We start from the raw sequence: 57671 nt of genomic DNA on the forward strand, positions 1-57671 counted from the left end.
TACTGGATTTATCTATAGTGTGAAAATTAACTCTTAATCAGGGTGTCCAGGGTTCGAACCCCTGGTGGTCCACCAAATAAACCCGCACAGTAGTGCGGGTTTTCTTATTATCTATTTGTAATCTGTTAGTTATACTAGTGTATTGTAATGAAATTAGATAATGTATATATTATAGATGATATCCTTTTGTTGAAAATTATATAGAACTATAGGGAAAATTAAAATATAAAATACAGTAAGGTTCTTTGTTACTGGCATGATTCTCACTACCTAGGAGAAATTTATATGGATACGGAAGTACAAAATGCACTTATACAATTGGAAAAACTTACAGATTTATACTTAGTTATATTTGGTGAAAATTCTTTAGATAGGGTTATTTATATGGATCCTCTTTATGGTTATGAGCTATCTGAAATAAAAAAAGGAATTGATGCTTTAGCAACTGCAATTGATAATAATAAGCCCATTGAACAAATACCAAAAAAAATATATGACGAATTGATATTTTAAGCTTTCTACTATCTCTTCTTCTGATTGAGCTGCAATAGCTATGATGAGGTTATTTGGTATGTAATGTTTTATATATTATAGACAATAAAGATGTAATAGCTTATGATTGCTATATAATAATTTTTCTCATTAGGAGGTACCCAATGGCAGTAGATGTTTCTAGAACACAAGATGTATATAAAGATGCAGGCCAAAGTGTTAACTTTACAACCTTATTATTAAATCGCAAAGATCGTGACGCAGAACTTGAAGTTATCCAAGATATGGCAGACCGTATCCAAGCCATTAAACGTTCTGTTAGTATTCGTGCGAATGGTGAAGGATTGGGTATTGCCTTTGGTTTTAGCCGCAAAGCATGGGATTATTTGTTCCCTAATGCACCGGTACCAAAAGAGTTAGAAGATTTCCAAGGTATTAAAGGGGATAAACAAGACGTACCAGCTGTAGCAGCAGATTTATTTTTACATGTACGTTCTAATGATGAATCCGTTACGTATACTGTAGTAGATCAAATTATGGGATTCTTACGTCCTATTACATCTGTAGTCGATGAAACTCATGGTTTCCACTATGAACAAGGTCGTGCTATCATCGATTTCGTTGATGGTACTGAAAACCCTGTTGGTCAAGAGGCTGTTGAGTGGGGTGTTATTGGCGATGAAGATCCTGAATTCACTAATGGTTCTTATGCATTTGCTCAAAAATATGAACATGATCTTGATGCATGGCGTGCACTTCCTACGGAAATGCAAGAAAAATTCATTGGCCGTCGTAAATTCAGTGATATTGAATTAGATGATGATGAAAAAGATCCAGCAGCTCATAATGTAGTGGCTCAAGATAATCGCGATGATGAAGAACATAAAATCGTTCGTATGAACGTACCGTTTGCTCAACCTGGACAAGGTGTACGTGGCACATACTTTATCGGTTATGCTCGTTACTGGGATGTAACTAAAACAATGCTTACTAATATGTTTACGCAAAACGATAAATTGCTTGATTATTCCAAACCTATTACAGGTATGCTCTTCTTCATTCCATCCCTTGATACATTGGATGCTATTGCAGAAGGCGAGTTATAATCGACATAGCTATTTGATGTACATTTTTATAGTTCGTGATGCTCTATTTGGTTAGCAGTAAACAATTCGAGTAAAAATATCATTAAATTCTATAGAAGCGCTCCTTTTAGGGGTGCTTTTATGCTATAATAAATCTATTAAACCCGTAAAAATCCATTGTAGTTATGAATGAGGTATTCCATGAATTATACTAGCACCCGCGGTACCGTTGCGGTAAATGAAACATATGCATTGTTGCACGGCTTAGCAGAGGATGGTGGTCTATATGTGCCATCTTTATTCCCTACAAACTGCTTAACTTACAATGATGTGAAAGATAAAAACTATCAAGAGGTAGCAGCTGTTGTATTAGCTAAGCTGTTCCCATGTTTCTCAGAAGCTCATTTAAAAGAAATGATCAACTCTGCGTACAGTGATGCTAACTTCAGTACTCGTGATATTGCACCGTTACATTCCTTATTAGAAAAGGTTTCTGTCCTAGAATTATTCCATGGCCGTACACAAGCTTTCAAAGATATGGCATTGTCTTTATTCCCATATCTATTAGTAGCGGCAAAAGAAGCAGAAGGTGAGAAAAAAGAGGTTCTTATCTTAACGGCTACATCTGGTGATACTGGTAAAGCTGCACTGGAAGGCTTTAAAGATGTACCTGGTACACATATCCAAGTATTCTACCCAACAGATGGTGTAAGTCCTATGCAAGCAGAACAAATGCAAAAGCAAGAAGGGAATAACGTTAACGTAACGGCTATTCATGGTAACTTTGATGATGCTCAACAATTCTTGAAACGCTTATTCGTTGATAAGGCTACAGCAGAAGAGGTTGCGGAAAAAGGTGTGATGTTCTCCAGTGCGAACTCCATTAATATCGGCCGCTTGGCACCGCAAGTAGTGTACTATGTAAATGCCTATGCTGAGCTCGTAGCACAAGGTGCTATTCACGAAGATGAAGCTTTCAACGTAGTAGTGCCAACAGGTAACTTTGGTAATATCTTGGCTGCTTACTATGCTAAAAAAATGGGTATTCCTATTGGTAAATTGATTTGTGCATCAAACCAAAACAATGTGCTCACTGAGTTCTTTGAAACTGGCACATACGATATGAATCGTCCATTCTATACAACGATTTCTCCATCCATGGATATTCTTGAATCCTCCAACTTTGAACGTTTCTTGTATTATATTTCTGGTGAAGATAGTGAACGTACCGCTGGTTGGATGAAAGATCTTAAAGCAACAGGTAAATTGACTGTCAATGAAGAAGAGTTCAGTCGTGTTAAAGCTAATTTCGCAGGTGCCTACGTTGATGATGAAGAAACAAAAGCCATCATTGAACAAGTGTACAACTCCTATGGTTATGTAATGGACCCTCATACGGCGGTAGCTATGGGTGCATACATGAAGGAATTAGAAAAACATCCTGAAGACGGTGCACGCCATACAATTATTGCGTCTACTGCACATCCATTTAAATTCCCTACAGCCATTTGCGAGGCTTTAGATATCAAAGTAGGTGATACACCGTATGAAAGCTTAGATAATATTTCTGCTGTAACGGGTGTAGCATTCCCTAAACAATTGGAAGCTTTGAAATCTAAACCATTGCGTTTCACAAAAGCAATCGATAAAGAGGATATGAAACAAGAAATTCTTGATTTTGTAGATACGTTCTCTAAATAATACGATGCCGCCTTTCGTTAGAAGGGCGGCATATATTTTGGCTTTGTGAACTCTGTATCTCCTGTATATCGGAGTGCTTATATAGATAATACAGGACAGTAACTATGTAGTAACATTATAGTAGAAGTGTATAGGGAGGTAGTATGGCTAAAAAAGGCCTTATGTACGCATTGTTATCGGCTCTTTTGTTGAGTACGATGAATTTATTCGTAAAGATGCTAGGCTCTAATATTCCTTCTGGGGAAATTGCCTTTTTCCGTGGCTTATTTGGTACTGTAGCGGTTCTTATCGTTATGTATACCCAAGGCATCCGATTCTCTAAAGAAGATAGAGGACATCTACTAATGCGCGGTTTATACGGCGGCTTTGGCATGGTATGTAACTTTATTGCCCTAGTGCATTTAAAGTTATCCGATGCGACGATTTTATTTCAAACATCAGGTATATTCGTACTGATTTTTAGTGCCTTATTTCTTAAAGAACGAGTGCCTAAAGGGGCAGGAAAATGGCTACTCTTGATCTTTGTAGCTGTTATGGTTATGGTAAATCCATTTAGTTTTACTGGCTTTACTTGGTTTGCCTTGGTGGCTATTTTAGGGGCTGCTCTATCTGCAGCTGCGTATACGACCATTCGCCTTATATCTAAACGAGGGAAACATAGCAATTTCGAAATTATGGCTTATTTCATGATTACAGGGATGATTGCAGGCCTCGTTACAACTGATAAGCTCGTTATGCCGCAGGGAACAGATTGGCTTATCATCTTAGCTATTGGTGGTATTAGTGTGGTGGCACAGTTCTTCTTGACTGGTGCTTTTGTTACCACAAATGCTGTAGTAGCTCAGTTTTTACAATATGTTGGGGTATTCATCAGTTCCTTCTACGGCTTCTTGTTCTTTGGTGAAAGCTTATCTATTGAAACGATAGGCGCTGGTGTGGCGATGTTCGTATCTTCTGTTATGTTGGCTCGCCTCAAAGAACAAAGTGGACCTTTACAAGAAGGAAAGGTTATAGAGGATAAAATTAAATAATTGTCGAATCTATACAATAATAGACGTTGTATGACAGTAGAGGTGCTAATCACATTCGTGATTGGCACCTTTTAACATGGTGCGAAAAGTACGCATAAATACTGATTTATTACAATTTTAGATTGACCTATGAAAAACTATATTAAATAAATTCGAAAAACTACATCGAAAAATATTGACATCTCTTCATCTTTCCTTTATGATTAGTACAGTTATTAACGCATTCTCAATTAAGTGTATCTAGGAGTAGTGAGAAATGAAAGAATTTTTGAACGATTTTAAAGCTTTTGCATTCAAAGGTAACATGATGGACCTAGCTATTGGTATGATTATTGGGGCTGCTTTCACAGCGTTGGTTAACTCCGTTGTAAGCAACTTGTTCATGCCTATTATCAGCTTGTTCACAGGCGGTATTGATTTCAGTAACTTGTACTTGCCATTAAATGCTGCATCTAAAGATGCATTCATGGCTGGTGCTGATATTAATACAGCTCGTGCAGTTGGTTCTGTATTGCCATACGGTACATTCATTACTGATTTGATTCAATTCTTAATCTTGGCGTTCGTTGTATTCTTGATGGTTCGCGCATTAGCTAAAATGATGAAAAACGCGAAAGAAGAAGAAGCTGCTGAAGCACCTACAACTAAAGAATGTCAATTCTGTAAAACAGAAATTCACATTGATGCAGTTAAATGTCCTAACTGTACAGCAGATTTGAAATAATTCAAATTTAAAGCTACATAAAAGGAGTAAGGCCTAGGCCTTACTCCTTTTTGTTGTATTACGCCAGCTTTCTAGTATAAAATATAAGTATATAATAGAAATATATGATATTAACTTTAACGCGAAATTCTTGGGCGTGTATTATAAGACGTTTTTGGAGGACTTATACATATGGAAAAAAAACCTCTAGTTGTTGTAAACGGTTTAGTCCGTAAAGATGCAATTGCTTATTTAAAAGAGCACGTAGATGTGCGCCAATGGACTGAAAAGACTGTAATGCCTCGTGAGACATTAAAGGAATGGCTCGTTGATGCGGATGGTTTGTGGTGTGTTCGCCCTTTAGATGTAGACGGTGATCTTGTAAAAAATGCACCTAATTTAAAGGTTATTGCTCAAGCAGCTGTGGGTTATGATAATGTAAAAATTGATGAATTAACGGCAGCAGGTATTCCTTATGGCAATACGCCAGGTGTTCTTAATGAAACCGTAGCAGAGCTTGCTTTTACATTAATTGCCACTGCTAGTCGTCGTATTCTGGAAAATGCTAATTTCGTAAAAGAAGGACGTTGGGCTCAAAGACCATCTAATATTAAAGGCTTTGATTTGAGTCGCCGTACCCTTGGTATTATTGGGATGGGGGCTATTGGTGTATCTATTTCTCGTCGTGCTCGTGCATTCGGTATGACTGTGGTATACCATAATCGTAATCAGCGTATTGATGACAAGATTCATAAAACTACGTATATGGAATTAGATGACTTATTAGCTACTAGTGATGTAGTTTGTGTGATGGCACCACTAACAGATGAAACATATCACATGTGTGATGAAGCATTCTTCAAGAAGATGAAAAATACTGCTTTGTTTGTAAATGTAGGCCGTGGACCTATCGTTGATACAGAGGCTCTCATTAATGCCTTACAAACAGGTGAAATTGATTATGCGGCACTCGATGTAACTGATCCAGAACCATTACCAGCCGATCACCCACTATTAAGTGTTGAAAATTGTCTTATTGTACCACATATTGGTTCCTATACAGATCGCACGCGTTATGACATGTCTATTTTGACAGCCGATAATATTATTGCTGGTGTTCATAAGAAACCATTAAAAACTTGTGTTAATGAAGAGGTTAACTATAAAAAAACAGAAATGGATGTAGAATCTGCTTTAGAAGAGCTTAAAAAAGCAGGCGTTGATTTAGCTGATTTCGACTAATATCACAAGACCTCAAAAGATATGCGATATTATGCAAAATATGGTAAAATAAAAGAATATTTATCCTATGGAGGTTAGAACGTTGGAACATAAAGATATTGAAAAAACTGTAGCTCCTGAAGAAGTTGTATCCGTTAACTTTATCGAAGCTATCATCAACAAAGATAATGAAACTGGTAAATACGGCGGACGCGTATTAACTCGTTTCCCGCCAGAACCAAATGGTTACTTACACATTGGTCATGCTAAATCTATCTGCCTTAACTTTGGTATTGGCAAGCAATATAATGGCTTAACAAACCTTCGTTTTGATGATACAAACCCAGCAAAAGAAGACGTTGAATACGTAAACTCCATTATGGAAGATGTAAAATGGCTCGGCTTTGATTGGGATGGAGAGCCTCGCTATGCATCTGATTATTTCGGTCAAATGTACGAATATGCTAAGAAATTAATCACTCTTGGCAAGGCTTATGTAGATGATCAAACAGCAGATGAAATTAAACAAACACGTGGCGATTTCTCTACACCTGGTACCAATAGTCCATACCGTGACCGTAGCGTAGAAGAAAACTTGAAACTCTTCGAAGAAATGAAGGATGGTAAATACGCTGATGGTGAGAAGGTATTGCGTGCGAAAATCGATATGGCGCATCCTAATATCGTTATGCGTGACCCTGTTATCTATCGTATTGTAAATTCAGAACATCATAATACCGGTAATGAGTGGAAAATCTATCCTATGTATGATTTTGCTCATCCTATTGAAGATGCTATCGAGCGTATTACACATTCCATCTGTACTTTGGAATTCGAGGTTCACCGTCCGTTGTATGATTGGGTACTTGAAGACTGGGATGACACTGAAATTCCACAACAAATTGAGTTTGCGCGCTTGAACGTAACTAAAATGGTTATGTCTAAACGTAAATTGCGTGCTCTTGTTGAGGCAGGCCTTGTAGCTGGTTGGGATGATCCTCGTATGCCTACTATTTCTGGCTTACGTCGTCGTGGTTACACTCCAGAGGCGATTCGTGATTTCTGTGACCGCATTGGCGTAGCTAAGGCTGATAGCGTTGTTGACATTGCTTTGCTTGAGTTCTGTATCCGTGAAGATTTAAAACTCAAAGCTACACGTCCTATGGTTGTTATTGATCCTGTGAAAGTTGTTATTACAAACTATCCAGAAGGTCAAACTGAACTTTGTACCGTTGAAAATAACCCAGAAAATGAAGAGTTGGGTAACCGTGAAGTTGTATTTGGTCGTGAAATTTACATCGAACGCAATGACTTTATGGAAGAGCCAGTTAAGAAATTCTTCCGCTTGGCACCAGGTAAAGAGGTACGCTTAAAAGGTGCATACTTCATTACATGTACTGATGTTATTAAAGACGAAAATGGCAATATTACAGAAATTCACTGTACATATGATCCAGAAACTAAGAGCGGTAGCGGTTGTACACGTAAGGTAAAAGGTACATTGCATTGGGTTGAAGCATCTACTGCAGTAGATATTGAATCTCGCTTATATGACTACTTACTAAAAGAAGATTCTGACGGTAAAGACTTCTTAGGTGACTTTAATCATGAGTCCTTACAAGTATTCCATAGTAAAGGGGAAGCATGTCTCGGTACAACTGTACCAGGAGACCATTTCCAATTCTTGCGTCAAGGTTATTTTGTAACTGATAAAGATAGCACACCAGATCATATCGTAATGAACCGTATCGTTGGTTTACGTGATAGTTGGGCTAAGGCACAAAAGAAATAATGTATCCTACATTGTTAAGATAATGATAAAGAACCGCTCCGTTAAGGGCGGTTCTTTACTACTGTGTTGTTACTAGACATAATGTTGAGAGTTTGTGACATTAACGTTTTATTCGAGGAGATATATGAAAAAATTAGTATTACTTGCTACTGCAGCAGCTGTATTAGTATCTGTTCCGGCGATGGGCTCTGCAGCAAATATTAAGTCCATTTTGAATAGAAGCCAAACAGTAACATATCAAGGTGTTAAATTACCTGAAGGCGTTACTATGTATCCAAATAATCCTAAAGCGCTTTTCGCAGGAGATGCTAAAAAGGATATAAAATCTGTATTTATCGAAGCCGGTGCTACATCTGCCAATGTATATACGCTAAACATTAAAAACGAAAATGAAATGAATTATGCTGTATATGGTGATGTAGTATTAGGTAAACAATTATCTGGTCAGATTAGTGAAACAAAGCATGTTAACTCAGATCCATCTGCACTAGGTGCACTTGCATCTGCTATTAATAAGGGTGATAGCCCAATTCTTGGTACTTTCACAGTAGTGACGCCATTATCTAAACAAGGTAATGTATATGAAGGAACATTAAAATATAAAAGTATAGCTAATAATAATTCTTATAATGAAGTATTACATATTAGTTTGTCTGACAATAAGTACACTGGCCCTAATGCACGCTTTATCGCTATAGATGAAGCTAATGATGCTGCGATATTCCCTAAAGTTAAGTCTTTGCTAACAGCTAAAAAATAAATAATTATTGAAAATATATATCAATTATTCTTGACAATTTTTCTCATCAAGAGTACTATGTGCATATAGGAATTATTCTCATTAGGGGTGGTTCTAACGATATGCAACAGGCAGGTACTATTATGATGAATTCAATTGACCATATCATTGGATATCATTGTGCACCGGCAATTCGAGGGATTAAGCTTTCGAATTTGGTTTCTATTCCACGGGACATGAATGAACAAATCCAATTTGTATTGACAGAATATAATAAAGAGTTCAATGAAAAAGGTTTGTTCTTCTTTGAATTATGTCGCTGTAAAGCGCGTAGACTGTTATTGGTATTCCGTGAGAAGCAATTAAGAGACTATGTACGGCAACCTGCAGTAATGACATTTTTGAAAGCCTACGGTTATCATGATCGTATGAGCATTATGGAGATGCTAGAACATCTACGATACCGTATGGAGGCAAGCATTGATTTTCCACATGAAATCGGCGTATTTTTAGGCTATCCATTAAATGATGTGAAATACTTTATTTCTCGTCGTGGTAGTGGATATCGTATGTGTGGGGAATGGAAAGTTTACCATGACGTGGTAGATGCTAAGCGCTCTTTCTTATGTTACAAAGCATGTCGTGAATTTTGTCAAACTCAATTGATGTTGGGAAAAACATTTAGTTCATTGGTCGCAAGAACGGCCTAGGAGGTACAAGATGATTGGTGTAATTTATTGGTCCGGTACAGGCAATACAGAACAAATGGCTCAAGCAGTAGCAGAAGGTATCAAAGCTGCAGGTCAAGAAGTTGAAGTAAAATCTGTTTCTGAAGTATCTGTAGATGACGCAGCAGCTTACGAAAAATTAGCTCTTGGCTGTGCTGATATGGGTGCAGAACAATTAGAAGAAGGCGAATTTGAACCATTCTACACAGAACTAGAAGCTAAATTGGGTGGTAAAAAAGTAGCAATCTTCGGCTCCTATGGTTGGGGTGGTACTTGGTTGGAAGACTGGGGCACTCGCATTAAAGATGCTGGCGGTGAATTAGTAGCTGATGGCGTAGCTATCTTGGGTGAACCTGATGATGATGGCAAAGCACAATGTGAAGAATTGGGTAAAACATTAGCAAACGCATAATTTACTCTTAACCATTAACATAAATCCTAACAGTTAACAGTATATAAAGGCTGTAATAACGGTAATTCGTTATTACAGCCTTTTTTGTTTGTATTGGTATTAATTATAAGGGTGTATCTCTATATATAATAGAAAATTTGGGTAGTCATGAGTGATAGGAATATTTATGAAAGGTATAGATACATACTGATATACTGGGTCCGTTTTGTAGATATAAGAATATAGATATACACTTGTCTCTATAGAATGTTACTATATTTATTTATGTAGATATGATGATGAATAGGTCATCAAAATTTTTTATAACAATAAAATAATGTGATAAAAATCATAGTGGTTATATGTGTTTATATCAGTACACGTATATGGTTGAATAATTATTGATAACTTTAATGCATGATAGCATTGCATTTTTGTATACATAGACCTATAATTTAAGTAAGGAACCTAACAAAAAATTAGGTTAATACAAAATTAGTTAGAATTATTATCATAATGCTAATTATGTAAACGGACTGAAGTTATTTAGACCATAAAGACTAACCGATACCGATGAGAGGGAGGTTATCTCAATGAGTACATTGGAACGGCTAAAAGTTATAGCCCATGGATTGGCCATACAATTTGGACCATCTTGTGAAGTACTGATACATGACTTACAAGGTGATCTTGATACATCGCTTGTATATATAGAAAATGGGACGATAACAAATCGACATGTTGGCGATGGTCCATCACATGTAGTTTTAGATGTACTCAACTATGATGATGGTAGTGAAGGTAGATTTGGATATCTAACAAAAACTAAGGATGGACGAATATTAAAATCCTCCACTATGTATATCCGTGATGATGATGGCAATATTGCATATTTGTTAGGCATTAATCAGGATATAACAGAGTTTGTTATGATGCATCGATCACTTGAAAGTCTTATAGGCATAGGCCAAGCTGAGACTGGTACTGTTGAAAAAATTACTACAAGTGTATCGGAACTATTAGATGATTTACTACTAGAAGCAGAACGGTTGGTTGGTAAACCTGGACCACTTATGAATAAAGTAGAGCGACTAAAAGCTATTAGCTACTTAAATGAAAAAGGGGCTTTTCTTATCTCTAAATCTTCAGAAAAGATTGCGGAGTATTTCAATATTTCTAAGTTTACTCTTTATAGTGATTTAAATACTGTAAAGGAAGAATCCTAGGAGGCAAATATGGACCGAATTCAGTGGAAACGTAATACGATGGCACCATCTAGTGACAAGTTTTTGTCCGTTATGGATGTTAGAGAAATTAAGAAAGCAAAAGCGTTTCATGAAAGTTTTCCACAGTATAGTGTAACTCCACTAGTATCGCTAGAAAAATTAGCAGATTATATCGGTGTTGATTCTCTCTTTGTAAAAGATGAGTCTTATCGCTTTGGCCTTAATGCTTTTAAGGTATTAGGTGGATCCTATGCGATGGCAAAATATGTAGCTCAACAAACCGGTAAAAACGTTGAAGATGTACCATACGATGTATTAACATCACCGCAATTAAAAGAAGAATTTGGTCAAGCTACATTCTTTACAGCTACTGATGGTAACCACGGTCGTGGCGTAGCATGGGCTGCTAATAAATTAGGTCAAAAAGCTGTAGTATTCATGCCTAAAGGCTCTACAGAATATCGTAGAAAACAAATTGAAAATGAAGGTGCTACCGTAACAATCGAAGAATTTAACTACGATGAATGTGTACGGTTAGCAACTAAAAAATCTAAAGAAGTTCCTAATGGTGTTGTAGTTCAAGACACCGCTTGGGAAGGTTACGAAGAAATTCCAAACTGGATCATGCAAGGCTATGGCACAATGGCTATGGAAACAGCAGAACAGTTAGAAGCTGCAAACTGCAAGGTACCAACTCATGTAGTGGTACAAGCTGGTGTAGGTTCTTTAGCAGGTTCTGTAGTAGGCTACTTTACTAATTTATATAGCAATGCAGCTAAGAAGCCTAAATTAGTAGTTGTAGAAGCTCAAGCAGCAGCTTGCTTATACAAAGGGGCTGTAGCTGATGATGGTAATCCTCGTATCGTTGAGGGTGATTTAGATACAATCATGGCAGGTTTAGCTTGTGGCGAACCAAATACAGTTTCTTGGGATATTTTAAGAAACCATGCGGATGTATTCGTATCTGCTCCTGATTGGGTAGCAAGACTTGGAATGCGCGTTGGTGGGGCACCAATTAAAGGTGACACACCAATTACGACCGGTGAATCTGGTGCAGTTCCACTAGGTCTTGTAACGGCAATTATGACAATGCCAGAATATGAAGACTTACGCAAGGAATTAGAATTAGATGCGTCTTCAAAGGTGCTCTGCTTCTCCACTGAAGGTGATACAGACCCTGAAAGATATAAAAACATTATGTGGTACGGTGAAGATCGTTAGGAGGCATTAATTATGGATTTACAAGCAATTAAACAAGCAGCAGCAACTTATGGACCAGCGATGACCAAGTTCTTACGTGAAATCGTAGCATTCCCTGGTGAAAGTGCAGAAGAAAAAGAGCACGTTCAACGCATTGAAAAAGAAATGAAAGATCTTGGCTTCGACGAAGTTGAAGTAGACCCAATGGGTAACATTCTTGGTTACATGGGTACTGGTAAAACACTTATTGCCTTCGACGCTCATATCGATACTGTAGGTATTGGTAACCGCGATAACTGGAATTTCGATCCTTATGAAGGTTTCGAAGATGAAACTAAAATCGGTGGTCGTGGTGTATCCGACCAATTAGGTGGTATCGTATCCGCTGTATACGGCGCTAAAATCATGAAAGACTTAGGTCTTTTAAGTGATAAATATCGCGTACTTGTTGTAGGTACAGTTCAAGAAGAAGACTGCGATGGCCTTTGCTGGGAATACATGATTAAAGAACGTAATATTCGTCCTGAATTCGTAGTATCCACTGAACCAACTGACGGTGGTATCTACCGTGGTCAACGTGGCCGTATGGAAATCCGCGTAGACGTACAAGGCGTATCTTGCCATGGTTCCGCTCCTGAACGCGGTGACAACGCAATCTACAAGATGGCTGACATCCTTCAAGATATCCGTGAATTGAATGCTAACTCTGCTGATGAAAGCACAAAAATTAAAGGTCTTGTTAAAATGCTTGACCCTAAATTCAATCCTGACCACTACGAAGAAGCTCGCTTCTTAGGTCGCGGTACTGTAACTACTTCCCAAATCTTCTACACTTCTCCGAGCCGTTGTGCAGTAGCTGACTCTTGCTCCGTTTCCTTGGACCGTCGTATGACAGCTGGTGAAACATGGCAATCCTGCTTGGCTGAAATCGAAGCTTTACCACATGTTAAAGAATATGGTGCGAAAGTATCCATGTACGAATATGCTCGTCCATCCTGGACTGGTTTAACATATCCAATCGAATGCTACTTCCCAACTTGGGTAATTCCTAAAGATCACAAAGTAACAGAAGCTTTGGAAGAAGCATACACTAGCTTGTATGGTAACGAACGTATCGGTGCTGAAGACACAGTTGAAATGCGTAAAGCTCGCCCATTGACTGATAAATGGACATTCTCTACTAACGGTGTATCCATCATGGGTCGTAATGGAATCCCTTGCATCGGCTTTGGTCCTGGCGCAGAAGCACAAGCACATGCTCCTAACGAAATCACATGGAAACAAGACCTTGTAACATGTGCAGCTGTATATGCATTATTACCATCCGTATACTGCAAAGACTAATATCATATACATTGAATTAGATCTCTTTAAAACGGAAATCACTAGAACATAGTTCATAACTACAAATTTAATATGGTACCTCACCATTTGATGAGGTACCGTATAAAGTTAGATCCTAAGTAGCCCTTTAGGGAATTGAAAGAGAGGACTTACAGATGACAGACTTCAATAAAAGTATTGAAACTTTAAAAGACTTAGACGTTAGCAAAATGTACGGCGAAGATTTCTTCCTTACATGGGAAAAATCTGAAGATGAATTAAAAGGTGTTTGGGCAGTAGCTGATGCGTTACGTGCTCTTAGAGAACGCAATATTTCCACTAAAGTATTCGACAGCGGTCTTGGCATTTCCTTATTCCGTGATAACTCCACAAGAACTCGCTTCTCCTTCGCCTCCGCTTGTAACCTTTTAGGTTTAGAAGTTCAAGACTTGGATGAAGGTAAATCCCAAATTGCTCACGGTGAAACAGTTCGTGAAACAGCTAACATGATTTCCTTCATGGCTGATGTAATCGGTATCCGCGATGATATGTACATCGGCAAAGGTAATGCTTACATGCATCAAGTATCCGATGCAGTAAAAGAAGGTCACGAAGATGGCGTATTAGAACAACGTCCTACACTTGTAAACTTACAATGCGATATCGATCATCCAACACAAATCATGGCTGATGCAGCTCATATCATCAAAGAATTTGGTGGTGTAGAAAACCTTAAAGGTAAAAAACTTGCTATGACTTGGGCGTACTCTCCATCTTATGGTAAACCTTTATCCGTACCTCAAGGTGCTATTGGTTTATTCACTCGTCTAGGTATGGAAGTTGTATTAGCACATCCAGAAGGCTACGAAGTAATGCCAGAAGTTGAAGAAATCGCTAAGAAACAAGCTGAAGAAAGTGGCGGTTCCTTCCGTAGAACTAACGATATGAAGGACGCTTTCAAAGATGCAGATATCGTATATCCTAAGAGCTGGGCTCCATTTGGTGCGATGGAAAAACGTACGAAACTATATGGCGAAAACGACCATGAAGGCATTAAAGCATTAGAAAAAGTTCTTCTTGAAGAAAATGGTAAACATAAAGATTGGGCATGTACTGAAGAGATGATGAGTCTCACTAAAGACGGTAAAGCTCTTTACTTACATTGCTTACCAGCAGATATTACAGGTGTAAGTTGTGAAGAAGGCGAAGTAGATGCAACAGTATTCGATCGCTATCGCGTACCTCTTTATAAAGAAGCAAGCTACAAACCATATGTAATTGCAGCTATGATCTTCTTAAGCAAATTTAAGAATCCTGTAGAAACCTTAAAAGAATTAGAACGGAAGGGAACTGACCGAGTTCAACCGTAAAGTAAAGTTTAGGGGCCATCCGTGATGATGGCTCCTTTTTATTCTAAATAGTTTGTTATGAGGCATAACATGAAAAAAAGAGTTGTAGTAGCATTAGGCGGGAATGCATTAGGTAATTCCCTTCCAGAACAAAAAATTGCCGTAAAAAGTACAGCTAAAACAATCATTGATTTAGTAGAAGCCAATTGTGATGTAGTAGTAACGCATGGCAATGGCCCTCAAATCGGTATGATCAACAATGCAATGGCTGCATTGACACGTGAAGTAAAAGGACAACCAAATACACCATTGTCCGTATGTGTGGCTATGAGCCAAGCATATATTGGATATGACTTACAAAATGCGCTTCACGAAGAATTGTTAAATCGTGGTATTGAACATTTGCCAACTATGACAATGGTTACGCAAGTATTAGTTGATCAAAATGACCCTGGTTTTAAAAATCCTACAAAACCAATTGGTCACTTTATGACTAAAGAAGAAGCTGAATATGCAGAAAAAAATTACGATTATGTTGTAAAAGAAGATGCTGGCCGCGGTTATCGCCGTGTAGTAGCATCCCCAGCACCTAAAGAAATTATCGAAATCGAAGCGATTAAAGGCTTAGTAGGTAAACAATTAATCGTTGCTTGTGGCGGTGGCGGTATCCCTGTAACTAGAGAAGGTAATGAACTTCATGGTGCAGCAGCCGTTATTGATAAAGACTGGACTAGTAGCTTGTTAGCACAAGAAATTGATGCTGATGTACTTGTTATCTTAACAGCGGTTGAAAAAGTAGCCATTAATTTTGGTAAAGAAAATGAAAAATGGCTTGATGAAATCACAGTTGCAGAAGCTAAAGAATATGCAGCAGCAGGTGAATTCGCAGAAGGTTCTATGAAACCAAAAGTAGAAGCTGCCATTGCATTTGCAGAATCTAAAAAAGGCCGTGTTTCCATTATCACATTATTAGAAAAATCTAAGGATGGTATAGCAGGAAAAACAGGTACGCGTATCGTATTATAATAATATATAGATTTATAAGTATGCATCCAACGATTCGTTGGGGAGGTGCCCTATGATTATATTAGGAAAAGGTACTGTAATTACTCGCGATACTGATAGACCTATCATTTATGATGGCGCTGTTGTTATTGACGGAACTCAGATTATTGATATTGGCGCATATGATGAATTATGCAAAACATATAAAGAGGCAGAAGTTATTGATGCTCATGGCGGTTTGATTATGCCAGGCTTTATTAATGCACATCATCATATTTATTCCGCTCTTGCACGAGGCTTATCCTTACCAGGTCCAGCACCAACAAACTTTGGTGAAATTTTAGAAGGCCTATGGTTCTATTTAGATAATAAGCTGACAGCTCCAGATGTGAAGGCAAGCGCATTACTTACATATTTAGGTTGTATCGAAAATGGTGTAACTACTATTTTTGACCACCATGCAAGTTATGGCGAAACAGTTAATAGCCTATCTATTATTGCAAATGTAGCAAAACAGTTTGGTGTTCGCTCTTGTTTGTGCTACGAAGTGTCTGACCGTAACGGTGTTGATCAGATGAAAGCCGCTGTTGCAGAAAATGTACGTTTTGGTAAAGAGGCTAAAAAAGATCCATCTAGACTCGCTGCTATGATGGGCTTACATGCATCCTTTACATTAAGTCCTGAAACATTAGATTATGTGAAAGCACAAAATGAAGACAAGTTAGGATATCACGTTCATGTTGCTGAAGGCCCAGAAGATGTGGCAGATAGTAAAGAAAAATATGGCATGACACCTGTAAGACGACTTGTAGAAGCTGGTATTTTAGGACCTAAGAGTATAGCTGGTCACTGCGTACACGTAACTGATCAAGATGTGGAATTATTAAAAGAATCTCAAGCTAAGGTTGTTCATAACCCTGAAAGTAACATGGGTAATGCAGTAGGCACAACAGATATCTTGAAGCTTTTAGGTGCAGGTATCACAGTTGGCCTTGGTACAGATGGCTATACAAATGACATGCTAGAATCCTACAAAGTTGCAAATTGTCTTGTAAAACATGAGCAACATAAACCATATGTAGGCTGGGGTGAAGTTCCTCATATGCTATTTGAAAACAACCGTAAAATGGCGAATGAATTCTTTGATACTACAGTAGGCATCCTTAAAAAAGGTGCTGCAGCTGACGTAATCGTTCTTGATTACGCAGCACCAACACCACTTGATGAAAATAACATCAATGGTCACTTATTATTCGGTGCTAATGGTATGTATGTGGTAACAACTATTAGTGATGGTGTACCACGTATGATTGACCGTAAATTACAAGGCATCGACAAAGCTGAAGTAATGAACGAAGTTTTAGCAACATCTAAAGGTTTATGGAAACGACTAAACCCATAACGCAAACGCTTTAAAGGAGTGTGACATTATGAGTGACATTATGTATCCGGTAAGTTTCGGAAAATTGATGAACCACATTATGACTGAGTACAAGATGTACAATCGTATTTACAATGTAAATAAAATTCATCGTATCAATCATGAACAACGTTTACCAATGTTTGGTAAATCTATTGAAAATCCTGTAGGCCCAGCAGCAGGTCCTAATACACAGTTGGCACAAAACATTGTGGCATCTTATGTAGCAGGTGCTCGTTGCATCGAATTAAAAACTGTACAAATTATGTACGGCGAAGAACTAGGTATTCCTAGACCTTGTATCTACTCTGTAGACGAAACATACAACGTAGAATGGTCTTCTGAATATAGCTGTGATGAAGCTGCTGATGAATATATCAAAGCATGGTTCGCTTTAAAATTAATCTCTAAAGAATTAGGATTAGGCGATCCAGATGGTTTCCTATTCATCATGAGTGTTGGTTACAACTTGGCTGGTATTAAGAGTCCAATGGTTGATAAATTCATCAACACAATGCGCAGTGCATCTCAATCTCCTATGTGGGATACTTGTAAACAATGGTGCCTTGACCATGTAGATGAATTTGAACATATCGATGCCGATTATATCAACTCTATTAGCGATGAACTTTGCCAAGCAATTACATTGTCCACAATGCACGGTTGCCCAGCAGAAGAAATCGAATCGATTTGTTCTTACCTTATCAGTGAAAAAGGCCTTCATTTATACTTGAAATGCAATCCTACATTGTTAGGTCCAAAACGCATTAGAGAGTTATTAGATAATGCAGGCTTTGAATATATTGACTTTGAAGATCACCAATTCGAAGTTGACCTTCAATTTGATAAAGCTGTTCCAATGTTAGAACGTCTTATTGCTCTTGGTGAAAAACACAACAAGATCTTTGGCGTTAAATTGACAAATACATTCCCTGTACAAATTCACAACAATGAATTGCCAGGTGAGCAAATGTACATGTCTGGTAAATCCTTGTTACCTGTAACAATTGGTGTAGCTGAGCTCCTAAGTGCTCAATTCGGCGAACGCTTACCAATGTCTTACAGCGGTGGCGCTGTAAAACAAAATATCAAAGCTATCTTTGATTGTGGTATCTGGCCTGTAACAGTATGTACAATTCTTCTTCAAGGTGAAGGCTACAATACATTTAAAGGTTTAGCCGATGAAGTAGAATCTACTGATTACAACGCTGCTTTGAAAGTACATAAAGATCTAATCGCTAAACTTGCTAAAGATATTAGTGAAAATAAAATCTTCAAGAAGAGCGATGCAATGAAGAAAAAACGTGAAGCAATGCCATCCTTCCCAGGTACACGTAGTTCTGATTATCACTGCCGTGTAACATGTGGCTCTTGTGTTCGCGTATGTCCTAATAGATGTAATGAAGTCGTTACTGTAAATGATGCTAAATTGATTATCCATATTGATCAAAGCTGTAATGAATGTGGTAACTGTGCATGTCATTGCGTAGAACCTTGTCAACCATACAAGGATCGCATTACATTCTTCCACAATGCCGAAGCTTTAGCAGATAGTACAAATGATGGATTCTACATCACAGGCACTAGCTGTGGTTATCGCTTCAAAGGGGAAGAAGCCGTATGTGACATCGATGCATTACCTGAAGAATTGAAAGGAGTCGTACATGCCTTCTGTAAAGAGCATGTGTACTATGTATCATGATTATCATACAACAAGGGGACTTGGTCTTAACTGATGGAATCCTTACCGGAGATTTACTTATCGATGGCGACAAAATTGTCGCCATTGATGAACACCTTTCTGTTCCAGAAGGTGCTGAAGTTATTAATGCAAAAGGTTGCTATGTATTCCCTGGATTTATAGATCCTCATACACACTTTCAGATGACAAATGCCTTAGCGTCTACTGCGGATGATTTTGATAGTGGTACAAAGGCTGCTATTCTTGGTGGGACAACATCAATCATTAATTTTGCTTCTCCTGAGGAAGGATCCCTTTGTAAAGGTTTAGAAGTTCACAAGGAGCGTGCTGCAGGGCATTGCTCCTGTGACTACAAATTCCATATGGAACTTGTAGAAATGAATGAAGATGTAGCCCGTGAGATACCACAGGTCGTAGAGGCTGGTGTGTCATCCTTTAAAGTGTATTTAGCGTATGGTTTCCGTTTAACGGACCGTGAGATTTATGACGCTATTGAAGCTATAAAACCAACAGGCGCACTTGTAGGAGCTCACTGTGAAACTGGGGATCTCATCGATGCACTCGTTGCTGATAAGCGTAAGCGCGGTGAATTAGATGTAAGCAATCATCCACTCACAAGACCTGTCATGATTGAATCGGAAGCGATTAAGCGCTTTAGTACAATCGGTGCTGCATTAGACTATCCTGTACATATTGTTCATGTAAGTTCTAAAGAGGGCTTAGAAGAGGTTGTTCGGGAACGAAACTTAGGACATAAAGTGACTTGTGAAACTTGCCCACAATATTTGGTACTTGATGAATCACGATATACGTTGCCTGATTTTGAAGGTGTTAAATATGTGATGAGTCCACCGCTGAGAACGATACAAGATCAAATGGCATTAAAGGATGCATTAGTAAATGGTCTATTCCAAACGATTGGTTCTGATCATTGTAGCTTTACCTTTAATGATCAAAAATTAAAGAGTCGACATGATTTTACCCGTATTCCTGGAGGTATTCCAGGCGCAGAGGAACGGGGCATCATCGCTTATGATGTGTTGGTAAATCAATGCAATATGAGCGCTGTAGATTTTATGAAATTAGTTAGTGAAAACCCTGCAAAGCTTTACGGTATGTATCCGAAGAAGGGCACATTAGCCGTTGGCAGCGATGGGGATATTACAATTGTTGATAAGCGCATTGAGCATGTGCTTTCAAAAGAGTCCGCCCATACAAAGGCTGACTATATACCTTATGAGGGCATATCCGTAACAGGTAAAGTTCGAGATGTTATCCTTAGAGGTCACCATGTGGTACAAGATGGATCCTTATTAGAATCATATCTTGGTGAATGTATTCCTTAATGAGAGGAGGGCTATATATGTACCGCTTTCAAGTGAATGGCACCCAACATGAGGTTCAAGAGGATCAACGTTTAATTGATTTCTTGAGAGCTGATTTGAAATTGACGGGCACTAAAGAAGGCTGTAGTGCTGGTGCTTGTGGTACGTGTACAGTAATTATAGACGGAAAAAAAGCAAAGGCTTGTGTAACTAAATTATCCCAATTAGATGGTAAATCAGTCGTAACAATTGAGGGCCTATCTGAACGGGAAAAAGCGGTATACACCTATGCTTTTGGTGAATGCGGAGCGGTGCAGTGTGGTTTCTGTATCCCAGGTATGATTATTAGTGCAAAAGTTTTGATTGATGAAAATAATGACCCTACACCTGACGATGTTAAAAAAGCTATTTTAGGTAATATCTGTCGTTGTACTGGTTATGTGAAAATCGAAGAAGGCATTATGCTGGCAGCAAAAATGTTCCGTGAGAACTTACCAGTTCCTGAAAAGGATACAAATGGTAATGTAGGTGCTCGTTTACACCGCGTTGATGCGGAGGAAAAAGCACTTGGTACTGGAAAATATGCTGACGATATCCATATGGATGGCATGATTTACGCAAAAGCGTTGCGTTCTAAATACCCTCGTGCTAGAGTCGATCGCGTTGATGTGTCTAAAGCACTTGCACATCCTAAGTGTGTAACGGCTTTGACTGCTAAAGATGTACCATTCAATAAGACTGGTCATTTAGTGCCAGACTGGGATGTACTTATCGCAGAAGGTGATAATACTCGCTATGTTGGCGATGCAATTGCATTAGTAGCAACTACAGAAAAGAAATATTTGGACGAAGTTCTTGCTCTCGTTGAAGTTGATTATACAGAGTTAGAGCCTGTAGTAGACCCATTAGAAGCATTGAAACCGGATGCACCTCAATTACATCCAAATGGAAATGTATTGACTCGTCAAACATTATCTCGTGGTGATGTAGATAAGGCTATTGCTGAGGCCGCATTTGTAGTGACAAATCACTATTCCACACCTCAAACAGATCATGCATTCATGGAACCTGAATGTGCTGTAGCATATCGTGAAGGCGATGTAATTCATCTCTATTCAGGTAGCCAAAATGTTTACGATGATCGTCATGAAGTATCTCGTATGCTTGGCATTCCTGAGGAATCTGTAAAAGTTCATAGCATGCTTGTAGGTGGTGGCTTTGGTGGTAAAGAGGACATGAGCGTACAGCATCATGCATCTCTTGTAGCATGGCTCACAGGCAAACCAACTAAGGTTCTCTTCTCCCGTCAAGAAAGTCTTAATATTCATCCTAAACGACATGCGATGGAGATGGATATTACTACTGCTTGTGATGCAGAAGGTAACTTGGTAGCAAGTAAGGTGAACATCGTATCTAACTGTGGTGCATATGCATCCTTAGGTGGTCCTGTACTTCAACGTGCAGGTACACACTCTTGTGGTCCTTACAAATTTGATAACTTTGCCTTTGATGGTGTTTGCGTTTACACAAATACTGTTCCTGGTGGTGCATTCCGCGGGTTCGGTGTAACACAAACTATCTTTGGTCAAGAACAAAACATTGATGAATTAGCTGCATTGGTAGGCATGGATCCTTGGGAGTTCCGTTATAAAAACGTTGTTCGCCCTGGTGATTCCTTACCAAACGGCCAAATTTGCTCCGAAGAAACTGCATTAGCAGAATGTTTGGAAGCCGTAAAAGATGCATACTATGCATCTGATCGTACGGGCCTTGCAGTATGCTTGAAAAATAGTGGTATCGGTGTAGGGTTACCTGATACTGGTCGTGTTATCTTAGAAGTACGTGATGGTAAAGTTCGTATCCGTACTGGTGCAGCATGTATCGGTCAAGGTATGGCGACTATGGCTACTCAAGTGCTTTGTGAAACAACTGGCTTAACAGCGGATAAAGTATTTGTGGAACGTCCAGATACAGTACGTACACCAGACTCTGGTACAACTACTGCATCTCGTCAAACAGTATTCACTGGTGAAGCAACGCGTAAAGCAAGTCTTCGCTTGAAAGAAATGTTAGAAACTAAGACATTAGAAGAATTGAATGGTGTAGAAATTTATGAAGAGTTCCTTGGTGAAACAGATCCATTCAACTCTGATAAACCACATCCGAAAAATCACGTTGCTTACGGTTATGGTGCTTGTGTAGCTAGAATTGGTGAAGATAATAAAGTTGCTGAACTACATGTAGCATACGATGTAGGTCGTGTTGTAAATCCTCAATCTTGTGCTGGGCAAGCCGAAGGCGGTGCTATCATGGGTATGGGCTATGCAGTTACAGAAGACTTCCCTTATAAGGATGGCTATGTAACAGCTAAATATGGCACATTAGGTCTTCTTAGAGCCACACAATGTCCCCCAATTCATGTAAGCCTTATTGAAAAAGGGACACCAGAACAATATGCATATGGCGCTAAGGGTATTGGCGAAATCTCTAGTATCCCTATTGCACCAGCTATTGCAAATGCATATCGTCGTACCGACGGAGAACCACGTAGGTCCTTGCCGATTCAACATACAGGTTATAAAAAATAGAATATTTGCTTAATGGGTAGGGGCTACGGCCCCTGTCCATCAAGGTTCCCACGTGAAGTCTATGAGATTTTTAAACTCTATCAAGTACGATAGTATGACTATATTATTTACTAGTAACTAAAACGTAAGATATGAGGTGATTCTTATGAGTAAAGGTGTATCTGGTGTCAACCATGTAGATGGTATGCTGCCAATCCCGCAATTATTTGCTTATGGTTTACAGCACGTGTTAGCCATGTATGCTGGTGCCGTAGCGGTACCAATCATTATTGCGCAAGCCATGCATTTGCCAATTGAAGATTTAATTCGTTTGATCACAGCCGATTTGTTCACATGTGGTGTAGCTACATTGATTCAAACATTAGGCTTTGGTCCTGTTGGTGGTCGTATTCCTCTTATTCAAGGTGTAACATTTGCTTCTGTAGGTCCAATGATCCTGATTGGTCAACAGCATGATATTAATACCATTTATGGTGCTATTATCGTAGCCGGGCTGTTTACATTTGTTGTAGCACCATTCTTTAGCCGTTTGATTCGTCTATTCCCGCCTGTAGTAACAGGTACCATCATTACTATTATTGGTATTAACTTGATGCCAGTAGCGGTTAACTGGATGGGTGGCGGCGTAGGTAACAAAAACTTCGGCGATCCACTATACATAGCTCTTGGTGTAGCTACATTTATTCTCGTTATTTTGACATATCGATTTGGTAAAGGGTTCCTTGGTAATCTGGCTATTTTGGTAGGGCTTATCCTCGGTACTGCTCTAGCTATGATTTGTGGTATTACTGACTTCTCTGAAGTAGGTCGTTCTCAATGGATTTCCGTTGTAACACCATTCTACTTTGGCATGCCTACCTTTGATTTTGCATCTATTATTTCTATGATCATTGTAATGCTTGTAGTTATGGTAGAAACAACAGGTGATAGTATTGCGGTTGGTGAAATCGTAGACAAACCTATCGGCCAAAAAGAATTGGCTGCAGTGCTTCGCGCTGATGGTTTATCCACTTTAATCGGTGGTATCCTTAATAGCTTCCCTTACACTGCATTTGCTCAAAACGTTGGTCTTATTGCTGTAACACGTGTAAAAAGTCGCTTCGTTGTAGCCGCATCTGGTGTAATCTTGATTTTATTAGGTTTATTCCCTAAGTTAGCAGCTATTGTAGCTTGTATCCCAAATGCTGTATTAGGCGGTGCAGGTATCGCAATGTTTGGTATGATTATTGCCAGCGGTATTCGCTCCCTTGGTAAAGTTAACTTCGATGGTAACTACAACTTGATGCTCGTAGCAATTAGTATTGGGGTATCCATGATTCCATTGGCAGCGCCTCAATTCTATGCACACTTCCCAGCTTGGGCACAAATTCTTTTGAAATCTGGTATCACAGCTGGTAGTATCGTAGCCGTTCTTTTGAATGTAGTATTCAATGGCTTCGGTTATAAAACAGTTAATGAACCTAACCGTGCAACACGTAAATATCGTCACTTCACACGATTCAAAGGTTATCCTAAACATTTCTATCAATAAGATATAGTTAAATTAATTAATTCTCATACGATTACATGTATTGTCTCTCACGGTAGAAACCTTGTTTATATAGGTAAAAAATCTATATACATGTTTTCGCTCTTTCAAAAAGGTCTCACTCTAGTTTTAGAGTGGGGCCTTTTTTGTATGGAATCGTGTACTACTTTGGTATATAATTAAATAATATTATTGCAAAGGAGACGCATTATGAAAGACGAGCGATTTATAGTTACGTATCGAATAGAAGCAAGTTCGTATGAAGAGGCAAAAGCCATCGCATGGGCTGTTCAGGTAGAACAAACCATAGAGTTTCCTTATGAGTTTGTAACGGATCCGTATATTAAAGGCACTATCACTGGCAGATTGGAGTCCTTAGAACCTATGAGTTCTGATTCTACATATGCCAATGTAGGGGTTATGCCTAATGTTACGATAAATCCGTCTCACTACTATGTGGCTCGTATTTCCTATCTTGTAGATACAACAGCGCTAGAAGCAACGCAATTCTTAAACGTAGTCTTTGGTAACTCATCGTTACAACCACATATTTGGGTAGTTGATATTGAACTCTGTCCAACTTTATATGATGTATTTAAAGGCCCTCAATTTGGCTTGCAAGGGCTTCGTCAATTGGTTGAAACGCCAACGCGTCCTATGATTCAGGCCGTAGTAAAACCTATGGGAACACCGAATGAAGAGCTCGCTCGTATGTGCGGTGCTTATACACGTGGTGGGGCAGATGTTATTAAAGATGACCACGGTATTTCTAATCAGTCATTCTCTCAATTTAAAGATCGTGTACAACGATGTGCTGCCACGGTGCGTGAAATGAATGAAGCCCATGGTACACATACATTATATGCAGCTAATGTGTCTGGTGATGGTACAGACGTAATAGAGCGAGCTTATTTTGCAAAAGATGCAGGTGCTACAGCTCTTATGGTGGCTTCCGGTCTTGTGGGATTTGGATGGCTTCATAAATTAGCAAATGATGAAAAGTTAGGCTTACCAATCATTCATCATCCTGCTTACTCTGGTGGCTTTATGAGCCCTGGTGTATCTGGTATTGCCGACTATTTGCAATTGGGATTGTTACCACGTATCTTTGGTGCAGATATGCCTATCTTTGTATCCTATGGTGGACGTTTTACTTTCACCGAAGATCAATGTAAGAGAATTTCCTCTTATATTAAACATCCATTTGGATTGATGAAAGCAGCCTGTCCAGCACCGGGTGGTGGTGTAACAGATGCTCGTCTCAATGAACTGGTAGAGTTGTATGGAAATGATACGATGTTCCTCGTTGGTGGTGACATGTTCCGCCGTGGACCAGATATTGAAGCTAATATGGCATACTTTGTAGAACGGTTGAGTGAATTATCTAAAACCAATTAATGATTGTGTTAGTGAAAGTGATAACAGATTGACTTTCACAGACGTATGTAAAGAATTATGATTTAGTATATGGAGTGTTTTGATGAGTGAATCCTCACCGTTGGAGGTCCATGTTCTTGCTAGTGGTAGCAAAGGCAATTGTACAGTAATAAAAAAAGGGAACTCCGTCATATTGCACGATGTGGGCATTAGTTGTCGACGTATCGTCAATGGTTTAAAAGAATTGCATATCGATATGGCACAGGTAGAGGGCATTTTTATCAGTCATGAACATAGTGATCATATTGCAGGTCTTCAACAATTGTTGAAACGTTTTGATATCCCTGTGTATACGAAACAAGGGACGTGGCGTGAAATTCAAGATAAGTTAATTGTGCCAAAGAATCAATTAATAGAATTGACTAAGGGGAGCCTCTCTCTTGGTAATCTTGTAGTCGAGTCTTTTGGCGTTAGTCATGATGCGGCTGATCCAATAGGTATTAATGTATTTGCTGGAAAAGATAAGGCTACTGTCGTTACCGATACAGGTGTAATTTCTGATAGTATCTTACATCGTATGGATGATACGACTTTGTTAGTACTAGAAGCCAATTATGATCCTCATATGTTACGGTTTGGTCCTTATCAACCATTTTTAAAACAACGTGTTGCCAGCGATGAAGGCCATTTAAGCAATGAAATGGCTGCCCAAGCTTTGCTCATGATGAAGCGACCTGACTTTATGCAAGTTATTTTGGCCCATCGTTCTGAAAATAACAATAATGCCGTCCTTGTTACCCAAACGATTGGGAAAATGCTCGTAGATGGTGGCGTTCGCATTGGACCGGAAATGAAATTGCAACATGGACAACCTAATGAAATTGTGTCTATGCAATCTGTAAAGAGGTAGAGTATGAGATTTTATGTAGTTTGTATTGGCAAGTTAAAAGATGCTTACTTGCGCGATGGGGTAGCAGAGTTTGTGAAACGGATGCGACCTTATGGTGGGATTACCATTACTGAACTAAATGAAAGTAAAATTGGGGATAAGCCGAGTGATGCAGATCGAAAACAAGTCGTTGCAGAAGAAGGGGAACGTTTATTAAAAGCTGTTCCAAAGAATGCTTATACAGTGTTGTTAGATGTGTACGGTAAAACGATGTCCTCTGAAGACTTGGCCAAAACAATAGCTAAACTAGAAGTCGATGGTATAAGTGATATGGCATTCATCGTTGGCGGTGCTTTTGGCGTAAGCGATGAGTTGCGCAAGTCTGTAAATTATAAATTATCCTTTAGTCCTATGACATTTACCCATCAAATGGTACGCTTATTACTAGTAGAGCAAATTTATAGAGCATCTAAAATTAATCGCAATGAACCATATCATTGGTGATGTAGTTAATTTAAATAGATTGTATCTCTTGAATAAATAATATAATTATGATGAGGGTAGATTGATTTAGTATCAGTATAAGAAATACTATTAGAATAGACTTACAAATTATTTATATAATGTTCTTATAAAAAAAGGAGTTTTATTATATTATGTCGAATAGTATAATAAAGCAAGATGTATTTGTAAGGAGGAATTCACTATGAAAATCCAAGAAGTAATGAATAAATACCCTGTTACTGTTGGCAAAGATGCGCCAATTTCTGATGTAGCTGATTTGTTGGTAAAATATAATTTAACAGCTGTTTCCGTAGTGGATGACAACAATAAATTATTAGGTATTATTTCTGAAGGCGATTTGCTTTACAAAAAAGTACGTCCTCATGTACCTCACTATGTAAATGTATTAGGCGCAAGTATCTATTACAATGGCATTGGCGAATATAATGCTCAATTTAAAAAATTATTAGCGTCTCATGTTCATGAATTGATGACTGAAGAAGTAATTACAACTACACCGGATAAAGATGTAGAAGAAATTGTATCTGTTATGCTTGATCAACATTTGAAAAATGTTCCTGTAGTAGATAAGGATTACCATTTGATTGGTATCTTATCTCGCCGTGACATCATCAAATTGATTGCTAAAGATAACTAATTCGCATAATTATGTAATACATAGAAAGACCACCCGTTTTGGGGTGGTCTTTTAGTGTAAATTGAGAAGAATTGCATTGACCTTGCATTTATGTTATTATTAGGAGTGCATAATATACTACAGAAATTTGGGCGTATTGCCCTTCGAGGAGGACATATTTTAAATGAAAGCAACTGTAAATCCTGTTGATCAACACGTAGTAACGTTAACTATTGAAGTACCTGCAGCAGAAGTAGACAAAGGTATTAAACAAGCTGTAAAACGCATTGCAGGTCAAGTAAACATTCCTGGCTTCCGTAAAGGCCATGCGCCTCGCCGTATTTTGGAAATGAACTTCGGCAAAGAAGCTATCTTGGAAGAAGCATTCGAAGTATTGGCTAGCCAAAACTACAGTGCTGCACTTCGTGAAAACGATATCGTTCCAGTATCTGAACCAGAAATCGAACGCGAACAATTCGAAGAAGGTAAAGATTTGATTTTCAAAGCTACTGTAACTAAACGCCCTGAAGTTAAACTTGGCGATTACAAAGGCTTAGAAGCAGAAAAACAAGACGCTACAGTAACTGATGAACAAATCGAAGAACAATTGAACAACATTCGTGAACAACAAGCGAAAATGGTTGTTGCTGAAGAAGGCGCTACAATTCAAAAAGACGACTTCGCAGTAATCGACTTCGCTGGTTCCGTTGACGGTAAACCATTCGATGGTGGTGAAGGTAAATCCTACCCATTACAAATCGGTTCTGGTAGCTTCATTCCTGGCTTCGAAGATCAATTGATCGGCGCTAAAGCTGGCGATGATGTAACTGTAAAAGTAACATTCCCTGAAGACTACTTCGTAGCAGAACTTGCTGGTAAAGAAGCAGAATTCAAAACTCATATCCATGACATCAAACGTAAAGAGTTGCCTGAATTGAACGATGAGTTCGCAAAAGAAGCAAGCTCTTACGAAACTATTGAAGAATTGAAAAAAGATCTTCGCGCTAAAATGGAAGAAGAAGCTTCCCGTCGCGCAATCGATACTTACAATGCTGACTTGATTCAAACAGCTGTTAAAAATGCAACTGTAGACATCCCAGAAGTAATGATCGAAGATCGCGTAGAACAAATGATTCAAGAATTGGCTATGAACATGGAAGGCCGTGGCTTGAAACTTGATGACTACTTGAAATTCTCCAACAAAACTATCGAAGATTTACGTTCTGAATACAAAGATTCCGCAGCTGAAAACGTACGCGCTGATTTAGTATTAGACGCTATCGCAACTGCTGAAGGTATCGAAGTAACTCCAGATGATATGAACCGTGAAATCTTCATTATGGCTCAAAACTTTGGGGCAGACCCTAAAGAAGTTTGGGATATTATTGCAAAAGAAGGTCGTGTAGCTATGTTGGCAGGCTCTGTAGCTCGCAAAAAAGCAGCTCGATTCATTATTGATAATGCAAAAGGCGCTGAAGCGGCTAAATAATAGTTTGCTCAACTAGGTACATGAAAAGGTGAATATATGTATGTACCAATCGTAGTTGAACAAAGTGAACGCGGCGAGCGTTCCTATGATATTTACTCTCGCTTGTTAAAGGATCGCATTATCTTCCTAGGTGGACCTATCGACGATAATGTAGCAAATGCGGTTATTGCGCAAATGCTGTTCCTAGAAGCAGAGGATCCTGATAAGGATATCCATTTGTACATTAATAGCCCCGGCGGTGTTGTAACTGCCGGCATGGCTATTTATGATACGATGCAATATATCAAACCAGATGTGTCTACCATTTGTGTAGGCTCTGCGGCGAGCATGGGTGCTGTGCTTTTAACAGCAGGTGCTAAAGGTAAACGCTATGCGTTACCTCATGCGCGCGTTATGATTCACCAACCATTAGGTGGTGTACAAGGGCAAGCATCTGAAATTGAAATCCATGCCCGTGAGATTCTTCGTATGCGTGAAGAATTAAATGGTATCTTAGCTTCTCGCAGTGGACAAGATATTGAGGTTGTAGCGCGCGATACAGATCGCGATAACTTCATGAGTGCTCAGGATGCCGTTGAATACGGCTTAATCGATGAGGTACTCACAAGAGAACCTGTAGAAAGCAAGTAATGGAGGCGCCCCTTGGCAAAAGATAAAGACACTATGCGCTGCAGTTTTTGTGGACGCACAAGCGAAGAAGTCCGCAAATTAGTAGCGGGTCCTAACGTATATATTTGTGATGAATGCGTTGAGGTATGTGAACGTATCATCGCTGATGAGTTAGGTGACGTAGAGGCGGATGACTTCAACTTAAAAGAATTGCCAACGCCGAGAGAAATTAAAGCTCATCTTGACGAATATGTTATTGGTCAAGATGATGCTAAAATCTCTTTAGCCGTGGCTGTATATAATCACTACAAACGTTTACAAACAGATAATGTAGTTGATGATGTAGAATTACAAAAGGCTAATGTTTTATTCATTGGTCCTACTGGTAGTGGTAAAACACTATTGGCTCAAACCTTAGCGAAAATGCTAGAAGTACCATTTGCTATTGCAGATGCTACAAGCTTAACTGAAGCTGGTTATGTAGGGGAAGATGTGGAAAATATCTTGCTTAAAATTATCCAAGCTGCAGATTATGATATAGCTCGGGCTGAACGTGGCATTATCTATATCGATGAAATCGATAAGATTGCTCGTAAGTCTGAGAACCCTTCCATTACACGTGACGTGTCTGGTGAAGGTGTACAACAAGCATTGCTTAAAATCTTAGAAGGTACCGTAGCTTCTGTTCCACCTCAAGGTGGCAGAAAGCATCCAAATCAAGAAATGCTTCAAATCGATACTACAAATATTCTCTTTATTTGTGGTGGTGCATTTGATGGTATGGACAAGGTTATTACTAAGCGTACCGCTAAGAAAACCCTTGGTTTTGGTGCAGACGTACAGCGCAAAGAAGAACGTAATGTATCAGCTATCTTAAAAGATGTTGTACCTGAAGATTTATTGAAATTTGGTTTAATTCCAGAATTCATTGGTCGTTTACCTGTTATGGTAACATTGGATCAATTGGATAGAGAGGCATTAATTCAAATTTTGACAAAGCCTAAAAATGCATTAACAAAACAATATGAAAAAATTCTATCCCTTGATGGTGTAGAGTTAACTTTCACTGAAGATGCATTAGAAGAAATCGCTGATGAAGCATTACAGCGAAAAACAGGTGCTCGTGGTTTGCGTGCTATCATTGAAAAGGTGATGAAACGCGTTATGTTCGAGGTTCCTTCCATGCCGGAAGTAGCTAAGTGCATAGTAAATCGTGAATCCGTGTTGAGCACAGGTGAACCTATACTCAAAAATGAGGCAGACCAAGACATCCAGTTGAAATCGTAATTCGAAGAAACTCATTTCTGTGTAGGAATGAGTTTCTTTTCATAATATAAATACCTGGAGGAAGTATGAATTTACTCGAAGTTGGGATTCCAACTGTACCTCTTAGAGGCATGGTTGTATATCCGAATATCGTGATTCACCTCGATATCGGTCGAGACAAATCCATTAAAGCGGTAGAAGCCGCAATGAACGAGGATCGCATTTTAGCAGTTGTCAGCCAAAAGGATGATGCTGTTGATGCGCCAACTGTTCATGACTTAGCCCAAATGGGTACATTAGTAAAAATTAAGCAAATGTTACGCTTACCAGGTGGTATTGTACGTGTTCTTGTAGAGGGCATTACACGTATTCGCGTAATGAATATTACAAGTATGGATCCGTACTATGTAGGGGACTACGAACGGGTAGCCTCCGAATTTGAAGACGATGTTGAGCTAGAAGCGTATCGTCGTTTGGTTCAGTCTAAGTTTGGCGAATGGGCTGAAGAGGCTAAATCTGTTACAGATGAAGGTGTTACACGCGTAATGGAGTTACGCGACCCATGTGAATTGGCTGATCAAGTTGCGTTCTTATTGCCTATTAATAACACTAAACGCCAAGAGTTACTTGAAGAGTTATCTGTAGCTCGTCGTTTAAATATGATTGTAGGCATTTTGAATATGGAGTTACAAATCTCTGATTTGGAAAACTCCATTAATAATCAAGTACGTCAATCTATGGAAAAAGCGCAAAAAGAATATTTCTTGCGCGAAAAAATCCGTGTTATCCACGATGAATTGGGTGACAAAGGGGATCCAGAGGAAGAAGCTGAAGAGTTACGTGTTAAATTAAAAGCACTTAACCTTAGCGAAGATGTACATGAGCGTATCGATAAAGAAATTTCTCGTTATAGCCGCATGCCACAATTGATGCCAGAAGCAACTATTTTGCGCAATTACCTAGATTGGGTATTGGCATTACCGTGGAATGAATTGACTGAGGATCGCTTGGATATCAAGGAAGCTCATGCTATGCTTGAGGCGGATCATTATGGCCTTGAAAAGGTTAAGAAACGCATCCTTGAATTCTTGGCTGTTCGTAAGTTAACTGGTAAGAATAGCGGATCTATTCTTTGCTTAGTAGGCCCACCAGGGGTTGGTAAAACATCCTTGGCTACGTCTATAGCTAAAGCGATGAACCGCAAGTTCATCCGTGCATCCTTAGGTGGTGTTCGCGATGAAGCTGAAATTCGCGGCCATCGTCGTACCTATATTGGCGCATTGCCTGGTCGTATGATTCAAGGCCTCAAGAATGTAGGCACTAAGAACCCTGTATTCTTGTTGGATGAAATTGATAAATTAGCATCTGACTATAAAGGTGATCCATCCTCTGCATTGTTAGAGGTATTGGATCCAGAACAAAATAGTACTTTCAGCGATCACTTTATCGAAGTACCATTCGATTTCTCTGAAGTATTCTGGATTACAACGGCTAACGTTGCATCCAATATTCCTGGTCCATTGTTAGATCGTATGGAAATCATCGAATTATCTAGCTATATGGAACAAGAGAAATTAGAGATTGCTAAGCGCTATTTAGTACCTAAACAAATCAAGAAAAATGGCCTTGAAGATTATAAGGTTAAATTATCTGATGCAGTGTTGAAAAAGGTAGTTTCCGAATATACTCGTGAAGCGGGTGTTCGTACCTTGGAAAAAACAATTGCTAAGATTTGTCGTAAAATTGCTTATAAAGTCGTTGAAGAAGGTGGAGATGCACCGAAAGTAACGACAAAAAATCTTCACGAATTCTTGGGCGCTCCAATTTTTGTTGACCAAGAGCGTGAAAAGAAACCGCAAATTGGCTATGTAAATGGTTTAGCGTGGACTTCTGTAGGTGGCGTTGTATTGCCATGTGAAGCAACCACTATGAATGGTACAGGTAAACTTGCATTAACTGGTAGCTTAGGTAAGGTTATGCAAGAGTCTGGTCAAGCTGCCATGAGCTATATTCGCCACAATGCAAAAGCCTTAAAAATCGAAGACGATTTCTATAAGAAACTCGATATTCACGTTCACTTGCCTGAAGGTGCAACACCTAAGGATGGCCCTTCTGCAGGTATTACAATGACATTGGCTATGGTATCTATCTTAACAAACCGCAAGGTTCGTTCTGATATTGCCATGACTGGTGAAATTACATTGCGTGGCCGTGTATTACCAATCGGCGGTTTAAAAGAAAAGTTATTGGCAGCCTTGTCTAATGGCATTAAAGAAGTATTGATTCCTAAAGGCAATGAAAAGGATATTGCAGAATTGCCTGACATTGTAAAAGAAGGTCTCATTATTACGCCAGTTAAGACAATGGATGAAGTATTAGCAAAGGCACTTGTGTAATGCAAAAAAAGAAAAAATCCACTAAACAAATGGGCCCAAAACCACAATATACACGAAAAGAACCGAAGGGGCCTCGTATTATAGCAGCAAAATATAATACTTCCTGTGTGAAGGCGGATCAATATCCTGAAGGGGATACTGTGGAAATTGCTTTCATCGGACGCTCTAATGTGGGCAAATCTTCGTTGATTAACTCGTTGTGTAATTATCGTGGGTTAGCCCTCGTTAGTGGTCAACCAGGTAAGACAAAGACGATAAACTATTTTGATGTGGAGTCAAAAGAGGATATTTCTGAAACAGAGGAGCGCCGTTATCATTGGTTCCTCGTTGATCTTCCTGGTTATGGATTTGCAAAGACAAATAAAGGAAACCGCAATTTGTGGTCTTCCTTTATTGCCGATTATATTTTACATTCTGAACGATTGATGTTGTTATGCTTACTAATTGATGGTCGTCATCCTGAGATGCCTATCGATAAGGTAGCTTATGATTGGCTCGTTGAAGCTGGTGTACCATTACAAATTGTAGTGACTAAGGTCGATAAATTAACAGCTAAAGAAAAGTCTGCTAATTTAGCGATTATTAAGGAAATGTATCCAACTGCAACGCCGCCAATTCTGTATAGCTCTTTGAAGCATACAGGTCGTGAGCTTTTACAACAACGGATCAATAAAGTTCTAGTAGGAGATGAAGCATGAGTCAAACCAATGAATTAGAGATTATGGAACGCATCGCTCTAGATTTAGAGGGTGTGGAAGAGTCTCTTGCATCATCTTTTAATACAGGTGCAGAAGACTTTAATGCACTGATTCGACCATTATCTGCTGCAGGTGGCAAGCGCTTGCGCGCGCAATTATGTTTATTGATTGCTAATGCAGGTACATCTGTAGAACGTCAGCGTATTAGAATTGCTGAAGCTGTAGAAATGCTTCATTTAGCCACACTGATTCACGATGATGTATTAGATCAAGCTGAGATTCGTCGTGGTGAAGAAACGATTCACATGCACAAAGGCAATAAGGTAGCTATCCTTAGTGGGGACTACTTATTTGCTAAAGCATTCCAAATCGTGTCCGAAATGCCTAATATGAAGTATTTGCAGGTTTTCTCCCATATTATTACTTGCCTTGTAGAAGGCGAGTTCATGCAAATGGAAGATGTATATCGCATTGATCAAGGTATTGAGCGTTATATGACCAAGACCCAAAAGAAAACAGCAGACTTTATGGAAGGCTGTATGGAATTGGGGGGCCTCTTGGGGGGCTGGAGCGAATCCGAAATCGTTGAGTTGAAAAAATATGGTCATGCGTTGGGCATGGCATTCCAAATTACTGACGATATTATGGACTATCGTGAAACAACAGAGACGACTGGTAAACCTGTGGGGAATGATCTGCGCGAAGGTTTATTGACCTATCCGTTGTTGAGCATCGTCAATGATGATAATAAAGATACATTGCTCGCAGACATTAAGGCTTTGAATCATGGTGGTGATGAGCAGGCGATTATCGATTATGTTATCAGTCAAGGTGGTATTGATAATACATTAGCTGTAGCTGATCAATATTGCAAAGATGCTTTGGCAGCACTCAATGCTGTACGTGATTTCCCAGGGAAGGAATTCCTTGTGATGGCAGTAGAAAATTTAGCTGATAGAAAGGTATAATATGGAACCATTCGAACCAAAACCGGACTTCGAATATCCCATACAAAAACCTTCTTTTGATAGTGTAGTTCGTCAAAAGCGTCGCGAAGCTGAACTAAAGGCTGAGCAAGAACGGTATAAGGTGGCAAATTTACAAGTTCCTGAGGAACCGGAGGATGAACCCATTTATACTGAAATGGAACAGAAAATGATGGACGAAGCTCGGGAACTATCCCTTGTGGGGCATCTATCTGAATTGCGAAAGCGTCTGATTATAATGGCTATTGCAGTTGTTATAGGAACTTGTATTTCTTATTATTATGTAGACTTTTTATTGGAAATACTCCTAAAACCAGCTGGTAAGCTCTATTATATGAAACCAACGGAAGCCTTCTTTACCTATATGAAGGTGTCTATAGTAGGTGGTCTTATCATAGCGGCGCCTATTATATTGCATCAGATTTGGCTATTTGTTAAGCCTGCCCTTACGGTGCGAGAAAAACAGCTATCTAACTGGATCTTACCGGTTGCTATATGTTTATTTGGCATCGGTATTGTGTTTTCTTATTTTCTCGTGCTACCAGCAGCCGTAAAGTTCTTTATGGGCTTTGCTACAGACGAATTACAACCGCTATTTTCCATTGGTCAGTACATGGACTTTGTATTATCCTTTGTACTACCCTTTGGATTTATCTTTGAGTTGCCGTTGATTTTAATCATCTTGGGATATTTCAACTTAATTACATCGCGTTTTTTAAAAACGAAGCGAAAGATATTTATTCTTATATCCTTTATCATAGGTGCTGTCATTTCACCAACACCGGATATGTTCTCTCAAACGATGATTGCATTGCCTATGATATTGCTATATGAAACGAGCCTATTTGTATTGGCTAAGATTATGAAGCGCTAAGGAGTTTATTTAGGAGGAACGATGAAAACCTACGAAAATTTAACCACTTATAACCCCGGTGAAATAGAAGGGAAATGGTATTCTTATTGGGAAAACCAAGGGTACTTTCACGAAGAAGTAGACACAAATAAAGAACCATTTAGTATCGTATTGCCGCCTCCTAATGTAACTGGTATGTTGCACATGGGCCATGCTTTAGATAATACATTGCAAGATATTCTTATCCGTTTTAAACGCATGCAAGGCTATAATGTATTGTGGATGCCTGGTACTGACCATGCTGGTATTGCTACACAAATCAAGGTAGAAGAGATGCTCGCTAAAGAAGAAGGCAAATCTCGCTATGATTTAGGTCGTGAAAAATTTGTAGAGCGCGTATGGGAATGGAAAAAAGAATACGGTGATACTATCGTAAAACAAATCCGTAGCCTAGGCGCATCTTGTGACTGGTCTCGCGAACGTTTTACATTGGATGAAGGATACTATCATGCAGTGCGCGAAGTATTTGTAAGCCTTTATGAAAAAGGATTAATCTATCGCGGTGAACGCATTATTAACTGGTGCCCTCGTTGTGCCACTGCTTTATCTGATGTTGAAGTTGAACATGAAGATGAACATGGCCACTTATGGCATATTAAATATCCTGTAAAAGGTGAAGAAAATCGCTTTGTAATTGTTGCTACAACTCGTCCAGAAACAATGTTTGGTGACGTAGCCGTAGCAGTAAATCCTGATGATGATCGCTATAAAGATCTCATTGGTAAAACATTGATTTTACCATTTGTTAATCGCGAAATTCCTGTTATTGCCGATGACTATGTAGATGCTAGCTTCGGTACAGGCTGTGTAAAAATCACACCTGCTCATGACCCTAATGACTTTGAAATGGGCCAACGTCATAATTTGGAATCCATCGTTGTTATGAACAATGATGCCACAATGAATGAAGGTGCGGGCAAGTTCAATGGCATGACTCGTGAAGAAGCTCGTAAACAAGTAGTAGCAGAACTCAAAGAATTAGGTTTACTTGAAAAAATCGATGATCATGACCATGCAGTAGGTCATTGCTCTCGTTGTAATACAATTATCGAGCCAATGGTATCTAAACAATGGTTCGTAGATATGAAACCATTAGCAGAGCCAGCTCTTAAGGTTGTTAAAGACCACGAAGTAGAGTTTGTTCCTGAACGTTTTACAAAAACTTATGTAAACTGGCTTGAAAACATCCGCGACTGGACCATTTCCCGTCAATTGTGGTGGGGCCATCGCATTCCTGCATGGTACTGTGATGACTGCGGTGAAACAATCGTAAGCCGTGAAGATATTACTGAATGTCCTCATTGCCACGGTCATGTTACACAAGATCCAGACGTTCTTGATACATGGTTTAGCTCTGGTTTATGGCCATTTGCTACTATGGGGTGGCCTGAACAAACACCAGAACTTAAACAATGGTATCCAACAAGTGTTCTTGTAACTGGTTACGATATCATCTTCTTCTGGGTTGCTCGTATGATTTTCATGGCTCTTGAGTTTGAACATGAAATTCCATTTAAACATGTATTTATTCATGGTCTTGTGCGCGATAGCCAAGGTCGTAAAATGAGTAAATCCTTGGGTAATGGTATTAACCCTCTTGAAGTTATCGACCAATATGGTGCTGATGCATTGCGCTTTACTCTCGTAACTGGCAATACACCTGGTAACGATATGCGCTTCTATATGGAACGCGTTGAAGCAAATCGCAACTTTGCTAATAAGATTTGGAATGCATCCAAATTTGTATTGATGAATCTTACAAATTATGATGAAAGCTTCGTTCCAACAGCAGATGATTTGACATTAGCAGACCAATGGATTGTTCAAAAATACAATGAAACAGTACAAAGTGTAACTTCTAACCTAGATAAATTCGAACTTGGTGAAGCGGCAAGCTCCGTATATGACTTCATTTGGAATACATACTGTGACTGGTATATTGAGTTAGCTAAACCTCGTTTATATAACGATGGTAATAAACGTGATCGTCGTACAGTTCAATACTTACTCGTAACAATCTTGCGTCACATGCTTGAATTATTACATCCATTCATGCCGTTCGTAACAGAACATATTTGGCAACACTTGCCTCATGAAGGGGATAGCATCGTTGTCACTAAATGGCCAGAAGCATTGAAGTTTGATAATCTTGAAGGTGCAGCACGTCAAATGGAAGTTATGATGGATGCCATCAAAGGTATTCGTAACATGCGTGCTGAAATGAATGTGCCTTTAGGTAAAAAAGCTGAGGTTATTGTGGCGCCAACAGATGAAGCATTGGCTCAAACTGTAGCAGATCATAGCGATTACTTTGTAACATTAGCTTGGGCTGAGAAGGTAACTATTCTTGGTGCCGATGATCCAAAACCAGAAAATGCGACTGTAACAGTTGTAAATGGTATGGAAGTATATCTCTTGCTTAAAGACTTAATCGATGGCGAAAAAGAAAGAGAGCGTATTGCAAAGGAAAAAATCCAAATGGAAAAAGAAATTTCTCGTTTGGAAGGCAAGTTGTCTAACCAAGGCTTCCTAGCAAAAGCTCCAGAAGCTGTAGTAGCAAAAGAAAAAGAAAAGTTAGAAGAATATAAACAAAAACAACAAGCGTTATTGGAACGTGAAGCGTTCCTTGAAACCTTATAATAGGAGGTTTATATGACATATCAAGAGGCCTTAGCCTATTTAGAACAGGCATCTTCATTCGGTATTAAGCCTGGCCTTGAACGAATTACAGCCCTTATGGAAGCCTTAGGGAATCCACAGGAGGACTATAAAATTGTTCATGTTACAGGGACGAATGGTAAGGGCTCGGTTACCTCATATATTTCCTACGCACTGTTTACAAGTGGATTACGGGTGGGGCGATTTACATCGCCTCACCTTCAATCCTATACGGAGCGAATTCAAATTAATGATGGAAATATTACAGAGGAAGCCTTCGGTAATCTAATTAGCCGTGTAAAAGTGGCAGTTGATACTATCATTAGTAACGGCATAGAAGCGCCAACACAATTTGAAATTTTGACGGCTGCAGCCTTTTTGTTTTTCAAAGATCAAGCTGTAGACTATGCAGTGGTAGAAGTTGGCTTAGGTGGACTTCTAGATTCCACAAATATCGTGACTCCAAAAGTATCTGTTATTACAAATGTGACAATCGATCATCAAGCCTACTGTGGTGATACTGTTGAGGAAATTGCACGTCATAAGGCAGGGATTATTAAATCCAAAGTCCCTGTTGTAACAGCAGCACAGGATGCGCCTCTTCGTATTATTGAAGAGGCAGCTAAAGAGAAGCATGCTAAAGTATATGCTTTCAATAAAGATTTTGGTATCGATAGCCGTAGTGCTGTAACAGGTGGTCAAATGATTACTGTGAGCACTAATGATGCCGCTCCTGCAATGTTATTTACGACAATGGCCGGTATTCATCAATCTGTAAATCTCGCATGTGCATTGATGGCTGTACGTCTATTGATGAAAGAAGATAAGAGCATCAGTGAAGAAACGATGCGCGAAGGCTTTGCTCGTACTACGTGGGCAGGGCGTTTTGAAGTTAAACGCGGTTTAGATCGCACCTTTATCTTTGACGGCGCTCATAATGCGGCTGGCGCAGAATCCTTCAGTATGACCTATGGTGAGCTATTTAAGGACGCCCCAAAAACGATTGTGATGGCAATTCTTAAAGATAAAAATCAAGATGCTATTATTCGTGAAGTCGTTAAGGAAGGGGATACGGTACTTGTAGTACCTGCACCTACAGATAGAACAGAAGTGCCAGAGGTTTTAGTTGAAAAAATACGTCACATTGTTCCAAAAGCTGTAGCTCAAACGGCTGATTCTGTTGAAGATGCATTGGCTTTAGCCTATAAACATACAAAGAATGGTGATATTATCGCTGTTTGTGGTTCTTTATATATTTTAGGAGATGCTCGTCAGTGGTTTAACCATGAGATGAGTCACTAAGGTGAGCATATGGAACTCTCACTTATTCCTAATCAGAAGAGAATTACGTTCTATATTGAACGATTAATTTATGGTGTTGTAGTTGCTATGCCATTACAACCTATGGTGGGGGATGTACTTTTGTGGCTAGCGATAGGGCTTGCTTTATATGATTTGATATCTAGTAAATCACTGAGCTTACCAACGGGCTATTTATCCTGGTCTGTTATGATATTTGTGGTATGGACTGGCATATCTGCACTAGTATCAGAAAATTGGGATTGGTCAATTCAAAGTTGGTTTTATCAAATCGTGGCCAGTGGAGGCATGTACTATCTAGTTCGCACATACATTCAAACACCTAAACAGTGGAATTATTTTCTTCGTGCTCTATTAGGTACTGCTGTACTCGTGTGTATCATAGGTGCTTATCAATATGTATTCGTTCCTAATATTCATATAAAAGAGTGGGTAGATGCAGCACAGTTTCCAAAATTGATGCGACGCATGTCTTCTACATTACAAAACCCTAATTTGTTGGGAGCCTATCTATTGATGGTACTCAGCGTATGTATCAGCTATATCTTGGTATATATGAAAGAAAATCGTACTCGTGAAGTGGTTACGATGCTCGTTATAGGTATTATATTATTCTTAACGATGCTATTAACCTATTCTAGAGGCATTTGGATTAGCTTTGCGGCCATGATCCTCTATTGGGCTATCTTTGTAGATAGAAGATTATTCTTATCCCTATTAGTAGTGCCAATTATCTTGTACTTTTATGATGGTGAAATCGCCTCTAGACTATGGTCCATATTCCAAGGTCATGATACGTCAGCTGATCTTCGATGGGCTTTGTGGGATAGTACTATGTATATCGTACGTGAAAACCCAATCTTTGGTATTGGGTGGAATACATTTTACTTAGTATATCCAGATTATAACTATTATATTCAAGGTCCTCACATCTTGATGTATCATGCTCATAATTTGTATCTTAATATATTAGCTGAATCAGGCATCCCAGGATTGATATCATTCCTAGCAGTTATTATTGGTCATGTTATAACATCTATAAGACTTAAAGGGGATATATTCCGCCAAGCTGCACAAGTTGGTGTAGGTGCGTTAGCTATAGGTGTTTTATTTAGTGGCTTATCCGATTTTGAGCTATATAGTCATCAAGTAACCATCGTATTTTGGCAATTGTTTGGTTGGGTAGGGGCTTTTGTAAAAGTTCAGTTATCTGCTGATAAATCTGCATAATTGTAATATCTTGTATAATTAGCATGTTTTATGGTAGATATATAATTTCATAATATGGTATAATTAATACATACCTTGGGTAGGTATGTATTAGGTAGTATAACCGGTTTTCTAATGTTAGACATAATTGAACATTATCGTTAGCATTTGAAAGCCGGTTTTTTGTATATCATTGTATCTTTATAGGGAGGTGTAAGGTCTAGTTCTTGTATATGAGATGTTGTTTTATATTGAAAAGGGTCTATATATTGTATAGAGAGAGTTCGATTTAATTGAAAAACATCAATATATGCCATATATCGATGATTCCTGTGAGTTATAACGATGTGAATAAAACTTATGTGGAAATGTGAAAATCTATGCATTTTAATCATAATGCTAATCAAAGTGTGATAAAAAATACATTTTAGTCATATAAGTTGACAATGCATTGGATGTGGACTACGATGAAGTCGGTTTAAGGAACGACCAAGAGATCAAACTGTCGTTTATACAATGTTACTCTTAAAGGAGATGGTAATGGTGATAGACATCAAAGACCGCGTTAAATGTGCGGCCCTCCAAGGTAAAATTGTCACTGCTTATGATGCAGCTCTTTTGATTAACCCTAACGATAAAGTTGGTATTTCCGGCTTTACTCCATCTGGTTATGCAAAAGCAGTGCCATTGGCATTGGCAGAAAGAATGGAAAAAGAACCATTCAAAATTGATTTGTGGACAGGTGCTTCCGTAGGTGATGAAGCTGATGGCGCGTTAACTCGTGCTAACGGTATCAATCGTCGTTTCCCATATCAAACAAATGGGGATACACGTAAAGCCTTAAATAGCGGTGCTGTTAAATACATCGATATGCATTTAAGCACAATGGCACAAAATGTTCGCTATGGTTTCTTTGGCGATTTAGACGTAGCTATCGTAGAAGTTTGTCAAATCAACGAAGATGGCTCTTTAGTACCTACAACATCTGTTGGTAACTCTCCAACATTTGTTAGCCAAGCTAAAAAAGTTATCGTAGAAGTAAACGTATCCCAACCACTTTCCTTGGTAGGTATGCATGATATCTATGAACCACTCGATCCACCACATCGTAAACCAATTCCATTGGAAACACCTGGTGATCGTATTGGTACTGAAGCAATTCCTTGTGACCCAAGTAAAATTGTTGCAGTTGTACCTTGTGATGTTCCTGATACAACAAGACCTTTGGCACCTATCGATGATGATGCAAAAGCAATGAGTCAACACCTTATCAAATTCTTCGAACAAGAAATTGCAGAAGGTCGTTTGCCTAAAAACTTGCTTCCATTACAATCTGGTGTAGGTTCCGTAGCAAATGCGGTAATCAGTGGTCTTGCTAAAGGCCCATTCACAGATTTGTCCATCTATACAGAAGTAATCCAAGATGGTATGTTCGACTTGATCGATGCTGGTAAAGTAACTGTATGTTCCGGTACTGCATTAAGTCCTTCTCCAGATGGGTTGAAACGTTTCTATGCGAATATTGATGAATATCGTAAAAAAATCATTCTTCGTCCGCAAGAAATTTCCAACAACCCTGGTATTGCTCGCCGTATTGGTGTCATTGCCATGAATACCGCTATCGAATTTGATATTTTTGGCAATGTAAACTCTACTCATATTATGGGTAGCAAAATGATGAATGGTGTTGGTGGTTCTGGTGACTTTGCACGTAGTGCATATCTCACTATTTTCTGCACTAACTCCGTTGCTAAAAATGGCGACATCAGTTCTATCGTTCCATATGTATCTCATGTGGATCATCCAGAACATGACACTATGATTTTCTGTACAGAACAAGGTGTTGCTGACTGCCGTGGTTTGAGCCCAGTGGAAAGAGCTCGTTTAATCATTGAAAAATGTGCTCACCCAGACTACAAACCTATGTTAACTGAATACCTAGAAAAAGCATTAGCTGCAACAAAGAATGCCCATACACCTATGTTGCTTGATGAAGCTCTTTCTTGGCATAAACGCTTCACAGAAACTGGAAGCATGAAAAAATAACCTGTTTTTTTAGGAGGATGATGAAAACATGGCTTACGAAAACTTAAAAGCCCAAATTGCTGAGTACAACAAACTTTGTGACGAAAAAAGTGCAAAAACTCCAGAACGTCAAAATTTAAAATACAACCGTGTATACACACCAGTTGATATCGAAGGTTTTGACTATGAACGTGATTTGGGTATGCCTGGCGAATTCCCTTACACTCGTGGCGTACAACCTACTATGTACCGTGGTCGTTTCTGGACAATGCGTATGTATGCAGGCTTCGCTACAGCAGAAGAATCTAACAAACGTTACCGCTACTTAATCGAGTCTGGTGCAACTGGTCTTTCCTGTGCATTCGACTTACCTACACAAATCGGTTATGACTCCGACGATGCAGTTGCAGAAGGCGAAGTTGGTAAAGTAGGTGTAGCGATTGACTCCTTGGCAGATATGGAAATCTTGTTCGACGGCATCGATCTTGGTAAAGTATCCACATCCATGACAATCAACGCTCCAGCATCCGTTTTGTTGGCAATGTACATCGCAGTAGCTGAAAAACAAGGCGTACCTTCCACAGAATTGAAAGGTACAATTCAAAATGATATTTTGAAAGAATACGCAGCTCGTGGTACATACATTTTCCCACCAAAACCATCCATGCGTTTGATCACTAATATCTTCGAATATTGTTCTCAAAACGTTCCAAAATGGAACACAATCTCCATCTCCGGTTACCATATCCGTGAAGCAGGTTCCACAGCAGCACAAGAAATCGCATTCACAATTGCTGATGGTATCGCATACGTAGAAGCAGCTTTGAAAGCTGGTCTTGATGTTGATACATTTGCTGGTCGTCTTTCCTTCTTCTGGAATGCTCATAACAACGTACTTGAAGAAGTTGCTAAATTCCGTGCATCCCGCCGTCTATGGGCAACAATCATGAAAGAACGTTTTGGTGCTAAAAAACCAAAATCCATGATGCTTCGTGTACATACTCAAACAGCTGGTTCCATGTTGACTGCACAACAAGTTGATAACAACATCGTTCGTGTTGCTCTTCAAACTGCAGCTGCTGTAATGGGCGGTACTCAATCCTTACATACAAACTCCCGTGACGAAGCTTTGGCTCTTCCTACAGAAGCATCTGTACAAGTAGCTCTTCGTACACAACAAATCGTGGCTTACGAATCTGGTTTGGCTGACGTAGTAGACCCATTGGGTGGTTCCTACTATGTAGAAGCTATGACTAACGCTATCTATGACGAAGCTATGGCATACATTAAGAAAATTGATGAAATGGGCGGCGCTGTAGTAGCAATCGAAAAAGGCTACATCCAAAAAGAAATTCAAGAATCCGCTTACAAATGGCAAATGGAAGTTGAATCTGGCTTGCGCACAATCGTTGGCGTAAACAAATTCCAAGTTGAAGAAGAAGCTCCAAAAGACTTACTTCGCGTAGACGCTTCCGTTGGTGTTAACCAATCCAAGAAAACTCAAGCAGTTCGCGCTAACCGCGATCAAGCAGCAGTTGATAAAGCATTAGCAGCTCTTAAAGCTGGTGCAGCTGATGAAAACGTTAACTTGATGCCATTAATTCTTGATGCAGTTAAAACATATGCTACTTTGGGTGAAATTTGTAATGTATTGCGCGAAGTATTCGGTGAATACGAAGCTCATTCCACATTATAATATCGGCTAATTTCGGAGGTAATTAATCATGGCAGAAAAACGTATTAGAGTAATCGTAGCAAAACCAGGTCTTGATGGTCATGACCGTGGTGCAAAAGTAGTAGCACGCGCACTTCGCGATGCTGGTTTCGAAGTAATCTACACAGGTCTTCGTCAAACTCCAGAACAAATCGTTGAAGCAGCTCTTTCTGAAGACGTTAATGTAGTTGCATTATCCCTTCTTTCTGGTGCTCATAACACATTGTTCCCTAAAATTGTTGAACTTTTGAAAGAAAAAGGCATGGGCGATGTACTTGTAATCGGTGGTGGCGTTATTCCTGACGCTGATATCCCTGGCTTGAAAAAAGCTGGCGTAGCAGAAGTATTCACACCTGGTACACCAACTGGCGATATCGTTAAATTCATCAACGAAAACGTTAAATAATTAATTGGGCAAGAGAGGAGCACAACTGAATAGTTGGCTCCCCTCTATTCCCATATTCTAAGATAGGTGGTGAGGCGAGTGGATTTAGTTAAAGAACTTTTCGAAGGTTCTCGACTAGCCTTAGCACGGTCCATAACAGCTGTAGAAAACGAGTATGATAATGCCATTGATATTATGAAGGCTATTTACCCTAAAACAGGGAATGCACGTATTCTCGGTATTACTGGGGCCCCTGGTGCTGGTAAAAGTACGTTGACAGATAAAGTTGTTAAACATTATCTAGATCAAGGTAAGAAAATCGGCATCGTTGCCATCGACCCAACTAGCCCATTCTCTGGTGGTGCTATCTTGGGGGACCGTATTCGAATGAATGATTTGACATTAAATGAAAATGTATTTATTCGAAGCATGGGCACGCGTGGTAGTCTTGGTGGTTTGTCCAAAAAGACTGCAGACGTTGTAAAACTCATGGATGCCTTTGGCATGGATTTAGTAATCATTGAAACAGTAGGTGTAGGTCAATCTGAAGTAGATATCGTAAAAAATGCAGATACTACATTGGTTGTACTTGTTCCTGGTCTCGGTGATGATATCCAAGCTATCAAGGCAGGTATTCTTGAAATTGGCGATGTATTTGCTATCAATAAAGCTGACCGAGATGGTTGTGATCGTTTGAATGTAGAAATTGAAATGATGCTTGACCTAGACTCTCGTGAAGTAAAATGGCGCCCACCGATTAAGCGCACAATTGCTAGTAAAGACCAAGGCGTAGATGAACTCATCGACGCTTTAGATGAACATTTTGAGTATCTTGAAGATTCTGGTGAATTGGAATCTCGTCGGGCAGAACGTACTCGTGATGAAATCATCGCAATGATTAATGAACAAATTGGTCGTTATGTAGCTGACAAAATCGTTACAAGCGACGAATTTAATAGCCAAGTGGCAGCTGTTAATGAACGCGAAAGCGATCCATACACAGTTGTTAACGGCGTAATGACAAGCGTGCTAAAGTAGACGGCGACTACATAGCATTAGAGATTTAGCCTTATAAAGGAGATAATCGAAATGGCTTTTAAAGTATTACAAGTGGATCACATCGGTATTGGTGTTAATGATTTAGCAGCAACTAAAGAATTCTATAAAAATGCATTGGGTATTGAACATCTTCCTGAAGATGAAGTGGTTGAAGAACAAAAAGTAAAAGTATCCTTCTTCCCATGTGGCGATGCTGAACTTGAATTCTTAGAAACTACAACTCCAGATGGCCCTATTGGTAAATTCATCGAAAAAAATGGCGGTCGTGATGGTATCCAACACGTTGCATTGCGCGTTGATAATATTGAAAATGCTATTGCTGATTTGATGGCTAAAGGCGTTCGTATGATTGACGAAAAACCTCGTTACGGTGCAGGCGGTTCCTCCATTGCTTTCTTACATCCAAAAGCAACAGGCGGCGTATTGCTTGAATTATGTCAACGTATGAAATAATACAGTATCCAATTCACATCATTATGTATGAGTAATAGATATACATATTCATATAATCATGAGTTATATATTAAATATGTATGCATGCTTGAACTTTAATTATTAATGAAATAAAATGATACTGTAACAAGTTTTATTTGGAGGTGCTATAATGGCAACAGTGCAAGAAAAAATCGAGTTATTGCACGAAAAACTAGCTAAAGTTAAAGCTGGTGGCGGTGAAAAACGCGTTGAGAAACAACATGCTCAAGGCAAAATGACTGCTCGTGAACGTTTGGCTAAATTGTTCGATGATAACTCTTTCGTTGAACTTGATCAATTTGTTAAACATCGTTGTGTTAACTTCGGTCAAGACAAGAAAGAATTACCAGGCGAAGGTGTAGTAACTGGTTATGGTACTATTGACGGTCGTTTAGTATATGCATTCGCACAAGATTTCACTGTAGAAGGTGGTTCCCTTGGTGAAATGCATGCTGCTAAAATCGTTAAAGTACAACGTTTAGCAATGAAAATGGGTGCTCCTATCATTGGTATCAATGATTCCGGCGGTGCTCGTATTCAAGAAGCTGTAGATGCTCTTGCTGGTTACGGTAAAATTTTCTTTGAAAATACAAATGCATCTGGCGTTATTCCACAAATTTCCGTAATCATGGGTCCATGCGCAGGCGGTGCTGTATATTCTCCAGCATTGACTGACTTCATCTACATGGTTAAACACACATCTCAAATGTTCATCACTGGTCCTGCAGTTATCAAATCTGTAACTGGTGAAGAAGTAACAGCTGAAGACCTTGGTGGTGCAATGGCTCACAACTCCGTATCTGGTGTTGCTCACTTTGCAGCTGAAGACGAAGATGATTGCATCGCTCAAATTCGCTACTTATTAGGCTTCTTGCCATCCAATAACATGGAAGATGCTCCATTAGTAGACACTGGCGATGATCCAACTCGCGAAGACGAAGGCTTGAACAGCTTGTTGCCTGATAACAGTAACATGCCATACGACATGAAAGATGTTATCGCAGCTACTGTAGATAATGGCGAATACTATGAAGTACAACCATTCTATGCTACAAACATTATCACTTGTTTCGCACGTTTTGACGGTCAATCCGTTGGTATCATTGCTAACCAACCAAAAGTAATGGCTGGTTGCTTGGACATCAATGCATCCGACAAATCTTCCCGTTTCATCCGTTTCTGTGATGCTTTCAATATTCCAATCGTTAACTTCGTTGACGTTCCTGGTTTCTTGCCTGGCACAAATCAAGAATGGGGCGGTATCATTCGTCATGGTGCTAAAATGTTGTATGCTTACTCTGAAGCTACAGTACCAAAAATTACTGTTATCACTCGTAAAGCATACGGCGGTTCTTACCTCGCTATGTGTTCCCAAGATTTGGGCGCTGACCAAGTATACGCTTGGCCTACATCCGAAATCGCTGTAATGGGTCCTGCTGGTGCAGCTAACATTATCTTCAAAAAAGATGAAGACAAAGACGCTAAAACAGCTAAATACGTAGAAGAGTTCGCAACTCCATATAAAGCTGCAGAACGTGGCTTCGTAGATGTTGTAATCGAACCAAAACAAACTCGTCCAGCAGTTATCAACGCTTTGGCTATGCTTGCAAGCAAACGCGAAAACCGTGCTCCAAAGAAACATGGTAATATTCCATTATAATTCGATTCGATAACAAGATCATCGAATTTGGGAGATACCTTTCTTTACTACTTTTTTAGAAAGGGGAATGATTATGGAAGGACAAGCAGTTACTACCAATCCTTGGTTAATCATGGCCATTAATATGACAGTTGTATTTGTTGTGTTGATTCTTTTAGGTATTTTGATGTCAATCGTTCATTTGATTGACCCTACTAAGAAGAAAAAAGACGTACCACCAAGTGCACCTGTTGCGGCTCCCGCAGCTACACCGGTGGCTGCACCAAATGCATCTGCTCAAAATGAAGGTGAAGTAGTAGCAGCTATCGTAGGTGCCATTGTGGCGATGGGGTATTCATCTGAACAAATTGCATCTATTCGACCTACAGCAACCAGTGCTAAATGGCGCTTGGAAGGTCGTTTAAGCGGTAGAGGTTAATAATATTTTAGGAGGCATTTGTAATGAGCAATGCTACAACAACTAACGGTAAAGCTCCATCTCAAGATGTAGTAGCAGTAATCGTTGGTGCATTAGCGGCAATGGGTTATTCCGCTGATCAAATCGCGCATATCCGTCCAATCGTAAGCTATAATTGGAAAATGGAAGGACGTTTGCGCGGTAATCGATAAGATTATTGGCAGTTAGATAATCTAATAGATTATCCAATTTATATGTGTAAAGAAAATTTATAAGTATTGTGTAGACACTACACATTTTGGAGGAATTTAAAATGAAAAAATTCAACATTACAGTAAACGGCACAGCATATGATGTAGAAGTTAATGAAGTAAAAGGTGCAGCTCCTGCAGCAGCTCCTAAAGCAGCTCCAGCAGCAGCTCCTAAAGCAGCTCCTGCACCAGCTCCAGCTCCAGCTGCAGCAGCAGCTCCAGTTCCAGCAGGTGCTGAAACTGTAAAAGCTCCAATGCCTGGTAAAATCTTATCTGTAGCAGTATCCGCTGGTCAAGCAGTTAAAAAAGGCGAAACTTTGTTGATCCTTGAAGCTATGAAAATGCAAAACGAAATCGCAGCTCCTCATGATGCTGTAGTTTCTGAAGTTCGCGTAGCAGCTAACCAAACTGTATCCACTGGCGACGACATGGTTGTTCTTGGTTAATACCAAGTTGTGTGTGGCGCGGCTGAGCCGCGTCATATAACAATTTTATATTTGTGAAAGGGGAACGCATATGGAGGCTTTTGCTGTTGCGATTCAATCCGTTATTACAGATAGCGGGTTCCTCGCATTTACAACAGGCAATGCTATTATGATTCTTGTAGGTTTGATCCTATTGTACTTGGCATTTGCTAAAGAGTTTGAACCTTTATTGTTGGGTCCGATTGCGTTTGGTTGTGTACTTGCTAATATTCCTCGTAATGGTTTCGAAGAAGGCGTTATGGCACTTATTAGCGCAGGTATCTCCCAAGAAATCTTCCCACCTTTAATTTTCCTTGGTGTAGGTGCAATGACTGACTTTGGTCCACTCATTGCTAATCCTAAAACATTGCTTTTAGGTGCTGCTGCTCAAATCGGCGTATTCGTTGCTTTAGGTGGCGCAATGATGCTTGGCTTCACAGCTCAAGAAGCAGCTGCTATCGGTATCATCGGTGGTGCTGACGGCCCTACATCCATTTACTTAGCTACTAAGCTAGCTCCTCATTTATTAGGTGCTATCGCGGTTGCCGCATATTCCTATATGTCCTTGGTACCGTTGATTCAACCACCTGTAATGAAATTATTCACTACGCAAAAAGAACGCGAAATTGTTATGGAACAATTGCGTGAAGTTACACGTTTTGAAAAAATCGTATTCCCAATTATTTCTACGATCTTCATTTCCTTATTGCTTCCTTCCATTACATCCCTTTTAGGTATGTTGATGTTAGGTAACTTGTTCCGTGAATCTGGAGTAACTGATCGTTTGTCCGATACATCTCAAAATGCTTTGATCAATACTGTTACTATCTTCTTAGCAACTGGTACTGGTTTAACAATGAGTGCGGAACACTTCTTAAGCGTGCAAACACTCCTTATCATTTGCTTAGGTTTGGTTGCATTCATCGGTGGCACTGCTGGTGGCGTATTATTCGGTAAATTGATGAGCTTAGTAGATGGTGGTAAAACAAATCCACTTATTGGTTCTGCTGGTGTATCCGCGGTTCCAATGGCGGCTCGCGTATCTCAAGTTGTAGGTGCGAAAGCTAACCCAGCTAACTTCTTGCTCATGCATGCTATGGGTCCAAACGTAGCTGGCGTTATCGGTACAGCAGTAGCAGCAGGTACAATGCTTGCTATGTTGTCCAGCCACTAGTAATTTAATAATTATTCACCAAGGTGTGCCTAATTAGGTACACCTATTGGTGAATATAAAAACCCTTCAAATCTATGTATTCATGCATAAATAGGGTATATTTGCAATAAATGCTTTTCAGATCGGTCATTAGGTGATACAAGCATTCACACAATAACCTTCTAGTGCTTTAAATTTAGTAGAGGTGGTCACTTGTTATCTGTAGAATTAAAAATACTGATTTGTTTTATCTGGGCATTTATTGTATTTTTTATTACGGCACTGATTATCGGTGTTGAAGGCAAAGCTAAATGGTTTCAACGCAGAACTAAATATACTTGGTTTAATCGCCGAGGATTTTTAGGTGAAACCTTATTCTTTGGGTATCCTAAAACAAGAGAGGGATATGGGATTACTTTTTTGATGGCTTCCGCCATTGGTATCGTAGGTTATATTTTATACCTCTTATAACTATATCAGTGCATTTCTCTGAAGGGAGATGATGATGTATGGGTACTGCAGAACAAACCTTAATCGTCCTCGCAGTCATGGCTGTTTTATTTGTTACGGAAATTATTCCTTTAGCTATTACTTCTTTAGGCGGCGCTATTACACTTGGCCTTATGGGTATTATTACTCCTAAGGTTGTATTCTCTGGTTTATCTGATAGTACAGTTGTGTTGTTTGCTGGCATGTTCGTTGTTGGTGCAGCATTGTTCTACACTGGTTTGGCTCAAAAAATTGGGGAAACAGTAGTATCTCATGCTGGTACTAGCGAAAATGGCTTAATGCTAGCAATCATGGTTGTTACAGCAACTATGTCCGCATTCTTATCTAACACTGGTACTACAGCTGCTTTACTTCCTGTAGTTGTTGGTATCTGTGCTGTTGCTAAGATTCCTGCATCTCGCCAATTGATGCCTTTAGCATTCGCTGCAGGTATTGGTGGTATCATTACAATGGTTGGTACACCTCCAAACATTATTGTAAGTGGTACATTAACTAAATTTGGTGAACAACCATTTGGTTTCTTCGAATTTGCTTGGATCGGTATTCCTTTGACTATCGCCACAATCGTATTCATGATGCTTATTGGTAAACATTTATTGCCTAAACATGAAATTCAAGATGCTGGCGACGTTGAACAAGAAGTAGCTGCTGAAGATATTTCTAACGATCCTAAGAAACAATTATACTCTGGTCTTATTCTTTTAGGTGTAATCATTGCTATGATTTTAGGTGACTTCCTAAAAGGTTATGGTATCAACTTACCATTGAGCATGGTTGCAGTTATTGGCGCAATGCTTTGCGTATTAACTGGTTGCTTGAACGAAAAACAAGCTTACACATCTATTGACTGGGTAACAATCTTCTTATTTGCTGGTATGATGCCAGTAGCAACTGCACTTGACCAATCTGGTGCAGGTAAAATGATTGCTAATGCAGTAATCGGTGTTATGGGTTCTGACCCTAGCCCTTACTTTGCAACAGCAGTATTATTCGCATTGTCTTGTGTTATGACTCAATTTATGTCTAACACAGCATCTTGTGCATTGTTGGCTCCTATCGGTATCTCCATTGCTCAAGGTATGGGCGCTGACCCTCATGCTGTATTGATGGCTATCGGCGTTGCTGCATCTTGTGCATTCGGTACACCTGTAGGTACACCTCCAAATACATTAGTACTTGGCCCTGGTCAATACAAATTTACAGACTATGTAAAAGCCGGCGTTCCATTGATTTTAGTTTGCTTCGTAGTAAGCTTAATTATCATTCCAATGGTATGGCCATTCTTCCCTGGTAAATAATAGGGGATAGGTTACTCTACTATAAAGCACATACGAGGTCGAATCGTAAGATTCGGCCTCGTTTTTTATGATTTTAGCCTATATGATTTTAATATAGATTACATATAAGTGTAATCAAAAGCAATATGAATTAAACTAATTTGCATGATTAATTTTACACAATTGACTACATCGAAAAAAATATGATATAGTATATTGTGTAAGATATAATAATGTAATGTTGAATAAGGAGGTCATCTATGACAAAAGAAAGATTTAACATGTTAGTTGGTTCTATTGGTGCATTTATTGGTGTATTTGTATTTTTAGCCTATATCCCACAAATAATTGCTAATCTTCATGGTCAACCTAGTCAACCATGGCAACCATTATTTGCAGCAGTATCCTGTTTGATCTGGGTATTATATGGTTGGACAAAATCACCTAAACGTGATTATATTTTAATCGTACCAAACCTTGCAGGCGTTATTTTAGGTACACTAACATTCTTAACATCTTTCTAAGTGCTATAAGAAAAAAATAGTATTATTGTTATATAGTGAATAATAGTAAAGATATTACTTTACTTTATAAATATAAATGAGGTCGAATCGTATGATTCGGCCTTTTTTAGAGTGAAGTTTATATGTTAGATTAAAATATAGATAAGCGTTAAATCTGTTGTAATAAAAAAATAGTTTTTATGATAATAAATATTGATAATTAAATTCCTATTATAATGATTAGGATTTTATAAAATTGATAATTACAACATTCTCATTTGTTGAATATCATATTCAATTAATTAAATGAAAAGTAATATCAAAATACCTATAAACATAGGCTTTGTATGATAAAAATGAAAAAGTAATATGCAAAAATATATACAGTTTTTTATCATTTTCATTTGACTTTCAAAAAGAACTGTGTGATAATGAGAACATAAGTTGAGGCAAGTGCCTTTCTAAATGATAATAAAAAGTTCTGATCTATATTTTTATGGAGGTCCTAATTATGAGAGTTATTGCTGATGGTTGCATTAAATGTGGTTCTTGCGCATCTGTTTGCCCAGTTTCTGCTATTTCTGAAGGCGAAACTAAATATGAAATCAACGATACTTGCATCGATTGCGGTTCTTGCGAATCCGTTTGCCCAGTATCTGTAATTTCCGCTGAGTAATCACAAATTAAACGGCCCCTCATTGAGGGGCTTTTTATTTTGCCTAAATTTGCTTAACTTAGTATAATAGGACTATTAAGATATATATTATTATAAGGGAGTACAGCTTGTTTTATATTATACTAATTCTTTGGTTACTCTTAGATCAATGGACTAAATATTACATTATGAATCATTTTATGTTAGGTGAGTCTTTAGTGGTTATACCCAATGTATTTCATTTAACATATATTATTAATCGCGGTGCAGCATTTGGTATGCTTGCTAATCAGCGATGGTTTTTCTTACTGGTAGCGGTTATTTTGCTAGGCGCATGTGCATATTATTGGAAGCGCTTATCAAAAGGTCCGTGGACTTTACAGATTGGATCTGCTTTATTAGTGTCTGGTGCTATTGGTAATGGCATTGATCGTTACATGATTCATGGTGTGGTAGATTTTTTTGATTTCCGTATATGGCCTATTTTTAATGTTGCTGATATTGGTATCTGTGTAGGCGTAGCTTTAGTAGTCTACTATTTATTTACATTAAAAGATGATGATAAATAATTCATATATTATGACATATAATTAATTAATATATGATACTTAACTCATAGAGAGGTAGAGGATGAACGAATATATTGTAAATGCTGAGCAAGACGGTATGAGACTGGATGTATTCTTAACAGAACATATGGAAGGGTCTCGTAGTTATATTCAAAGTTTAATTAAAGGTGGTCACGTTACAGTAGGTGCTAAGGTAGGGAAAGCAAATCTTAGACTTACACCAAATGCTGTTGTACGTGTAGAGATACCGGAGCCTGAATCTGTAGAGGTAAAACCAGAGGATATTCCTTTAGATGTATTGTATGAAGATCATGATATTATCATTGTAAATAAACAACGTGGTATGGTTGTTCATCCTGCGGTGGGCAATTATTCGGGTACACTTGTTAATGCATTGCTATATCATTGTAAGGATTTGTCCGGTATTAATGGTGAGATTAGACCTGGTATTGTTCACCGTTTAGATAAGGATACATCTGGTGTTATGATGGCTGCTAAAAATGATGCAGCTCATATAGGTTTAGCGGAGCAGGTAAAGGAGCATTCTGCTAAACGGACATATTTAGCATTAGTACAAGGTAATATTGTAGAAGAAAAGGGTACTATTAAAGCTCCTATTGGAAGACATCCTAAGGATCGTATGAAAATGGCTGTTGTCTTTGAAAATAGTAAGGATGCAGTCACTCACTTTAACGTGGTTGAACGATTTGGCCATCAAACCTTGGTTGAATGTAATTTAGAGACTGGGCGCACACATCAAATTCGTGTACATTTTGCTCATATTGGACATCCTGTTGTTAATGATCCGTTCTATGGTTACCGTCGTATGGATTTTCCTATTGAAGGACAGGCATTGCACTCTAAATCTTTAGATGTAAAACATCCTATTACAGGTGAAAGTATGCATTTTGAGGCGCCTCTTCCAGATGACTTCAAAGCATGTATAGAGTTTGCTAAAACATATCGAGAAGATAAGCGTAAATAAGCGAAAAAATGAAAAGAAATCAAACGAAATGTAAAGAAACGTAGACAAACGTAGACAAACGTAAATACATGCAAATGAAATAACTGTCTTATATTGTGGTTTACTAAATAATCTTCTAACTATATTTGTAAAGGGGCATAGAGAACTCTGTGCTATAAGGGCGTATATATGGAAAAGAAACGCTTATTGATGGATCAAGATGCTATTATGCGCGCGATTCGTCGTATTAGTCACGAAATCCTAGAACGTAATAAAGGCTTATCTAATGCTCTTATTGTAGGCATTGAACGACGTGGTGTTATTTTGGCAAAACGTTTGCAGGCCGAAATCGAACGCATTGAAGGTATTCGTATTGAATGTGAATCACTCAATGTTGCTATGTATCGTGATGATCGTGATGCTCGCCAAAAAGAGGGGAAACCATGTACGATTGATACAACGGAGAAAACAATCATTCTCGTGGATGATGTACTTTACACAGGGCGTACTATTCGTGCAGCGTTAAATGCATTGATGACATCTGGTAGACCTAAATCTATTCAATTAGCAGTACTCGTGGACCGTGGTCATCGTGAATTGCCGATTCGCGCAGACTATGTGGGTAAAAATATTCCTACATCACATCTTGAAAGTGTACGAGTTGCCGTAGAAGACTTAGATGGTGAAGAAGGGGTTACAATACAGGAATAATCTGTATTGTAACCCCTTTTTTGCTTAAATTAAAATTATACTTTTTATTTGATATATTGCGGTGTATAGGTATAGTCTGTATGCCCTATACGTTTACCTTTATTATGGAAACATAAGGCTTGTATATCTGTAGCTAGTGTATCTATATGATGCATAGATTTTCCAAGATTATTGAGCTGAGTAGGTGCTTTAGCCCATTTTTGAATGAGTGGAATGTCATGTTTAGTCCTCAGCCATTGACGTCCTCTGTCGTTAAAGGCTAGTAATCTAGCGTATTGAGGACCGTCTTGCATAGCGATATTTATCAAGTCTTTCGTAATGCCTAATGTAAGATATGCACCCATGCGCTGTAAACGGGCGTAGGTGTAGCGCTTGGATTTTATTTGCTCAATGGCAGATTCCCATGAAGGCTGTTGTGCTGCTTTTAACCATAAGTGCTCGATACCTTCTGTGAAATCGACGAATCGTTCTAATTCACTTGCCGAAATGCGGCGACTCAACATATGAACCATATCATGGTATCGACTGTAATCGACATAGTCACCAGTTGTGATTCTATGAGTCATATCATCTAGAATCGGTGTTGGGATAGCAACTTGAAGTGCTGAATACATATCTAAAGGAGTAGCCGTTGTGATGAGTTGCCGCAATGCTGTACCTGATGGCAACTCTTGATTGATAGTTTGGTTATGGTGATCAGAGGTACGCTGAATAGGAATATACGCTAAATCTGGGTGATATTTTAATCCAGCTCGTATATATTCTAGCCCTAATAAGGCATTAGGTGTGCTAAGCATTTCAGAGCCTAAGGCTTTACGGAAGGCCGTTCCATAGGACATTCCTTCATTTAAATAATTTCGTAACTCATTTTGGGTACTTTCACAATCCATACGTTTGGCTATACCTATGAGCGTATTTAGATTAGTAGTTTCAGAACCAAAGGAGAGGGTATCAATAGAGAGTGCTTTCACCATACGGATGGCGCCAGTTCCAAATAGTTGCGCGCTGCCTAAGGAATAGAGTGTAGGGAGTTCGATAACAACATCTGCACCGCCAAGAATGGCCCAACGAGCACGATCGAACTTTGAGAATAGGGCCGGCTCACCACGTTGTACAAAGGAGCCACTCATAATACAGATGCGCAATGCATCAGGGCATTTTGAAGCTAACGTATGTAGTTGGTGTGCATGTCCATTGTGAAATGGATTGTATTCGCAAATAATACCGATGGTTTTCATAGTGACTCCTTTCATTATTGTTAGTGTAACAAAGCATAGAGGTACTGTAAATAAATTTTGAACTTAAGAGGGGATATGGTGAAGAAATAGACGTAAAAATGTACGTAAAACTAAAGTTTATTGTAGATTTTATTTGTTCTATAGGCTATAATTAACTGTAAA

General features: G+C 39.0%; 52 protein-coding genes. 51 read left to right on the top strand and 1 reads right to left on the bottom strand.

Annotated elements, in window-relative coordinates; all coding sequences use genetic code 11:
* Window positions 1-285: 285 nt before the first annotated feature.
* The 51 genes from ACSV5T_RS00005 to pyrR all read left to right on the top strand — a co-directional run bounded on the left by ACSV5T_RS00005 (window position 286) and on the right by pyrR (window position 56271).
* Window positions 286-513 (top strand): hypothetical protein, encoded by a 228-nt coding sequence (locus ACSV5T_RS00005; RefSeq protein WP_227721586.1) that lies wholly within the window; start codon window positions 286-288, stop codon window positions 511-513.
* Window positions 514-656: 143 nt separating this feature from the next.
* The gene (locus ACSV5T_RS00010; protein WP_438319924.1) at window positions 657-1598 is read left to right on the top strand and encodes a Dyp-type peroxidase; all 942 of its coding nucleotides are present in this window, start codon (window positions 657-659) and stop codon (window positions 1596-1598) included.
* A 180-nt stretch (window positions 1599-1778) separates the two neighbouring features.
* Complete coding sequence (thrC, locus tag ACSV5T_RS00015; RefSeq protein ID WP_438319925.1) at window positions 1779-3278, top strand: threonine synthase; 1500 nt, start codon at window positions 1779-1781, stop codon at window positions 3276-3278.
* A gap of 143 nt (window positions 3279-3421) precedes the next feature.
* The gene (locus ACSV5T_RS00020) at window positions 3422-4309 is read left to right on the top strand and encodes a DMT family transporter (protein WP_156719044.1); all 888 of its coding nucleotides are present in this window, start codon (window positions 3422-3424) and stop codon (window positions 4307-4309) included.
* A gap of 256 nt (window positions 4310-4565) precedes the next feature.
* Entirely contained in the window at window positions 4566-5033 is a 468-nt protein-coding gene (mscL, locus tag ACSV5T_RS00025) for a large conductance mechanosensitive channel protein MscL (RefSeq protein ID WP_295819628.1), read from the top strand.
* A gap of 171 nt (window positions 5034-5204) precedes the next feature.
* Entirely contained in the window at window positions 5205-6254 is a 1050-nt protein-coding gene (locus ACSV5T_RS00030; RefSeq protein ID WP_438319927.1) for a 2-hydroxyacid dehydrogenase, read from the top strand.
* Window positions 6255-6336: 82 nt separating this feature from the next.
* Window positions 6337-8025 (top strand): glutamine--tRNA ligase/YqeY domain fusion protein, encoded by a 1689-nt coding sequence (locus tag ACSV5T_RS00035; RefSeq protein ID WP_438319928.1) that lies wholly within the window; start codon window positions 6337-6339, stop codon window positions 8023-8025.
* A gap of 124 nt (window positions 8026-8149) precedes the next feature.
* On the top strand, window positions 8150-8785 hold the full coding sequence (locus tag ACSV5T_RS00040; RefSeq protein WP_438319929.1) for a hypothetical protein: 636 nt from the start codon (window positions 8150-8152) through the stop codon (window positions 8783-8785).
* A gap of 101 nt (window positions 8786-8886) precedes the next feature.
* Window positions 8887-9474, top strand: a complete 588-nt coding sequence (locus ACSV5T_RS00045; protein ID WP_105094098.1) for a DUF3793 family protein — start codon at window positions 8887-8889, stop codon at window positions 9472-9474.
* 10 nt (window positions 9475-9484) lie between these two features.
* Window positions 9485-9904 (top strand): flavodoxin, encoded by a 420-nt coding sequence (locus ACSV5T_RS00050; protein ID WP_105089459.1) that lies wholly within the window; start codon window positions 9485-9487, stop codon window positions 9902-9904.
* Between the two features lie 572 nt (window positions 9905-10476).
* Window positions 10477-11109 (top strand): helix-turn-helix transcriptional regulator, encoded by a 633-nt coding sequence (locus ACSV5T_RS00055; protein ID WP_295792726.1) that lies wholly within the window; start codon window positions 10477-10479, stop codon window positions 11107-11109.
* Between the two features lie 9 nt (window positions 11110-11118).
* The gene (gene dpaL / locus ACSV5T_RS00060; protein ID WP_438319930.1) at window positions 11119-12330 is read left to right on the top strand and encodes a diaminopropionate ammonia-lyase; all 1212 of its coding nucleotides are present in this window, start codon (window positions 11119-11121) and stop codon (window positions 12328-12330) included.
* Between the two features lie 12 nt (window positions 12331-12342).
* The gene (locus ACSV5T_RS00065; protein ID WP_119208547.1) at window positions 12343-13653 is read left to right on the top strand and encodes a YgeY family selenium metabolism-linked hydrolase; all 1311 of its coding nucleotides are present in this window, start codon (window positions 12343-12345) and stop codon (window positions 13651-13653) included.
* A gap of 155 nt (window positions 13654-13808) precedes the next feature.
* A complete protein-coding gene (gene ygeW / locus ACSV5T_RS00070) occupies window positions 13809-15002 on the top strand; it encodes a knotted carbamoyltransferase YgeW (protein ID WP_105089457.1) in 1194 nt (397 codons plus the stop codon).
* Between the two features lie 69 nt (window positions 15003-15071).
* Window positions 15072-16007 carry a carbamate kinase gene (gene arcC, locus ACSV5T_RS00075; protein WP_105089456.1) on the top strand — a complete coding sequence of 312 codons (936 nt, stop codon included), beginning with the start codon at window positions 15072-15074 and terminating at the stop codon, window positions 16005-16007.
* A 52-nt stretch (window positions 16008-16059) separates the two neighbouring features.
* A complete protein-coding gene (gene ssnA / locus ACSV5T_RS00080) occupies window positions 16060-17388 on the top strand; it encodes a putative aminohydrolase SsnA (protein ID WP_438319931.1) in 1329 nt (442 codons plus the stop codon).
* A gap of 28 nt (window positions 17389-17416) precedes the next feature.
* The gene (locus ACSV5T_RS00085; protein WP_295780583.1) at window positions 17417-19108 is read left to right on the top strand and encodes a selenate reductase; all 1692 of its coding nucleotides are present in this window, start codon (window positions 17417-17419) and stop codon (window positions 19106-19108) included.
* On the top strand, window positions 19105-20454 hold the full coding sequence (gene hydA / locus ACSV5T_RS00090) for a dihydropyrimidinase (protein WP_438319932.1): 1350 nt from the start codon (window positions 19105-19107) through the stop codon (window positions 20452-20454). Before ACSV5T_RS00085 ends, hydA begins: the two co-directional genes overlap by 4 nt.
* Window positions 20455-20471: 17 nt before the next feature.
* Window positions 20472-23021 carry a selenium-dependent xanthine dehydrogenase gene (gene xdh / locus ACSV5T_RS00095; RefSeq protein WP_438319933.1) on the top strand — a complete coding sequence of 850 codons (2550 nt, stop codon included), beginning with the start codon at window positions 20472-20474 and terminating at the stop codon, window positions 23019-23021.
* Between the two features lie 145 nt (window positions 23022-23166).
* Entirely contained in the window at window positions 23167-24552 is a 1386-nt protein-coding gene (locus ACSV5T_RS00100; RefSeq protein WP_105085927.1) for a nucleobase:cation symporter-2 family protein, read from the top strand.
* A gap of 207 nt (window positions 24553-24759) precedes the next feature.
* The gene (locus tag ACSV5T_RS00105) at window positions 24760-25947 is read left to right on the top strand and encodes a RuBisCO large subunit C-terminal-like domain-containing protein (protein WP_119208539.1); all 1188 of its coding nucleotides are present in this window, start codon (window positions 24760-24762) and stop codon (window positions 25945-25947) included.
* A gap of 82 nt (window positions 25948-26029) precedes the next feature.
* Window positions 26030-26836, top strand: a complete 807-nt coding sequence (locus ACSV5T_RS00110; protein ID WP_119208538.1) for an MBL fold metallo-hydrolase — start codon at window positions 26030-26032, stop codon at window positions 26834-26836.
* Window positions 26837-26839: 3 nt separating this feature from the next.
* Window positions 26840-27319, top strand: a complete 480-nt coding sequence (gene rlmH, locus ACSV5T_RS00115) for a 23S rRNA (pseudouridine(1915)-N(3))-methyltransferase RlmH (RefSeq protein ID WP_295794286.1) — start codon at window positions 26840-26842, stop codon at window positions 27317-27319.
* Between the two features lie 202 nt (window positions 27320-27521).
* Window positions 27522-27977 carry a CBS domain-containing protein gene (locus ACSV5T_RS00120; RefSeq protein WP_005385985.1) on the top strand — a complete coding sequence of 152 codons (456 nt, stop codon included), beginning with the start codon at window positions 27522-27524 and terminating at the stop codon, window positions 27975-27977.
* 163 nt (window positions 27978-28140) lie between these two features.
* Complete coding sequence (gene tig / locus ACSV5T_RS00125; protein WP_298697635.1) at window positions 28141-29445, top strand: trigger factor; 1305 nt, start codon at window positions 28141-28143, stop codon at window positions 29443-29445.
* Between the two features lie 36 nt (window positions 29446-29481).
* A complete protein-coding gene (gene clpP / locus ACSV5T_RS00130) occupies window positions 29482-30075 on the top strand; it encodes an ATP-dependent Clp endopeptidase proteolytic subunit ClpP (RefSeq protein ID WP_005385987.1) in 594 nt (197 codons plus the stop codon).
* Window positions 30076-30087: 12 nt separating this feature from the next.
* Window positions 30088-31341: an ATP-dependent protease ATP-binding subunit ClpX gene (gene clpX / locus ACSV5T_RS00135; RefSeq protein WP_295805120.1), complete on the top strand. Its 1254-nt coding sequence runs from the start codon at window positions 30088-30090 to the stop codon at window positions 31339-31341.
* 65 nt (window positions 31342-31406) lie between these two features.
* Complete coding sequence (gene lon / locus ACSV5T_RS00140) at window positions 31407-33716, top strand: endopeptidase La (protein ID WP_005385995.1); 2310 nt, start codon at window positions 31407-31409, stop codon at window positions 33714-33716.
* Window positions 33716-34414: a ribosome biogenesis GTP-binding protein YihA/YsxC gene (gene yihA, locus ACSV5T_RS00145; protein WP_105089446.1), complete on the top strand. Its 699-nt coding sequence runs from the start codon at window positions 33716-33718 to the stop codon at window positions 34412-34414. Before lon ends, yihA begins: the two co-directional genes overlap by 1 nt.
* Window positions 34411-35382, top strand: a complete 972-nt coding sequence (locus ACSV5T_RS00150; protein ID WP_438319934.1) for a polyprenyl synthetase family protein — start codon at window positions 34411-34413, stop codon at window positions 35380-35382. Before yihA ends, ACSV5T_RS00150 begins: the two co-directional genes overlap by 4 nt.
* A 1-nt stretch (window position 35383) precedes the next feature.
* Window positions 35384-36274: a twin-arginine translocase subunit TatC gene (gene tatC / locus ACSV5T_RS00155; protein WP_438319935.1), complete on the top strand. Its 891-nt coding sequence runs from the start codon at window positions 35384-35386 to the stop codon at window positions 36272-36274.
* A 21-nt stretch (window positions 36275-36295) separates the two neighbouring features.
* The gene (locus tag ACSV5T_RS00160; protein ID WP_438319936.1) at window positions 36296-38953 is read left to right on the top strand and encodes a valine--tRNA ligase; all 2658 of its coding nucleotides are present in this window, start codon (window positions 36296-36298) and stop codon (window positions 38951-38953) included.
* 12 nt (window positions 38954-38965) lie between these two features.
* Complete coding sequence (locus tag ACSV5T_RS00165; RefSeq protein WP_438319937.1) at window positions 38966-40273, top strand: bifunctional folylpolyglutamate synthase/dihydrofolate synthase; 1308 nt, start codon at window positions 38966-38968, stop codon at window positions 40271-40273.
* A 9-nt stretch (window positions 40274-40282) separates the two neighbouring features.
* On the top strand, window positions 40283-41521 hold the full coding sequence (locus ACSV5T_RS00170; RefSeq protein WP_438319938.1) for an O-antigen ligase family protein: 1239 nt from the start codon (window positions 40283-40285) through the stop codon (window positions 41519-41521).
* Between the two features lie 519 nt (window positions 41522-42040).
* Complete coding sequence (locus ACSV5T_RS00175; RefSeq protein WP_039969068.1) at window positions 42041-43546, top strand: acetyl-CoA hydrolase/transferase family protein; 1506 nt, start codon at window positions 42041-42043, stop codon at window positions 43544-43546.
* A 28-nt stretch (window positions 43547-43574) separates the two neighbouring features.
* A complete protein-coding gene (locus ACSV5T_RS00180) occupies window positions 43575-45221 on the top strand; it encodes an acyl-CoA mutase large subunit family protein (protein WP_005386006.1) in 1647 nt (548 codons plus the stop codon).
* Window positions 45222-45249: 28 nt separating this feature from the next.
* Window positions 45250-45645 carry a cobalamin B12-binding domain-containing protein gene (locus ACSV5T_RS00185; RefSeq protein WP_005386008.1) on the top strand — a complete coding sequence of 132 codons (396 nt, stop codon included), beginning with the start codon at window positions 45250-45252 and terminating at the stop codon, window positions 45643-45645.
* Between the two features lie 78 nt (window positions 45646-45723).
* Window positions 45724-46662, top strand: coding sequence for a methylmalonyl Co-A mutase-associated GTPase MeaB (meaB, locus tag ACSV5T_RS00190; RefSeq protein ID WP_005386009.1), 939 nt, complete (start codon window positions 45724-45726; stop codon window positions 46660-46662).
* A gap of 51 nt (window positions 46663-46713) precedes the next feature.
* Window positions 46714-47136, top strand: coding sequence for a methylmalonyl-CoA epimerase (gene mce / locus ACSV5T_RS00195; protein WP_005386012.1), 423 nt, complete (start codon window positions 46714-46716; stop codon window positions 47134-47136).
* A gap of 151 nt (window positions 47137-47287) precedes the next feature.
* On the top strand, window positions 47288-48817 hold the full coding sequence (gene mmdA / locus ACSV5T_RS00200; RefSeq protein ID WP_005386013.1) for a methylmalonyl-CoA decarboxylase subunit alpha: 1530 nt from the start codon (window positions 47288-47290) through the stop codon (window positions 48815-48817).
* 73 nt (window positions 48818-48890) lie between these two features.
* A complete protein-coding gene (mmdD, locus tag ACSV5T_RS00205) occupies window positions 48891-49235 on the top strand; it encodes a methylmalonyl-CoA decarboxylase subunit delta (RefSeq protein ID WP_039969070.1) in 345 nt (114 codons plus the stop codon).
* Between the two features lie 23 nt (window positions 49236-49258).
* Complete coding sequence (gene mmdE, locus ACSV5T_RS00210; protein ID WP_004696483.1) at window positions 49259-49426, top strand: methylmalonyl-CoA decarboxylase subunit epsilon; 168 nt, start codon at window positions 49259-49261, stop codon at window positions 49424-49426.
* Window positions 49427-49527: 101 nt separating this feature from the next.
* Window positions 49528-49911 (top strand): methylmalonyl-CoA decarboxylase subunit gamma, encoded by a 384-nt coding sequence (gene mmdC / locus ACSV5T_RS00215; RefSeq protein ID WP_105089440.1) that lies wholly within the window; start codon window positions 49528-49530, stop codon window positions 49909-49911.
* 70 nt (window positions 49912-49981) lie between these two features.
* Window positions 49982-51103, top strand: a complete 1122-nt coding sequence (gene mmdB, locus ACSV5T_RS00220; protein ID WP_005386017.1) for a methylmalonyl-CoA decarboxylase subunit beta — start codon at window positions 49982-49984, stop codon at window positions 51101-51103.
* Window positions 51104-51295: 192 nt separating this feature from the next.
* Window positions 51296-51553, top strand: coding sequence for a hypothetical protein (locus tag ACSV5T_RS00225; RefSeq protein WP_005377387.1), 258 nt, complete (start codon window positions 51296-51298; stop codon window positions 51551-51553).
* Window positions 51554-51591: 38 nt separating this feature from the next.
* Window positions 51592-52890: an SLC13 family permease gene (locus tag ACSV5T_RS00230; RefSeq protein WP_316707122.1), complete on the top strand. Its 1299-nt coding sequence runs from the start codon at window positions 51592-51594 to the stop codon at window positions 52888-52890.
* A gap of 239 nt (window positions 52891-53129) precedes the next feature.
* Window positions 53130-53393 carry a SemiSWEET family transporter gene (locus ACSV5T_RS00235; RefSeq protein WP_004696474.1) on the top strand — a complete coding sequence of 88 codons (264 nt, stop codon included), beginning with the start codon at window positions 53130-53132 and terminating at the stop codon, window positions 53391-53393.
* A 490-nt stretch (window positions 53394-53883) separates the two neighbouring features.
* Window positions 53884-54048, top strand: coding sequence for a DUF362 domain-containing protein (locus tag ACSV5T_RS00240; protein ID WP_005386021.1), 165 nt, complete (start codon window positions 53884-53886; stop codon window positions 54046-54048).
* A gap of 107 nt (window positions 54049-54155) precedes the next feature.
* Window positions 54156-54596, top strand: a complete 441-nt coding sequence (gene lspA, locus ACSV5T_RS00245) for a signal peptidase II (protein ID WP_039969072.1) — start codon at window positions 54156-54158, stop codon at window positions 54594-54596.
* Between the two features lie 61 nt (window positions 54597-54657).
* A complete protein-coding gene (locus tag ACSV5T_RS00250) occupies window positions 54658-55581 on the top strand; it encodes an RluA family pseudouridine synthase (RefSeq protein WP_127161426.1) in 924 nt (307 codons plus the stop codon).
* A gap of 168 nt (window positions 55582-55749) precedes the next feature.
* Window positions 55750-56271 carry a bifunctional pyr operon transcriptional regulator/uracil phosphoribosyltransferase PyrR gene (pyrR, locus tag ACSV5T_RS00255; RefSeq protein WP_105089436.1) on the top strand — a complete coding sequence of 174 codons (522 nt, stop codon included), beginning with the start codon at window positions 55750-55752 and terminating at the stop codon, window positions 56269-56271.
* Between the two features lie 44 nt (window positions 56272-56315).
* On the opposite strand, the gene ACSV5T_RS00260 is transcribed toward pyrR, so the two are convergent.
* Window positions 56316-57509 carry a tRNA(Met) cytidine acetate ligase gene (locus ACSV5T_RS00260; protein ID WP_438319940.1) on the bottom strand — a complete coding sequence of 398 codons (1194 nt, stop codon included), beginning with the start codon at window positions 57507-57509 and terminating at the stop codon, window positions 56316-56318.
* Window positions 57510-57671 lie beyond the last annotated feature (162 nt).

The sequence above is a fragment of the Veillonella sp. ZSJB6 genome (assembly GCF_051549505.1).
Lineage (GTDB): Bacteria > Bacillota > Negativicutes > Veillonellales > Veillonellaceae > Veillonella.

Excerpts from the sequence above, each read along its gene's own strand:
- ACSV5T_RS00120 (WP_005385985.1), top strand. The coding sequence starts at position 27,522 with ATGAAAATCCAAGAAGTAATGAATAAATACCCTGTTACTGTTGGCAAA.
- ACSV5T_RS00050 (WP_105089459.1), top strand. The coding sequence starts at position 9,485 with ATGATTGGTGTAATTTATTGGTCCGGTACAGGCAATACAGAACAAATG.
- ACSV5T_RS00150 (WP_438319934.1), top strand. The coding sequence starts at position 34,411 with ATGAGTCAAACCAATGAATTAGAGATTATGGAACGCATCGCTCTAGAT.
- xdh (WP_438319933.1), top strand. The coding sequence starts at position 20,472 with ATGTACCGCTTTCAAGTGAATGGCACCCAACATGAGGTTCAAGAGGAT.
- ACSV5T_RS00105 (WP_119208539.1), top strand. The coding sequence starts at position 24,760 with ATGAAAGACGAGCGATTTATAGTTACGTATCGAATAGAAGCAAGTTCG.
- ACSV5T_RS00045 (WP_105094098.1), top strand. The coding sequence starts at position 8,887 with ATGCAACAGGCAGGTACTATTATGATGAATTCAATTGACCATATCATT.
- ACSV5T_RS00020 (WP_156719044.1), top strand. The coding sequence starts at position 3,422 with ATGGCTAAAAAAGGCCTTATGTACGCATTGTTATCGGCTCTTTTGTTG.
- ACSV5T_RS00030 (WP_438319927.1), top strand. The coding sequence starts at position 5,205 with ATGGAAAAAAAACCTCTAGTTGTTGTAAACGGTTTAGTCCGTAAAGAT.
- ACSV5T_RS00110 (WP_119208538.1), top strand. The coding sequence starts at position 26,030 with ATGAGTGAATCCTCACCGTTGGAGGTCCATGTTCTTGCTAGTGGTAGC.
- tig (WP_298697635.1), top strand. The coding sequence starts at position 28,141 with ATGAAAGCAACTGTAAATCCTGTTGATCAACACGTAGTAACGTTAACT.
- rlmH (WP_295794286.1), top strand. The coding sequence starts at position 26,840 with ATGAGATTTTATGTAGTTTGTATTGGCAAGTTAAAAGATGCTTACTTG.
- dpaL (WP_438319930.1), top strand. The coding sequence starts at position 11,119 with ATGGACCGAATTCAGTGGAAACGTAATACGATGGCACCATCTAGTGAC.
- ACSV5T_RS00085 (WP_295780583.1), top strand. The coding sequence starts at position 17,417 with ATGAGTGACATTATGTATCCGGTAAGTTTCGGAAAATTGATGAACCAC.
- mce (WP_005386012.1), top strand. The coding sequence starts at position 46,714 with ATGGCTTTTAAAGTATTACAAGTGGATCACATCGGTATTGGTGTTAAT.
- ACSV5T_RS00235 (WP_004696474.1), top strand. The coding sequence starts at position 53,130 with ATGACAAAAGAAAGATTTAACATGTTAGTTGGTTCTATTGGTGCATTT.
- ACSV5T_RS00170 (WP_438319938.1), top strand. The coding sequence starts at position 40,283 with ATGGAACTCTCACTTATTCCTAATCAGAAGAGAATTACGTTCTATATT.
- ACSV5T_RS00240 (WP_005386021.1), top strand. The coding sequence starts at position 53,884 with ATGAGAGTTATTGCTGATGGTTGCATTAAATGTGGTTCTTGCGCATCT.
- ACSV5T_RS00065 (WP_119208547.1), top strand. The coding sequence starts at position 12,343 with ATGGATTTACAAGCAATTAAACAAGCAGCAGCAACTTATGGACCAGCG.
- ACSV5T_RS00230 (WP_316707122.1), top strand. The coding sequence starts at position 51,592 with ATGGGTACTGCAGAACAAACCTTAATCGTCCTCGCAGTCATGGCTGTT.
- ACSV5T_RS00250 (WP_127161426.1), top strand. The coding sequence starts at position 54,658 with ATGAACGAATATATTGTAAATGCTGAGCAAGACGGTATGAGACTGGAT.
- ACSV5T_RS00160 (WP_438319936.1), top strand. The coding sequence starts at position 36,296 with ATGAAAACCTACGAAAATTTAACCACTTATAACCCCGGTGAAATAGAA.
- thrC (WP_438319925.1), top strand. The coding sequence starts at position 1,779 with ATGAATTATACTAGCACCCGCGGTACCGTTGCGGTAAATGAAACATAT.
- mmdE (WP_004696483.1), top strand. The coding sequence starts at position 49,259 with ATGAGCAATGCTACAACAACTAACGGTAAAGCTCCATCTCAAGATGTA.
- ACSV5T_RS00100 (WP_105085927.1), top strand. The coding sequence starts at position 23,167 with ATGAGTAAAGGTGTATCTGGTGTCAACCATGTAGATGGTATGCTGCCA.
- clpP (WP_005385987.1), top strand. The coding sequence starts at position 29,482 with ATGTATGTACCAATCGTAGTTGAACAAAGTGAACGCGGCGAGCGTTCC.
- ACSV5T_RS00010 (WP_438319924.1), top strand. The coding sequence starts at position 657 with ATGGCAGTAGATGTTTCTAGAACACAAGATGTATATAAAGATGCAGGC.
- yihA (WP_105089446.1), top strand. The coding sequence starts at position 33,716 with ATGCAAAAAAAGAAAAAATCCACTAAACAAATGGGCCCAAAACCACAA.
- mmdA (WP_005386013.1), top strand. The coding sequence starts at position 47,288 with ATGGCAACAGTGCAAGAAAAAATCGAGTTATTGCACGAAAAACTAGCT.
- ssnA (WP_438319931.1), top strand. The coding sequence starts at position 16,060 with ATGATTATATTAGGAAAAGGTACTGTAATTACTCGCGATACTGATAGA.
- arcC (WP_105089456.1), top strand. The coding sequence starts at position 15,072 with ATGAAAAAAAGAGTTGTAGTAGCATTAGGCGGGAATGCATTAGGTAAT.
- hydA (WP_438319932.1), top strand. The coding sequence starts at position 19,105 with ATGATTATCATACAACAAGGGGACTTGGTCTTAACTGATGGAATCCTT.
- mmdB (WP_005386017.1), top strand. The coding sequence starts at position 49,982 with ATGGAGGCTTTTGCTGTTGCGATTCAATCCGTTATTACAGATAGCGGG.
- tatC (WP_438319935.1), top strand. The coding sequence starts at position 35,384 with ATGGAACCATTCGAACCAAAACCGGACTTCGAATATCCCATACAAAAA.
- pyrR (WP_105089436.1), top strand. The coding sequence starts at position 55,750 with ATGGAAAAGAAACGCTTATTGATGGATCAAGATGCTATTATGCGCGCG.
- ygeW (WP_105089457.1), top strand. The coding sequence starts at position 13,809 with ATGACAGACTTCAATAAAAGTATTGAAACTTTAAAAGACTTAGACGTT.
- ACSV5T_RS00260 (WP_438319940.1), bottom strand. The coding sequence starts at position 57,509 with ATGAAAACCATCGGTATTATTTGCGAATACAATCCATTTCACAATGGA.
- ACSV5T_RS00185 (WP_005386008.1), top strand. The coding sequence starts at position 45,250 with ATGGCAGAAAAACGTATTAGAGTAATCGTAGCAAAACCAGGTCTTGAT.
- ACSV5T_RS00175 (WP_039969068.1), top strand. The coding sequence starts at position 42,041 with ATGGTGATAGACATCAAAGACCGCGTTAAATGTGCGGCCCTCCAAGGT.
- lon (WP_005385995.1), top strand. The coding sequence starts at position 31,407 with ATGAATTTACTCGAAGTTGGGATTCCAACTGTACCTCTTAGAGGCATG.
- ACSV5T_RS00005 (WP_227721586.1), top strand. The coding sequence starts at position 286 with ATGGATACGGAAGTACAAAATGCACTTATACAATTGGAAAAACTTACA.
- ACSV5T_RS00055 (WP_295792726.1), top strand. The coding sequence starts at position 10,477 with ATGAGTACATTGGAACGGCTAAAAGTTATAGCCCATGGATTGGCCATA.
- ACSV5T_RS00040 (WP_438319929.1), top strand. The coding sequence starts at position 8,150 with ATGAAAAAATTAGTATTACTTGCTACTGCAGCAGCTGTATTAGTATCT.
- mmdC (WP_105089440.1), top strand. The coding sequence starts at position 49,528 with ATGAAAAAATTCAACATTACAGTAAACGGCACAGCATATGATGTAGAA.
- ACSV5T_RS00180 (WP_005386006.1), top strand. The coding sequence starts at position 43,575 with ATGGCTTACGAAAACTTAAAAGCCCAAATTGCTGAGTACAACAAACTT.
- ACSV5T_RS00165 (WP_438319937.1), top strand. The coding sequence starts at position 38,966 with ATGACATATCAAGAGGCCTTAGCCTATTTAGAACAGGCATCTTCATTC.
- mmdD (WP_039969070.1), top strand. The coding sequence starts at position 48,891 with ATGGAAGGACAAGCAGTTACTACCAATCCTTGGTTAATCATGGCCATT.
- mscL (WP_295819628.1), top strand. The coding sequence starts at position 4,566 with ATGAAAGAATTTTTGAACGATTTTAAAGCTTTTGCATTCAAAGGTAAC.